The organism is Loktanella sp. S4079, from assembly GCF_000967725.1.
In the GTDB taxonomy this organism is placed as follows: Bacteria; Pseudomonadota; Alphaproteobacteria; order Rhodobacterales; family Rhodobacteraceae; genus Yoonia.
The window spans coordinates 56,406-114,076 of sequence record NZ_JXYE01000006.1 but is presented as its reverse complement, the minus strand read 5'-3'; the positions used below and the strand labels follow the sequence as shown (position 1 = coordinate 114,076).

At 55.2% G+C, this 57,671-nt stretch carries 54 protein-coding genes (2 of these 54 cut by a window edge); 22 read left to right on the top strand and 32 right to left on the bottom strand.

Annotated elements, in window-relative coordinates:
- The 3 genes in view from TW80_RS13780 to TW80_RS13770 are tightly spaced (each overlapping or abutting the next) and all read right to left on the bottom strand, a layout consistent with a single transcriptional unit that may run on beyond the window.
- A protein-coding gene (locus TW80_RS13780) for a glycosyltransferase (RefSeq protein WP_045998012.1) crosses the window boundary here: on the bottom strand, positions 1 to 15 show its 5' end (the start). It extends 1,224 nt beyond the left edge of the window; only the first 15 of its 1,239 coding nucleotides appear in the window; it begins with the start codon at positions 13 to 15; its stop codon lies off the left edge, out of view.
- The gene (locus tag TW80_RS13775; RefSeq protein WP_045998011.1) at positions 12 to 962 is read right to left on the bottom strand and encodes a glycosyltransferase family 2 protein; all 951 of its coding nucleotides are present in this window, start codon (positions 960 to 962) and stop codon (positions 12 to 14) included. The genes TW80_RS13780 and TW80_RS13775 overlap by 4 nt, the downstream gene beginning before the upstream one ends.
- Positions 959 to 1,762, bottom strand: coding sequence for a sulfotransferase family 2 domain-containing protein (locus TW80_RS13770; RefSeq protein WP_045998010.1), 804 nt, complete (start codon positions 1,760 to 1,762; stop codon positions 959 to 961). Before TW80_RS13770 ends, TW80_RS13775 begins: the two co-directional genes overlap by 4 nt.
- A 562-nt stretch (positions 1,763 to 2,324) precedes the next feature.
- Here TW80_RS13770 and TW80_RS13760 point away from each other — a divergent pair.
- Together TW80_RS13760 and TW80_RS17705 are read left to right on the top strand one after the other, a co-directional pair.
- Positions 2,325 to 3,014, top strand: coding sequence for a hypothetical protein (locus TW80_RS13760; RefSeq protein WP_157033279.1), 690 nt, complete (start codon positions 2,325 to 2,327; stop codon positions 3,012 to 3,014).
- Between the two features lies 1 nt (position 3,015).
- Positions 3,016 to 3,879 carry a family 16 glycosylhydrolase gene (locus TW80_RS17705; protein WP_052700993.1) on the top strand — a complete coding sequence of 288 codons (864 nt, stop codon included), beginning with the start codon at positions 3,016 to 3,018 and terminating at the stop codon, positions 3,877 to 3,879.
- On the opposite strand, the gene TW80_RS13750 is transcribed toward TW80_RS17705, so the two are convergent.
- The 3 genes from TW80_RS13750 to TW80_RS13740 form a co-directional block, all read right to left on the bottom strand.
- The gene (locus TW80_RS13750) at positions 3,880 to 5,103 is read right to left on the bottom strand and encodes a polysaccharide biosynthesis/export family protein (protein ID WP_045998007.1); all 1,224 of its coding nucleotides are present in this window, start codon (positions 5,101 to 5,103) and stop codon (positions 3,880 to 3,882) included.
- Complete coding sequence (locus TW80_RS13745; RefSeq protein ID WP_157033278.1) at positions 5,100 to 7,400, bottom strand: GumC family protein; 2,301 nt, start codon at positions 7,398 to 7,400, stop codon at positions 5,100 to 5,102. Before TW80_RS13745 ends, TW80_RS13750 begins: the two co-directional genes overlap by 4 nt.
- 93 nt (positions 7,401 to 7,493) lie before the next feature.
- Positions 7,494 to 8,489, bottom strand: a complete 996-nt coding sequence (locus TW80_RS13740; RefSeq protein WP_045998005.1) for a sulfotransferase family protein — start codon at positions 8,487 to 8,489, stop codon at positions 7,494 to 7,496.
- 268 nt (positions 8,490 to 8,757) lie between these two features.
- Between TW80_RS13740 and TW80_RS17700 the strand changes: the two genes are divergently transcribed.
- From TW80_RS17700 to TW80_RS13725, 3 genes are all read left to right on the top strand, one after another.
- Positions 8,758 to 9,945 (top strand): glycosyltransferase family 2 protein, encoded by a 1,188-nt coding sequence (locus tag TW80_RS17700; protein ID WP_052700992.1) that lies wholly within the window; start codon positions 8,758 to 8,760, stop codon positions 9,943 to 9,945.
- The gene (locus tag TW80_RS13730; RefSeq protein ID WP_052700991.1) at positions 9,935 to 11,083 is read left to right on the top strand and encodes a hypothetical protein; all 1,149 of its coding nucleotides are present in this window, start codon (positions 9,935 to 9,937) and stop codon (positions 11,081 to 11,083) included. The genes TW80_RS17700 and TW80_RS13730 overlap by 11 nt, the downstream gene beginning before the upstream one ends.
- Positions 11,084 to 11,161: 78 nt before the next feature.
- Positions 11,162 to 13,237, top strand: coding sequence for a hypothetical protein (locus TW80_RS13725; protein ID WP_045998004.1), 2,076 nt, complete (start codon positions 11,162 to 11,164; stop codon positions 13,235 to 13,237).
- Here the strand turns inward: TW80_RS13725 and TW80_RS13720 are convergent.
- From TW80_RS13720 to TW80_RS13700, 5 genes are read right to left on the bottom strand one after another with little or no spacing between them, the layout of a single operon-like run.
- Positions 13,230 to 14,198 (bottom strand): glycosyltransferase family 2 protein, encoded by a 969-nt coding sequence (locus TW80_RS13720; protein WP_052700990.1) that lies wholly within the window; start codon positions 14,196 to 14,198, stop codon positions 13,230 to 13,232. The two genes, TW80_RS13725 and TW80_RS13720, sit on opposite strands and share 8 nt — an antisense overlap.
- 1 nt (position 14,199) lies before the next feature.
- Positions 14,200 to 14,946, bottom strand: a complete 747-nt coding sequence (locus TW80_RS13715) for an SDR family oxidoreductase (protein ID WP_045998003.1) — start codon at positions 14,944 to 14,946, stop codon at positions 14,200 to 14,202.
- Positions 14,943 to 16,277 (bottom strand): FAD-binding oxidoreductase, encoded by a 1,335-nt coding sequence (locus tag TW80_RS13710; RefSeq protein ID WP_045998002.1) that lies wholly within the window; start codon positions 16,275 to 16,277, stop codon positions 14,943 to 14,945. Before TW80_RS13710 ends, TW80_RS13715 begins: the two co-directional genes overlap by 4 nt.
- Positions 16,274 to 16,696: a GtrA family protein gene (locus tag TW80_RS13705; RefSeq protein WP_045998001.1), complete on the bottom strand. Its 423-nt coding sequence runs from the start codon at positions 16,694 to 16,696 to the stop codon at positions 16,274 to 16,276. Before TW80_RS13705 ends, TW80_RS13710 begins: the two co-directional genes overlap by 4 nt.
- Positions 16,696 to 18,135 carry a UbiA family prenyltransferase gene (locus TW80_RS13700; protein ID WP_045998187.1) on the bottom strand — a complete coding sequence of 480 codons (1,440 nt, stop codon included), beginning with the start codon at positions 18,133 to 18,135 and terminating at the stop codon, positions 16,696 to 16,698. Before TW80_RS13700 ends, TW80_RS13705 begins: the two co-directional genes overlap by 1 nt.
- A 211-nt stretch (positions 18,136 to 18,346) precedes the next feature.
- Between TW80_RS13700 and TW80_RS13695 the strand changes: the two genes are divergently transcribed.
- On the top strand, positions 18,347 to 19,399 hold the full coding sequence (locus TW80_RS13695; protein WP_045998000.1) for a glycosyltransferase family 2 protein: 1,053 nt from the start codon (positions 18,347 to 18,349) through the stop codon (positions 19,397 to 19,399).
- Here the strand turns inward: TW80_RS13695 and TW80_RS13690 are convergent.
- The 10 genes from TW80_RS13690 to TW80_RS13645 form a co-directional block, all read right to left on the bottom strand.
- Positions 19,370 to 20,503, bottom strand: coding sequence for an ABC transporter ATP-binding protein (locus tag TW80_RS13690; RefSeq protein WP_045997999.1), 1,134 nt, complete (start codon positions 20,501 to 20,503; stop codon positions 19,370 to 19,372). The two genes, TW80_RS13695 and TW80_RS13690, sit on opposite strands and share 30 nt — an antisense overlap.
- Positions 20,504 to 20,598: 95 nt before the next feature.
- The gene (locus tag TW80_RS13685; protein WP_045997998.1) at positions 20,599 to 21,816 is read right to left on the bottom strand and encodes an ABC transporter substrate-binding protein; all 1,218 of its coding nucleotides are present in this window, start codon (positions 21,814 to 21,816) and stop codon (positions 20,599 to 20,601) included.
- Positions 21,817 to 21,853: 37 nt separating this feature from the next.
- Positions 21,854 to 22,732: a carbohydrate ABC transporter permease gene (locus TW80_RS13680; protein WP_045997997.1), complete on the bottom strand. Its 879-nt coding sequence runs from the start codon at positions 22,730 to 22,732 to the stop codon at positions 21,854 to 21,856.
- A gap of 10 nt (positions 22,733 to 22,742) precedes the next feature.
- The gene (locus TW80_RS13675) at positions 22,743 to 23,627 is read right to left on the bottom strand and encodes a carbohydrate ABC transporter permease (RefSeq protein WP_045997996.1); all 885 of its coding nucleotides are present in this window, start codon (positions 23,625 to 23,627) and stop codon (positions 22,743 to 22,745) included.
- Positions 23,624 to 24,787 carry a Gfo/Idh/MocA family protein gene (locus tag TW80_RS13670; protein WP_045997995.1) on the bottom strand — a complete coding sequence of 388 codons (1,164 nt, stop codon included), beginning with the start codon at positions 24,785 to 24,787 and terminating at the stop codon, positions 23,624 to 23,626. Before TW80_RS13670 ends, TW80_RS13675 begins: the two co-directional genes overlap by 4 nt.
- A gap of 156 nt (positions 24,788 to 24,943) precedes the next feature.
- Entirely contained in the window at positions 24,944 to 25,864 is a 921-nt protein-coding gene (locus TW80_RS13665; protein WP_045997994.1) for an ROK family protein, read from the bottom strand.
- A complete protein-coding gene (gene nagA / locus TW80_RS13660) occupies positions 25,861 to 27,003 on the bottom strand; it encodes an N-acetylglucosamine-6-phosphate deacetylase (RefSeq protein WP_045997993.1) in 1,143 nt (380 codons plus the stop codon). Before nagA ends, TW80_RS13665 begins: the two co-directional genes overlap by 4 nt.
- 9 nt (positions 27,004 to 27,012) lie before the next feature.
- Positions 27,013 to 28,116 (bottom strand): alanine racemase, encoded by a 1,104-nt coding sequence (locus tag TW80_RS13655; protein ID WP_084625800.1) that lies wholly within the window; start codon positions 28,114 to 28,116, stop codon positions 27,013 to 27,015.
- Complete coding sequence (locus tag TW80_RS13650; protein WP_045997992.1) at positions 28,113 to 29,609, bottom strand: M81 family metallopeptidase; 1,497 nt, start codon at positions 29,607 to 29,609, stop codon at positions 28,113 to 28,115. Before TW80_RS13650 ends, TW80_RS13655 begins: the two co-directional genes overlap by 4 nt.
- 2 nt (positions 29,610 to 29,611) lie before the next feature.
- Positions 29,612 to 30,115, bottom strand: a complete 504-nt coding sequence (locus tag TW80_RS13645) for a hypothetical protein (protein ID WP_045997991.1) — start codon at positions 30,113 to 30,115, stop codon at positions 29,612 to 29,614.
- A 195-nt stretch (positions 30,116 to 30,310) separates the two neighbouring features.
- Here TW80_RS13645 and TW80_RS13640 point away from each other — a divergent pair, with 195 nt between their 5' ends.
- Genes TW80_RS13640 through TW80_RS13615 form a run of 6 tightly spaced genes read left to right on the top strand, consistent with a single transcriptional unit; the run spans position 30,311 to position 37,384 of the window.
- Complete coding sequence (locus tag TW80_RS13640) at positions 30,311 to 31,225, top strand: MurR/RpiR family transcriptional regulator (protein ID WP_045998186.1); 915 nt, start codon at positions 30,311 to 30,313, stop codon at positions 31,223 to 31,225.
- A gap of 51 nt (positions 31,226 to 31,276) precedes the next feature.
- On the top strand, positions 31,277 to 32,047 hold the full coding sequence (locus TW80_RS13635; RefSeq protein ID WP_045997990.1) for an SDR family oxidoreductase: 771 nt from the start codon (positions 31,277 to 31,279) through the stop codon (positions 32,045 to 32,047).
- 15 nt (positions 32,048 to 32,062) lie between these two features.
- Positions 32,063 to 33,967 carry a beta-N-acetylhexosaminidase gene (locus TW80_RS13630; protein ID WP_045997989.1) on the top strand — a complete coding sequence of 635 codons (1,905 nt, stop codon included), beginning with the start codon at positions 32,063 to 32,065 and terminating at the stop codon, positions 33,965 to 33,967.
- Between the two features lie 48 nt (positions 33,968 to 34,015).
- Positions 34,016 to 35,449: a M81 family metallopeptidase gene (locus tag TW80_RS13625; protein ID WP_045997988.1), complete on the top strand. Its 1,434-nt coding sequence runs from the start codon at positions 34,016 to 34,018 to the stop codon at positions 35,447 to 35,449.
- 2 nt (positions 35,450 to 35,451) lie between these two features.
- Positions 35,452 to 36,666, top strand: coding sequence for an MFS transporter (locus TW80_RS13620; protein ID WP_045997987.1), 1,215 nt, complete (start codon positions 35,452 to 35,454; stop codon positions 36,664 to 36,666).
- On the top strand, positions 36,647 to 37,384 hold the full coding sequence (locus TW80_RS13615) for a copper homeostasis protein CutC (protein ID WP_045997986.1): 738 nt from the start codon (positions 36,647 to 36,649) through the stop codon (positions 37,382 to 37,384). Before TW80_RS13620 ends, TW80_RS13615 begins: the two co-directional genes overlap by 20 nt.
- On the opposite strand, the gene nagB is transcribed toward TW80_RS13615, so the two are convergent.
- The 4 genes from nagB to TW80_RS13595 all read right to left on the bottom strand — a co-directional run bounded on the left by nagB (position 37,357) and on the right by TW80_RS13595 (position 40,482).
- Positions 37,357 to 38,133 carry a glucosamine-6-phosphate deaminase gene (gene nagB / locus TW80_RS13610; protein WP_045997985.1) on the bottom strand — a complete coding sequence of 259 codons (777 nt, stop codon included), beginning with the start codon at positions 38,131 to 38,133 and terminating at the stop codon, positions 37,357 to 37,359. The genes TW80_RS13615 and nagB overlap by 28 nt on opposite strands.
- A gap of 4 nt (positions 38,134 to 38,137) precedes the next feature.
- On the bottom strand, positions 38,138 to 38,530 hold the full coding sequence (locus TW80_RS13605; RefSeq protein WP_045997984.1) for a RidA family protein: 393 nt from the start codon (positions 38,528 to 38,530) through the stop codon (positions 38,138 to 38,140).
- A 122-nt stretch (positions 38,531 to 38,652) separates the two neighbouring features.
- The gene (locus TW80_RS13600; RefSeq protein ID WP_045997983.1) at positions 38,653 to 39,762 is read right to left on the bottom strand and encodes a Gfo/Idh/MocA family protein; all 1,110 of its coding nucleotides are present in this window, start codon (positions 39,760 to 39,762) and stop codon (positions 38,653 to 38,655) included.
- Between the two features lie 9 nt (positions 39,763 to 39,771).
- Positions 39,772 to 40,482, bottom strand: a complete 711-nt coding sequence (locus TW80_RS13595) for a GntR family transcriptional regulator (protein WP_045997982.1) — start codon at positions 40,480 to 40,482, stop codon at positions 39,772 to 39,774.
- A gap of 134 nt (positions 40,483 to 40,616) precedes the next feature.
- Here TW80_RS13595 and TW80_RS13590 point away from each other — a divergent pair, with 134 nt between their 5' ends.
- The 4 genes from TW80_RS13590 to TW80_RS13575 all read left to right on the top strand — a co-directional run bounded on the left by TW80_RS13590 (position 40,617) and on the right by TW80_RS13575 (position 44,276).
- On the top strand, positions 40,617 to 41,771 hold the full coding sequence (locus TW80_RS13590; RefSeq protein ID WP_045997981.1) for an LLM class flavin-dependent oxidoreductase: 1,155 nt from the start codon (positions 40,617 to 40,619) through the stop codon (positions 41,769 to 41,771).
- A gap of 2 nt (positions 41,772 to 41,773) precedes the next feature.
- A complete protein-coding gene (locus TW80_RS13585) occupies positions 41,774 to 42,664 on the top strand; it encodes an aldo/keto reductase (protein WP_045998185.1) in 891 nt (296 codons plus the stop codon).
- Entirely contained in the window at positions 42,661 to 43,185 is a 525-nt protein-coding gene (locus TW80_RS13580) for a flavin reductase family protein (RefSeq protein WP_045997980.1), read from the top strand. The genes TW80_RS13585 and TW80_RS13580 overlap by 4 nt, the downstream gene beginning before the upstream one ends.
- A gap of 107 nt (positions 43,186 to 43,292) precedes the next feature.
- Positions 43,293 to 44,276 carry a YeiH family protein gene (locus TW80_RS13575; protein WP_045997979.1) on the top strand — a complete coding sequence of 328 codons (984 nt, stop codon included), beginning with the start codon at positions 43,293 to 43,295 and terminating at the stop codon, positions 44,274 to 44,276.
- 9 nt (positions 44,277 to 44,285) lie between these two features.
- Here TW80_RS13575 and TW80_RS13570 read toward each other — a convergent pair whose 3' ends face one another.
- Positions 44,286 to 45,455 (bottom strand): replication initiation protein, encoded by a 1,170-nt coding sequence (locus TW80_RS13570; RefSeq protein WP_045997978.1) that lies wholly within the window; start codon positions 45,453 to 45,455, stop codon positions 44,286 to 44,288.
- Between the two features lie 516 nt (positions 45,456 to 45,971).
- On the opposite strand from TW80_RS13570, the gene TW80_RS13565 reads away from it, so the two are divergent.
- Positions 45,972 to 47,360, top strand: coding sequence for an AAA family ATPase (locus TW80_RS13565; RefSeq protein ID WP_084625799.1), 1,389 nt, complete (start codon positions 45,972 to 45,974; stop codon positions 47,358 to 47,360).
- A 3-nt stretch (positions 47,361 to 47,363) separates the two neighbouring features.
- Positions 47,364 to 48,437: a ParB/RepB/Spo0J family partition protein gene (locus TW80_RS13560; protein ID WP_045997977.1), complete on the top strand. Its 1,074-nt coding sequence runs from the start codon at positions 47,364 to 47,366 to the stop codon at positions 48,435 to 48,437.
- A 75-nt stretch (positions 48,438 to 48,512) separates the two neighbouring features.
- On the opposite strand, the gene TW80_RS13555 is transcribed toward TW80_RS13560, so the two are convergent.
- Positions 48,513 to 49,553: a site-specific integrase gene (locus TW80_RS13555; RefSeq protein WP_045997976.1), complete on the bottom strand. Its 1,041-nt coding sequence runs from the start codon at positions 49,551 to 49,553 to the stop codon at positions 48,513 to 48,515.
- A gap of 23 nt (positions 49,554 to 49,576) precedes the next feature.
- Between TW80_RS13555 and TW80_RS13550 the strand changes: the two genes are divergently transcribed.
- The 4 genes from TW80_RS13550 (at position 49,577) to TW80_RS13535 (ending at position 52,067) form a co-directional block, all read left to right on the top strand.
- Positions 49,577 to 49,798, top strand: a complete 222-nt coding sequence (locus tag TW80_RS13550) for a type II toxin-antitoxin system CcdA family antitoxin (protein WP_045997975.1) — start codon at positions 49,577 to 49,579, stop codon at positions 49,796 to 49,798.
- 12 nt (positions 49,799 to 49,810) lie between these two features.
- Complete coding sequence (locus TW80_RS13545; RefSeq protein WP_045997974.1) at positions 49,811 to 50,104, top strand: CcdB family protein; 294 nt, start codon at positions 49,811 to 49,813, stop codon at positions 50,102 to 50,104.
- A gap of 429 nt (positions 50,105 to 50,533) precedes the next feature.
- Positions 50,534 to 51,487: a formylglycine-generating enzyme family protein gene (locus tag TW80_RS17695; RefSeq protein ID WP_052700989.1), complete on the top strand. Its 954-nt coding sequence runs from the start codon at positions 50,534 to 50,536 to the stop codon at positions 51,485 to 51,487.
- Positions 51,488 to 51,614: 127 nt separating this feature from the next.
- Positions 51,615 to 52,067, top strand: a complete 453-nt coding sequence (locus tag TW80_RS13535) for a DUF3617 domain-containing protein (protein ID WP_045997973.1) — start codon at positions 51,615 to 51,617, stop codon at positions 52,065 to 52,067.
- Positions 52,068 to 52,564: 497 nt separating this feature from the next.
- On the opposite strand, the gene TW80_RS13525 is transcribed toward TW80_RS13535, so the two are convergent.
- The 5 genes in view from TW80_RS13525 to TW80_RS13505 are tightly spaced (at most 45 nt apart) and all read right to left on the bottom strand, a layout consistent with a single transcriptional unit that may run on beyond the window.
- Positions 52,565 to 54,343: an IlvD/Edd family dehydratase gene (locus TW80_RS13525; RefSeq protein WP_045997971.1), complete on the bottom strand. Its 1,779-nt coding sequence runs from the start codon at positions 54,341 to 54,343 to the stop codon at positions 52,565 to 52,567.
- 45 nt (positions 54,344 to 54,388) lie between these two features.
- Entirely contained in the window at positions 54,389 to 55,549 is a 1,161-nt protein-coding gene (locus tag TW80_RS13520) for a fumarylacetoacetate hydrolase family protein (RefSeq protein WP_045998182.1), read from the bottom strand.
- Between the two features lie 17 nt (positions 55,550 to 55,566).
- On the bottom strand, positions 55,567 to 56,523 hold the full coding sequence (locus TW80_RS13515) for an ABC transporter permease (protein ID WP_045997970.1): 957 nt from the start codon (positions 56,521 to 56,523) through the stop codon (positions 55,567 to 55,569).
- Entirely contained in the window at positions 56,520 to 57,554 is a 1,035-nt protein-coding gene (locus TW80_RS13510) for an ABC transporter permease (RefSeq protein WP_045997969.1), read from the bottom strand. Before TW80_RS13510 ends, TW80_RS13515 begins: the two co-directional genes overlap by 4 nt.
- Positions 57,551 to 57,671 carry the 3' portion of a sugar ABC transporter ATP-binding protein gene (locus TW80_RS13505; RefSeq protein ID WP_045997968.1) on the bottom strand. Its footprint extends 1,397 nt past the window's final position, so only the last 121 of its 1,518 coding nucleotides appear in the window; its start codon lies off the right edge, out of view — the gene reads right to left on this strand; the stop codon is at positions 57,551 to 57,553. The genes TW80_RS13510 and TW80_RS13505 overlap by 4 nt, the downstream gene beginning before the upstream one ends.

Sequence of the window (57,671 nt, the reverse complement as noted above, 5' to 3'; positions counted from 1 at the left end):
ATTTGCGCTGCTCACTGGTTCGCCCCAATCCGTTTACCTACTGCCTCCGCCAGATGACCAATCAGACGTCCTGTCGTTGCAGGATGACGCAACAGCTGCGCGACAGCGCCGCCAAAGCGCTTCGCCTTGAGATCGCCCATGATGCTTTCTGTGGTCATCAAGCGTTCGATATTCTTGCGTCGCCGCGCCAAGAACCGAAGTGCCACCGCTTGCGCATTCGCATCAAGCTGACGGCCTGCCACATCATCCGCATCCAAAAGGGCTCGCAAATGATCATGGCGCGCACGTGCCGAAACCGATCCAGCGCGGCGCGTGTAATGATACCCCGGCATGGCCGTAAAATGCAGTTTTGCCCCTGCGATCAGGGATGCCAGCACCAAATGAAAATCCTCTCCGTTCCGCAGAGCTGCATTATAGGTGACACCAGATTTAACCAGAAACTCGCGCGAGATAAGCGGCTTGGCATAGCCAAAGCTCAGTTCGCCGCGCTCCATAACATTCAGGCCAACCCAGTCGGCCAAAGTAATCGCGCCCGCACTACGCCGATCCGATAGGCTTGGCTCTTCCAGAATTTCACCGTCGGGCCGCATCGACACGAAATCATCAATGACGATATCGGCATCAGCCCGCTTGGCCGCATGCACCATATTTGCCAACCGATCCGGGGCAAAGCTGTCATCGGAATCCAACACCGCAATCCAATCGCCCTTGGCGCGGGCCAACGCTAAATTGCGTGCACCCCCCGGCCCCAAATTGGTGGGGCTGGATATTGGAACAATCGCGTCATTCTGGGCCGCAAGACTATGGATGACGCTGCGCGTGTCGTCAGTCGAAGCATCATCCACCACGATAACTTCGATATGTGCGCCTGATTGCGCCAAAGCACTATCAATGGCCTTTTGCACAAAAAACGCTGCATCATGTGCTGCGATGATAACAGAAACAAAGGGGGGAGGTGTCATTTCGACCGCCGCCCTTTGAAATCCGCGATCATCGCATAATCAACGGCATAGCGTTGTTCTAACGTTTGGCGCAGCGACAAAGACAAAAGACTGGCGTCATCCGGCATGTGCCCGTGGACCGCGTATTCTTGGCGGATATCACGAATTGGCATGTCTGCTGCACCGGGAAAGTCGACCAACTTAACATCTGATGTGCGGTTAACTGGGCGCTTGAAATATTGCCCGGCCAACTCTGGCCCGACCACATTGATCATGTGGTCATACAGACCTTTGACCGGGATCACGTCGGTATAGACCGCACGGCGCAAATGTACCGACTGCGGCTGCACGTGCCGGTCAAGCCGCTTGAAATCACGCTGCAAGTAGCGCTCAACAAAATAGCGAAAACTCGCATTAACAGGCTCACGCCCCTCGAGCGCGACAAAGTTGCGATGAATATCCTCTGCGCCGTTTACGGCGATGAACTTGTTGCGAAACATCGACATGATCCTCTCCACCGGATCGCGATAGACAACAATCAGGTGGTCACATTGGTCGAAATCGGCCTCATGCATAACATGATGACGACGCATAAAATCGATGGGCCGCTCGTCTGGCCTGCGATCTGCCTGCGCCGGCGAAAGATCCAAAAACATGCGTTTAAAGCTTGAGCAGGCATTTTTGCGGATATAGCAATATCCGAGCAGTCGATCATTGACGCGCAAGGCAAAATGGTTTCGCCCCTGCCCACGCAGCCTGTCCCACTTCGTTTGCAGCGGCGCGAGCCCAACCTTATTGATCAGTGTTCTGTTATCAAACATGTGTGATTCGCCATGGTTGTGCCGACATTCGCAACATTCGCGCGCCGACATTAAGCGCCAAAGCAACACCTGTTTGAAATTTGGCTTGGAAATTCTTTGCACTTAACCACGGCAAAGAATTGCGACGCCTGCACCCGGCCACGACGCGATCTGGATGCTGAAAAATACCACGCACAGAACGCTTTAGGTCGCGATAACCTGTGGAAAGCCAGACAAATAAGGATGTGATATCGTCCAAAGACCTCAAAGATGGCAGAAAGCCAAAATCAGATTTCAGACAAGCGTTCACAAAAACTTTGGTTTTGACACTCGCCATATGAATAACCTTAGAATAAATTTAACGGGCAAAGCCTAAACAATAATTCTAGTGTCATTCATGTCGTAACTTATCGCAAGCTTTATCATTTTCATTCTCTGCGGTGCCACTTTATCGGCGCGCATCTGTTTGGATGCAGCGACACTTTATTAAGAAAGGGTCAAATCTAGCGGGTTACAGCGGCAATTTTTGCACACGCGCCCATTCACTGTCGACTATTGTTATCTATTAGACGGGATTTTTCAGATGATCGTTTCGCATCGTCATAAGCTCATTTTTATTAAGACCCTCAAAACGGCTGGCACCAGCATCGAAATGGCGATCGCCAATGAATGCGGCCCCGCTGATGTCGTGACACCCATTTTTCCTGCGGTTCAAGGTCACGAACCACGCAACTGGCGCGGCTGGTTCGCACCCTGGAAAGAGGTGCATTCAGCGACCGACCTTCGCAAAAACCTGCGCGAATGCTGGCAACGCAAGCGCATGTACAACCACATCCCCGCACGCTTTGCCCGCGCACGGATGCCCAAGGATATCTGGGATAGCTATCTCAAGGTCGCTGTGGATCGAAACCCGTGGGACAAAACCCTGTCGCATTATCACATGTTCCGAAACGCAGATTGGCATCGGCACTATGATCCGGAGCTCACTTTGGATGGTTATATCGACAAAGGGGTCTACTGCCACAATGCGCCCTTCTATTGTGATGTCGAGGGGAACGTGATCGTGGATCGCGTCTTGCGCTATGATCAACTTGATCAGGAATTGCCCGCCCTCTTTAAAGAACTCGACATCCCCTACAGCGGCCTACCCCAAGCCAAGGCAGGTATCCGCAAGGACCGACGGTCCTACCACGATGTCTTTGACGGCAAACAAGCCCAATTCATTCAAAATGCCTTTGCCCTAGAAATCCGTTTGCACGGATGGGAGTATTAATATGATTTTTTCGCGTTCGATTTCCAACTTCCCGACAATCGGTATCGCATCGCTCTTGGCCCTATGCGCCAGCACCGCAGATGCACAGCGGCAGCGACAATTCGGCGAACCCTTTATGACGGCATTCCCCTTTGCCGGGCTTGGTTCACAATGGTGGGTCGCCCAATACGATCACCCCGCCGATTGGTTCCAAACGGGTTGGCGCGCCAGTGCAATAGACTTGAACGCCACAGGCATCGGATTCAGCCTCGATCCAACTGATCCCGAAAACATCGTCGAGGCCTCGGTGCTCGAAGGAGACGATGGAACACTTATGAACACAGGGCTTACCTCAAAACCCTTTACAAGCGGTCAGGTCCAACGGCGCAAATGGTACGGATATGGCCGCTATGAGGTCATCATGCAGCCCGCTGTCGGCGAAGGTCTGATCTCGGCGTTTTACCTTTATACGGGACCATATTTTGGGGACACGCACGAAGAAATCGACATCGAATTCCTTGGCCGGGATACCAGCAAAATATACCTAAACCGCTATCGAGACGGGCAACAGCTCGAAGAACCCTCGTGGACCGACCTTGGCTTTGACGCCAGCGAAAAACCACGCCTCTACGCCTTTGAGTGGAGCGAAGACGCGCTTGTTTGGTACGCCGAAGACCAAGAAATCTTTCGCCTCGACGGCGCAGATCAAATCCCGCGCCCACCGGCAAAAATCTACATGGACCTTTGGGCCGGTGGACCGGGCCAAGCCGATTGGGCGGGCGAAGCAACGCCAGATTCTGCGGGCCACGCGATTATTCAATGCGCCTCATTCAGCCCCGCTGACCAAGACACCGCACAATGCAGTGATCTTGCGGCCAAGGAATAGCTATTCCTCGGACATTTGCAGCGCCAGTTCGACCTCGAACACATCGCCCGGCAGGATTGGTTCGTCCGGTCCCACCGGCACCACAGCGACCGAACCGCCATCATTCCGGCGGACCTGCATATTGGTCACAAACACAGTGTTGACGGGGCGCACGCCGCTCATTGCCGCTAAACCGGCAAGCATCTCTTCGCGCTTGGACTGCAAAACGATCTCATGGCGGGTGTTCTGCAATTCAGTCATGATTTGCTGACGGCGATTGTCCTTCAGTTGCAACAAATCACGTTGCGTTTCACCAATCCTTTGGCGGGCGCGGAAAATTGCGGTATTCAGGTCCAATTCCTCGGCGTTTTGGTCCATCAGGTTTTGTTCCATCGAAATAAGCCTGCTCGCTGGCACTAACCCGCGCTCTTCAAGCGATTTCAGGTTTTCCACCTGCTCACGCGTTAATTCCAGCTGTCGCTGTTGGCCCGCCAATTTGCTTTCCAGACTAGCCAGTTCCGTTGCATAAAGCGCAATCAACGCCTCGTTTGATTCAATTGCGCGCAATTGGGATTCAATACGCATCACCATAATTGCGCGTTCGTCTTCTTTGATGCGATCCACAACATGGGTCCCGTCCGGGTGATAAATCGGATCAGGGAAATCAATATCGCTGGTACCAGTCAGTTCCGCCTGAAGCCGCGCACCCCGCGCGCGCAACTGCGCCAACTCAACCTGAACCGATTGCAGTAGATTTATCTCGCGAAAACCACTGGCTTCGTCGAATGCTTCCTCTCGGGCGCGCAATATCCCACCCGCTAGCGCCAAAGCCTTAGTCGCCGTCAAACCAGGCTGCCATTCATAAGACCCCGGATTGCTAACATCGCCCGTAATGTAAACAGGGCGGTATTCGATGATCTGCAATGACACGGCGGGCAATTGGAATAGACCCGCAGACATTTGCAGACGCTCTGCAACCGCCGCGCCCAACTCTTCTGGTGATTGGCCAGCCGCAACAACACTGCCAACGACAGGCAGCGACACCATCCCACCAGCAGACACTGTGTAGTCGCCGCTGATGGCCTGCATCGGAACATAAGTCGCAGTGGCATCATCCCATGTTGCAACGCGAACCGAAACAACGTCCTCGGCCCCAAGCAGATAAGTATCTGCACCCGCGACCACCGGACAAATGAACAAGAATGCGCAAATCAGGCTGTTACGCAGACGGCGGAAAATTGTCATGAACTTGCCTTTCCAGCACGGGTCGCCTTGCTAAAGCCGGCATATTCGTAGTTCCGCTCTGCGCTACGTTTCACCTGCGTCATCACGGCAAACATATTGTCCGCAGCAAGATCACGCAGCTTTTGCACGCAGGCCTCGACCGTCTGACGTGCTGTCGCATTCCACCGTGAAGTCACGACAATCGCATCCGCGTCACGCACGAACCGCAAGGCAATCGCTGATGAAAGGACAGGCGGAGCATCAACCACGACGTAGTCGTATTTTGCCGTGATGGTCTGCATCAACTCTTGTTTGCGGCGCTCAGACATCAGGCGCGGATCGGTCTGAGCAGCGCTGGACAGGGTCAAAGTCGGCACGCCCGCTTCGGTGCGAATAATCTGGATTGGATCCCAATCCGCTGACGGGGCCTGTTCGGGCTGGGTCGCACTGCTATTCTTTGCATCAATCAGCAATACGGATTCTTCCTGACTGGCCAACGCATCCGCAAAGAGCAATGCCACTGTCGATGCCCCCTCGCCCGCGACGGCAGAGGTAACAACAATTGTCCCCTTATCCTTGTCCATAACGTTCAACAGGAACGATGAAACGGCATGCCCCTCTGAAATCACCGTCAGCTCATCATTACCCATCTTCGACTTGTTGCCGATACGCAAATTATCCCGCAATCGGCGCAGTCCCCCGGTTGAGATTTTGCTAAAGCTGCCAATAACGGGAAGCCCAGTGACCTGACGCAACTGCCGCTCGGTCTTGATGTTGTTGTTCACCGCTTCGATCAAGATCGCGACGCCCAACCCAAACAACAGGCTCGCTACACCAGAGGCCGCCAACAACAGCAACGAACGGGGTGCGCTCGGGAATTCTGGTACCTCGGCATACGACAACAAACGCACTGTAGATTGCTGAAGCGCCCGATACTGCGCAGATTCTGTCGCGATGGTCAGAAACTCTTCATAAGCGATCCGGTTCGCGTCAGCGATACGACGCAGCTTACTTAGTTCAACAGCATTGCGCGACCGGGTCAGCATCAGCCCCTCAAGATCCAGCAGATCGTTATTGATCCCTTCGGCAATCGTTTCGGCGATGTTTAACTCTGTCTCGTATTCGGACACGATACGGGCGGTTTCGATCTTGGTCTCTTCGGAAATGCGATTAATCACCGCATCAATGGCGCGCACTTGGCTGGATTCCGGACCAAACAATTCGACCGCCCGGCTACGATCGATCCGCAACTGCGATAGCTCTTCGCGGACATTGCCCAAAATCGGAGAGCTCAGCACATCAGCGGCCGTGACAGCGCCGCGATCTGACACGATCTCTAGCACTTTGCTATATTGCGCATCCGCACGCACTACATCGGCACGGGCATCGATCAAACGACGACTGAGGTCAGTGATCTGACTGGCAAGACGGTCAGCACTGATATTATCCACGCCCATGACTTGCTGTTGAAAATCGACAACATCGGTCTCTGCCTTCTCCAAATTGCGGCCCAAATCATCCACCCGGTCACGTAGCAATAGCACCTGCTCTTCGATGGCATCGCCCCGGATATTCAAACTAAACCGCGTGTATTCCGCTGCTGCCGCATTCGCGATCCGTGCCGCAAGCGCAGGATCAGTCGATTGTGCCGATACGCCGATCACATAACTATTGCCTAGCTGCGCAACCCGGATCATCCGGCTAAGCTGTTCGGCAGTTTCGCCGTAACGCTCAAGATCGGCAGCCAGCACCACAAATGCGGCCTCTTGGGTCGGATCGTTGGACTGCCCTTCTACAGGGGTGTCGCCCTCTGCGGTTTCACCGACGGTTTGTGACGGCGCCTCGGCGACCGGAACTTGCGCAGGAGCGGGCATGATCAACCCCGCGACAAATCGCTTTGCGCCACGCAACATGCGCACGGGCCAAATCGGCGGGGCGGGCGGTTCGATCACCAATGTGCCGCTCTCAGCCTCAAGCCGCTTGACCACCTCGATCATAAAGGCCTTGGACTGCATGGTGATGATTTCTTGTTGCACCAATTGTCGGCTCAGCGGCACACCGGTCACAAGGTCCGCAATCGGGGTACTTTGCTGGCGTTGGTCAATCAATGTCAGCTCGGCGGTGGCTGTGTATCGGGGCTGCATCGTTGTCAGCATTGCGCCAACCAGCACCACAATAATCGCCGCAATTCCCGCAATCAAAAGCCAGCGCCGTTTCAGAAACAAAACCACGTCTGTGACACCAAACGCATAATCCCGCGGGGTCGCATCAAGCGGGTCATCGACCATAAAATCAAGAGCCCCATACTGACGATTCACTGTAAATACTCCGAAAATAATAACTCATCTAAGATAGAAAAAAGGATGGCAAATCATCCCGGCGATAGGCAAGTTCTGAATCTCAATGCCATGCTAACACGCGATACCTTGCCATACTGACCGCAGATCACGCCCAAGCAATTCAGACAAACCTGCGTTTCGCGCAGAAAGATGCTGTTCTAGGTAGGCGCGGGTTTCATCGGACATTGGCAACGGGCGATCAGCGGTCATCAATCGCGCGTTCACATGCTTAAACCACCAATAGTGAAGCTTGTTGCGCACCCGGTTTGGCTGCGCTGTTTCTGTTTCCATATGGTTGCGGTATTTACGCCGCACGAGCGGCCCACCCACCACATTGGCGGCACGCTGCAGGCGCAAACTGGCAGGATACTTGGTTTTGTTGAACCATGTCTTTTCTAGATCAATCTGCATTTTGGGCGCACCGATAAACGCGGTGACCTCATCCACGCAGGCCTGATTATCATTGCGAAAATCCTCAAACAGGCACACTTTGACCTGATCTCGTCCGAACTGATCGTAGAACCGACGCAGACCCGTCGCATAACCGGACCCCAATAGGATTTGCGGAAATCGGATTAATGCCTGCTCAAAACTCGCCGTCGTCCGCGCGGTTTTGACCAAGTGCCAATACTGCGAATAGGCACGTTCAACCGGATGACGCAGCATAAAAATCAGCTTCACATCTGGCACGATTGCATGGATGCGCGCCGGAGCCACCTCTGACATCAGATAGGTCGTGGAATCTTCGCCAATCCAACCCGCCCCATGCTGATCAAAACGGCCCGCATACCACGCAAGGTTCTCATCCGCCTCAGGGCATGCGCTCCACCAAACGAGCCGATCATGATCAACCCGCAAAAAGTCAGGATGAGACACAGGATCATCAGCGTCGAAAAAATGAACCTCGTCATGTGGAATCGCAATGTCATCATGCTGATCCAATATAAAATGCAGCGAGGTCGTCCCGCATTTTGGTGCGCCGCCAATGATGAAATCCGGATACCGCCGTCCACCAGCGCTTTGTTCTGGAACAGCGGATTCAATCCGGTCAGAACCCGAATAAGCCAACCAATTAACTCCGACAAACCTGCCACAAACCAATGGCAGAAAGTGAAAATAAGACGTTCTATAATCAGTCTTTTTTACGATATTTTATCAATCAGGTCAACGAATACACGTTCAAACCACGCCCCTATTTAGGGCGCACCAGATGATAATTGCCGACCGATCGTGATATTTTGCGCAAACGCTAAAATGCCGATAGACTTTTTTCAGGCCGACGAATCGCGGCTGCTATTATTTTTGCGTACTTTTATTTTTTGGTGGTTATCTCATTGTGTCTAGAATCTCTGTCATTATTCCGACCTACAACCGCAAAGATTACCTGTCCGAGGCGATCGCAGCTATTCAGGCGCAGACCCGCCCGGTAGATGAAATCATCGTCTGGGATGATGGATCAAGCGATGGCACAAGCGAAGCCATCGCACAAATCACAGACCCCAGATTACAATATCATCAGGCACAGAACGCCGGAAAATCGGCTGCGCTCAATCAGGCAATGCAGCATGCGACGGGCGATTACATTTGGATCTGCGATGATGATGATCTCGCAGAGCCGGGCGCCGGCGCACATCTGGCGATGGTCTTGGACACCAATCCAGATGTTGGCGTCGCGGGCGGATGTTATCAGCGGTTCAGCGACACTGATACTGGACGCGACATTATCGGCCCCGGCTATTGGCCCGATCTGTCCCAAGGCACCCCGCTGCGCCACATCCTCGAAGACATCTACCTGTTTCAAAATGCCACGATGGTTCGCCGTACTTGCTATGACCAGGTCGGCCCCTTTCGCGAAGACCTGGCCCGTTCGATCGACTATGAAATGCTCGTGCGGCTTGCGACCCGCTACCCTATTCAAATGACCCAAGATCACCTGTTCTTGCAGCGCAAACATGATGGCGACCGTGGTCCAGCGAAATTCCGGCATGCCGCTTCGGCGGTTGAAAATGTCTGGGCCGCGCAGGATCGGGTGGTCTTTAACAGCCTTTCCGATCACCTGCCCTTGTCGTTGTTCGAGGCGATGTTTTCAGGCCCTGCCCCCAATGTCGCGCGCGCTGCACTGCTTCAGCGGGCATGTATTTACACGCGACATGATCTCTGGAACCACGCCATCGACGATCTGACTGCAGCCACCAAAATTGCCGGGGCAGACGATCTAGGCCCAGTCGAGGCCGATATTTGCAGGCGCGCCGTATCGGGCAAGCACGGCGTATATCTCACCCCCGATCACATGCACCGTATCACACAGCTCAAACGGGGTTCTGAGGCCGGTCAACAGATTACGCGCAGTTTGGGGCGTGGGCTTCTGTGGTCTTTGCGCAAGGCAATCACGAACCGCGACGGCCCCGAGACCCTCAGGCTCTTGCGTATTCTGCGATGCACCGGGCTTCAGATGAAACCCAAGCAAAGCACATCATCCGTCGCCGAAGTCAGCAGCCTCGCGCTGAGCGCCTATGACTGGTAACTCAAGCAGAGCCACAATCGCGTTCTTTGGCCATAACGCGAACGAACCCGCCGTGCGTCGGCGCGCGCAGTTCTTTCAAACCGCAGGCGCCACCGTCATCGGTATCATGCCCCATCGGGGCGAGCCAAAACCCGCACCATTCGATGTGATTTCCTTGGGCGAAACACGCGACAACAGCTATCTGGCGCGGCTCGGCACCGTGGTGAAAAGCCTAACAATGCGGCCATGTACGATCCCCCAATTGCACGACATTGACGTGCTCTATGCCCGCAACCTTGATATGCTGATCTGCGCACACGCCTTTCGGCTACGACATCGGCTACGGGTTCCGATTGTCTATGAATGCCTAGATATCCATGCGCTTCTGATCGGGTCTGGACGCGCCGCATCCGCCTTGCGTCGGCTCGAAGGGGCACTGCTCCGCAAGAGCGATACGCTGGTCTATTCCTCCGAGCGCTTTGTCGATCAGTATTTCGATATCCACCACCCCGGAACCTATCAAAAAATCCTTGTTGAAAATCGCATAAACCCCGCAGACGTGCCGCCACGCCCAACAGCAATCAGTACAAACCCTGACACCGCGCTCAAAATCGGGTGGATCGGCAATCTGCGGTGCTGCAAATCTCTTGAACTTCTTAAACAAATCGGTCGCGATTTCGCACCAAATGTCGAAATTCACATCCATGGCTATCCGGCACAGAATGTCTTTCCAGACTTCGGCGGCGATATCAAAGATGCGCCGGGCGTCACCTATCACGGGCCCTATAACGGCGCGCAGGATTTAGCGGCCATTTACAGCAGTATCGATGTGGTATGGGCAACAGATTGGTACGAAGCCGGGCATAACTCTGTCTGGCAAATTCCAAATCGACTGTATGAGGGCGGATATTTCGGCGTGCCTGCCATCACGTTGAACGGCACAGAAACTGGGCGCATCGTACAATCGTGGGGCGCAGGCTGGCAGTTCGACGCACCCGCCCAAGAAACCGTCCCCGCGCTTATCCAAACTCTCGTGAACGACCGCGCACAGATCGCAGCCAAGGCCAATGCCCTGCTTTCGCTTCCAATGGCGACATTTGTCGAAACGCCTGAAGACACGCGCAGTTTTATCGCCAAAATTATCGCCTCGGCATCGTGACATTCGACACGGGCGTTGCTACCCCTACGGCTGATCACAAGAATATTAGATCGCCTAGTATAACCGCGAGTGCCTTGAATGAACGACGACCACCAGAACGACTTTGCCAAACGCCTTGAGCGCATTCAAAATCGCACCGGGGAATACGGATCACCCATTGAAACAGTTGGCGAAACACGTGGCAAAGACAAGGTAATCGCCGGATATGTCTTTCTTGTTGGTCTGCTGATGATATTGGGTGGCGGTTTCTATGGCCTGTTCAGCTCGGGAAAAATTGAAGAGTGGCAAACAACAATCACCGCCAAAATCGACGATCTGACAACAATCGAAATGAACCCGCTGTCTGGTCTGGGCGAGGCGGTGCTAGAATCTGCCTTCGAAAACCAACAAGCAAAGACACAAGACACGCTGGCAGAGCGCGAAGCGCAAAGGCGGAACACGCTGATCGCTCCCTCTCGCGATTGGCGAGAGCAAACTTCGACAGATCCACGCGTTACCGAGCGTATGGGCCCCAGCTACGGCCTAGGTTACGCAGTCAGCCAGTTGGGCAATCCGATTTCAACGAACACCATTTACGCAAATTTCACCCCGACTGGGCCAAGCTCAACGCTCGGCGCGATTGAGACATTCGATGCAAACGAAACCTGCACATTAAAACCGGTTGGGGCCGCGCAAAAATTCGTCAACATCAACATCGGCCGCACCAATTTCTACGCTCCAATCCAACGGACGGACACTGCAAACACGAACGAAATCATCAATAAGGCTGCAAGAGATGCTCTCGACGATGGCCACACCCCAGGGATGATCTCGGTCCCGCGCGGCCATATCAACGTTGTTGATGTCTTGATCACTGACACCTCAGGACCGCTCTATCTGGCATTGCAAAAAGCAGGTGGCGCACTGTGGAATATCCATGCAGCACCGGGCGTGGATATTGCCCATATCGCGATGATCGGTGGCGCATCTGGCGTCACGGGCAATATTGGATCAGCTACTTTTGAATCACTTACCCCCAGCCGAGAGGCGAATAACACCCAATTCTATGACTTTCGTGGACAACCCGGCGACATCGACTGCATGGCCCGCCCATTCCGTGAACCAAACATTAGCTGGGGTGCCTGGACAGGTGCAAAGAACGGGAACACTCTGGACGGTAACCTTTTGTTTGGACAGGATAAAGGGTTCGATTCCTACAATCATTGGTTCACCCAGACCTTTGGATTCAGCGCAAACGCCAACCTAATCTCTGCCGATCGCACGGGTGCAATTCTTGTTGGTGATGCACCAGATAATCCAATTGTTCTCGGTGACACGGCCACAACAGTTCACCTGCCAAGTCGTTACGAATACATCACTGGCACACCCCAAGAACGAGAAAACCAAATCATCAGCCACTACACGCAACGCGTCGAGGCGGCGGTTGGCGGCCATCATTCAATGGTCTTGCCAGAGGCTCTGGTTCTCAGCGAGACCTCCGAAGTTGTTGAAACTGAAATCTCGGGCCAGCGCCGCTCATTCGGCGACCGGATCATGAACAGCAATGACGTAGAGAGCAAAGTCAGCCTAACTGATCTAAACGCTGAGCGTCGTGTCAGTTTTCAGTCGCGGATCACACTTGATGAACTTTTGACCGAAGGTGAAGCCACACCACCCGAAGACCAACGCTACACCTACGCAATTATGCGAGCACCACGTTACATGATGCGCTATTGCGAAGACACGCTCATTGAGATCGCAACGCAATGCAAAATTTTTCGGACGACGGTCCATGATTCTGGCGATGGTGAATACCAAATACGTGCAGACTTTGCCTATATCCCGAACTATTCCATTGGCGACGTCACCCGGATCAACAATGGAGAGTTTGTCTCAGCTTTTGTGCCCGATCTGGCTGAAAGCCGGACACATCAAACCGCAGAAGAACGCCGCGCATTTCTTGTCGCGCTCAAGGATCTTTGTGACACTTTGCGTTCTGAATATAACAACTGCCTGATCGGTACTGCGGGGTTCTACTTGGATCGCCCCGCACGCTTCTCTGGCTCTGATGTTCGGTCGAATGCTTCAGGTTGGGTCGAGGTATACCTCGTCGATAACCCTTTCGAGCAACGTCAATTTGAACAACGCGTCGAAGAACTGCGCGGCGCTAACTAGACAGTTTCAGCCTTCGCAAACTGCGCAACCAAAGCTGCTCAAAGAGCTTGCCAGCAAGCGATAGCGATACGCGCGGTGGTTCCACGATCAAGCGGGTCATCGCGCCGAAATCGCGTTCATGCACCGCATCAATCAATCGCCGCCATGCCCATTCCTTGCGGGCGTCCAAACGATGCAATCGGAGTTCCGCGCGATCAGCCTCTGCCAATCCGGGCAGCAATGCCAACGCCTGATCTGCCGCAACAATAGCGCCCAAATCTGCGGTACTATGCTGCGAGCTCAGCGAATCCGCGCGATAAACCGCGAAATATCCGCAAGGGTCAATCAGGCGCATCCGGGCACCCGCCGCCAAAGCCCGCGCATATAGCAAATAATCCTCGGCCAATCGCAGGGCAGGATCGTAAGCCAGATCGTTTTTTGCAAAAAACGATCGCCGCATCAGCGGTTTAACAAAACCCAATTCACCGCGATCACCGTGTCGGCCACGACGGTTGCCGTTCACAAAGGATGCAAAGCTAATATCCACCGCGCCAATGTCAATTTTGCTCCACAACCGTTTGGACGTTGCCAGCAGGTCTTCATCGGTCACGCGATACAGATCATCCGCTAGTAGGTCGACATCATCCGCCAACGCGATCAACCGCGCTATCCGATCACTGGCCATGTGATCATCCGCATCCAGCACCGCAATCCACGGCGCGCTGCTATTCGCAATTGCCAAATTGCGCGCTGCCGCCGGACCCTTGTTTTCAGCATGGCGCAGAACCGTCACCCGACGATCCGTCTGGGCATACTCTGATGCGATGCGAAACGTATCATCGCCAGAGCAATCATCGACCACAACAATTTCAACGGGTGCAGTTTGCGCACTGGCAGACCGCAGCGCCCGCAGAATGGTCGCTTGCGCATTATACGCAGCAATTACAATCGTGGCGACAGGATCTGCGGCCAGTTGAACCATCTCACAGGCTCATTTTCTTGAAAATCCGCTCCGGGATTGAACGAATAATCAGCATAATCAGCCACCAAATGGACCGCACATAAATTACGTTCCGACGCGCCTGCACCGCGTCAAAGACCTTTTCGCCCACTTCTTCAGGCGCGGCAGTCAAGGCCTTGGGCAGGTCCATACCTTCGGTCATGCGGGTCGCGACAAACCCGGGCTTTACAGTCAGCACATGGACACCGCGTTTCGCCAGCCGATTTCGCAGACCTGAAAGAAATGCAGTAAAGCCGGCCTTTGCCGATCCATAGATATAGTTGGCCGCCCGCCCCCGGTCACCCGCAACCGAAGAAACACCAACCAGAACCCCATGCCCCGCCTCTTCCATCTGCGCGGCAAACATTCCCATAATCAACGCCGGTCCTTCATAATTCGCGCGCATGACCATCGCTGCGGCCTCTGGATCAGCTTCGCTCTGATCTTGTTCACCCATCGCACCAATGACGGACACCACCGTTCCGGGGGTATGATCCAACCCTGCGATGAACCCCGGCATCGCCGCTGTATCGAGCACGTCAAATGTTGCTGTTGTCACTTCGACATTGTGGCGCAACGCCATGTCAGCACGATTTCCCTCCAGCTTTTCAACATCACGCGCGGCCAAAACAATCGGATAGCCCGCTTTGGCAAAACGATGCGCAATCGCCAGCCCGATGTCCGAACCGCCCCCTAAAATCAAAACCGGGTCCAGTATCGCTGTGGTCATAACAAAAGCCTTTCTGATTGAGCCGAGGCAAATTGAGTGCTTAGCCCTGTCTCTTCGCGCATCTGCGCATATGCAGTTGCCCGTGGATCGGCGCAGTGCAATGTCGTCGCAGCAGTCCGGGCATCTTTGGCCAGATATACCCGCCCACCATGCGCGACAGTGATCGCGTCCAGCCGATCCAAAAGCGCGAGGCTGCGCGCATTCGCCGGAAAATCCAGCGCCAGTGTGTAACCTTCCATGGGAAATGAAAATTTACTGTCTTGCGCCCCAAATCGTTTGAGCACAGCCAAGAATGATCCCTGCCCAGTGCGTGCCGTCTCTTGCAGCATCTCGGTCAGTCCCACTTTGGATGCCGAGAGCGGCAGGACACATTGATACTGCAAGAACCCACGTCTGCCGTAGATCCTGTTCCAACCCAAAACCGCATCAAGTGGATAGAAATAGCTATCCCAATCAACATAGCTGGTCCCTTGGGCGCGTTGCCCCTTACGCCAGTAAAGCGCATTGAACGCCTTGACCGTCAGGCTGTTCAAGGCAAATCCCGGCGCATCAAAAGGCACAGATTTCTTGCCCCGCACGGGGCTATCGAATGGGCGCAAACGGTGTTGATGGGGCAGCTCTGCCGCACCCGCATGTTCACCCAACATGACCAGCGAACGCCCCAAATCTGCGCCCGAGGCCAGACAATCAATCCATGCGACAGAATAGGTCGTGCTCTTCGCGCTTTCAAATGTTTCGATGGCTGCCTGCAGGTTCTTGGCAACGATTGTCTCTTGCTTGATCCAAGCGCTCTCGATTGGGCGCAACCGAATTGCCGCGCGCACGATGACACCTGTCAGCCCCATGCCACCAACCGTCCACGCAAATAAATCGGGGTTCTCATGGCGGCTTGCGCGCTGCACTTGCCCTTCGGCATCCATAACGTCGACCCAATCGACAAAGGCCCCGAATGATCCTTCGCTATGGTGGTTTTTGCCATGAACATCGGAAGCAATAGCCCCGCCAAGCGATACAAATTTTGTGCCCGGCGTGACATAGGGAAACCAGCCACGAGGCAAATACGCGTCAATCACATCCCCAAGGATCACCCCAGCCTCAGCGACAAGCACACCAGTCTCCGGATCAAATGATATCATGCGGTTAAGCGCACGCATATCAACCGTGGCCGCCGCGCCAATCGCCGCATCACCATAAGCCCGGCCATTTCCGCGTGCGACCACGCCGCCCAGCCCGACATAGGCGCTCAGCTGACGTTCATCGCGCGGTTGACCCAGCGGCCCGGGCCGTCGGGGATAACGCCCCCACCCCATCAATTCTGATGTCTTCATCATGCGGGTTTGGTGCTTTCCACATCTGTGAATACAAAATTGCGATCCAGTTGATATTTCACCGTATAACCAATCGCCAATCCAATGACGGCACCCAGTTCGCGCATGGCATCCGTGTGCCAGATAAACCAAAATGCGGATTCCGTGATCCAGAAAATCGCCGTCGTGATCAGCCCCATTGCACTATACAACATGAACTTCTTGCCATGGGCCGCCGCCCCGGTCGAGCGATCCTCGAATATCCAGCGTTTGTCCAAGATATATTTGATCACTAGCCCGACCAAAGTTCCCATAAATACCGCTACGGCAAAACCAATGACACCGTCATTGATGCCCAAAACCAGCCGCTGCATCGCCAGATTGGCAACGGTCGCGACAATTGCAAAGGCCACATAGAGACCCAAATGCGATACCCGGCTCACTACACTGTTCCTGCAATGGCAAACCCAAAAATACACAGCGCGCATATGATCGAAATCCGATCACGTGCGGCGAAAACAACCGGGTCATCATGCATCCATCCGCGATGGGAAATCATGACCATCCGGCTCAGCCAATACAACAATACCAGACATATCCCCCATAGCGGGGTCGGATTGGCATAAAGCCCCGCAACTGCGTCTGTGTTCAAATACAACGCCATAACAAGCACCGAAACATACCCCGACGAAACCGCCATATTCGCAATTAAAGGCAGGTCATCAATTTCATAACTACGTCCATGTGCCTTTCGCTGCCCCTGCCGCTTCAGCTCGGCCTGACGTTTCATCGCAGCCAGCGATAGGAAAAAGAACATTGAAAACGCCAGCAACCAAACGGACAACGGAATACCCGTCGCCGCCGCTCCAGCGATAATCCGCAGTGTATAAAGCCCCGCAAGGGTGCAAATATCGACAATCAGTGCCCGTTTTAGGAAAAACGAATAGGCCGTGGTGACCGCGTAGTAAAACAGCATCACGCCGACGAATTGGATATTCAAAAACAGCGCCAGCCCAAATCCGACAACCAACAGCGCGGGCGCTAGTATGGTCCCCCACATCAATGGCAATGTACCGCTTGCAAATGGTCTGCGCTTCTTGCGCGGATGCACCCGGTCCGCCGCCAAATCCAACAGATCATTCAGCAGGTAAACAGAGGAGGCAACCAAACTAAACACAACAAAGGCAAGCAACGATTGCCCAATGGTCAAAGCCGTAAACTGATGGGCCGCAAGCATCGGCAAAAACACCAAGACATTCTTGAGCCATTGATGCGGGCGCATCGCCTTGAGCAGCGGTTTCACCCGGCCCTCACGGGTTTTTAGGTGGGTGCTTTGCGGGGCCTGATCATCAACGCGCGCGGCCAGTGACGGGGACACATCGACAGTCACGGCACAGGCTGAATCGCGCCAAATGTCCAAATCTGCCTCGGCATCGCCGATATAGACGAAACAGCCCTTGCCGTAGGTTTCATTGAGATAAGCCGCCTTATTCGGACCCTTTAGATTACGCACCCCGTCAGAGCCGCAAACATCGTCGAACAGATCCAAATACGTCGCAATCTGGCTGACCAATCGCTGATCCGACGCTGACACCAACGCCGTGCGCCCTCCGCGGTTGCGCCATTCTTTGATATGACGGATCACTTCTTGATTGTAGGGTAGTAAATTGGGGTCAATCGGACCCAACTGTTCCAATTCCCGCTTAAACGCTGCTTTGCCTTTGATCAGCGCGCGGGTCGCCGGCACGATATTCATCCAACGCACAGACAAGGCCGCCCAAAACGTCTCAAGCAGCATATCCGTGTGAACCAAGGTGTCGTCGAGGTCGACAACTAACGTGATACCGTCGACACTAATCGAGAGCCCCCGCGTATCATCCATAACCATCATCCCATCAAAAAATCACTGCAAAAATATACGCATTACCAGCCAAAAAGAGCCGGTGTTTAATGTCTTTTACACTGCATGATTCGGGAATCTGGTTCAAGTGCCGCAACCTTAGCGCTTGACTTAACGCCTCTGGCAACGATCATTGCTGCATTCTTACGCGCTTATTTTTCTCAATCTGTGGAATTTATTCAAAGGTTCTTCGATGACGCATAGCCCTATGACCACGGTCCATACGTATCAGCCTGATCAAGTTCTGGTTGTCGTTCCCGCCCTCAACGAAGCGAGACATATTCACGCGTGCCTGCGATCTTTGGTCGACCAAGACCCCTTTATGGCCGAAGTCAAAATTGTCGTGGCCGATGGCGGCAGCACAGATGGCACCCAAGATATCATCGCCCAATTCAAAAATGAACACAACAAGGTCCACCTGTTGAATAACCCCCAACAGTTGCAGTCTGCTGGGGTCAATGCAGCCGTCGCACATCACGCCACGCCCACGCATAAAATCGTCGTGCGATGCGATGCCCATGCCGTTTACCCTGCCAATTATGTCCACGACATCGTGCGCAGTTTCGAACGCCAGCCAAATGCGGCCTCTGTTGCGACAGTGATGGATGCGCGTGGCGACAATTGCTTTCAACGGGCCGCCGCGTGGGTTGTTGATACGCCATTTGGCTCTGGCGGATCGGCGCATCGCGGCGGGGCCAGTTCGGGCTGGGTCGATCACGCCCATCACGCGGGATTTCAGCTAGACTGGTTTCAACAAATCGGCGGCTACGATCCCAGCTTTAGCCACAATGAAGACGCCGAATACGACATTCGGCTTGGGGTCGCGGGTGGTCGCGTCTGGCTCGATGCGGATATCCGAATGGATTACCAAATGCGGCCCACGCCAATGGGCCTTATGCGACAATATTGGCGCTACGGGCGGGGCCGCGCCCGCACCGTAACCAAACACAAAATGCGGCCGCGCCTGCGCCAACTCATCCCAGTGATCAACCTATTGCTGATCACGCTTTGTCTTGGCCTAGGATTTGCGGCACCGGTCCTGTGGCTCTGGCCAATAGCCTATTTTGGGGCGCTCTTGGCGATTTCAGCGGTCGCGGTGGTTAAGCTACGATCCATATGCGGATTATGTGCGGGACTCGCGCTTTTTATCATGCACAACGCATGGGCCGCTGGGTTTTTGCGACAACTGGCCATCAGCCGTCGCAAAACCCGACAATTATTCCGGCAGCGCAGCCGTCATATTTGACAAATCAATCTGACGTTCAAACGCATTCCCATCGCTATCAAAAACGTGGCAATCCGCGCCCGAGAAACCGATCTTGATCTCGGCGCCATCGCCCAAAATCTGGGTTCCATTCAACACAAAGCAAAAGCTGTCGTCACTACCCGGCAATGACGCATAGCCGATGGTCTGCTGGCCAAGCTGCTCTACCACACCCGGCGTCACCGTCATAGATACCTGCCCCTGTCCTAGCACCACGTGCTCTGGTCGGATACCAAGGGTGACGGTCGCCCCAATCAACCCCGCACGCTGATCTTGCGGGACATCCACAGCAATTTCCAACGACTGCTCCAAACACGTCACGCGCATGCCGCTGTCTGTGACCGCCTCGACCGTGGCGGGCAACATGTTCATGCGCGGATTGCCAATGAAGCCGGCGACAAAAGTATTCTGAGGTTTATGATACAGTTCCAGCGGTGCACCGACCTGCGAAATATAACCGCCATTGAGCACCACAATCCGGTCAGCCATGGTCATCGCTTCGACCTGATCATGGGTGACATAGATCATCGTCGCGCCCAACTGCTTGTGAAGGCGGGTGAGCTCAATGCGCATATCCGCACGCAGCGCAGCATCAAGGTTGGATAATGGCTCATCAAATAGGAAAATCTCTGGTTCGCGGACAATCGCGCGGCCGATGGCAACGCGCTGGCGTTGACCACCCGACAGATTGCCGGGCTTTTGCTGCAAGCGGCTCTCGAGATGCAGAATCTCGGCGGCAGATTGGACCTTTTTGCGGATTTCGTCTTCGCGGGCGCGCTCAACCCGCAAGGGGAACGCGATGTTTTCAAAGACCGACATATGCGGATAAAGCGCATACGACTGAAACACCATCGCAATGCCGCGTTTTACGGGTGCCAAATCGTTCACACGCTTGTCGTCAATGACGATATCGCCACCCGTCGTATGTTCAAGCCCTGCAATCATGCGCAGCAATGTGGATTTCCCACAGCCTGACGGCCCCACAAACACGACAAATTCACCGTCTTGTACATCCAGCGAAACGCCTTTTACGACCTCAACGTCACCAAAATTCTTTGTGACACTCTTAAGAGAAAGCTGACCCAATGGGTTCTCCTGACGTCTACTTAGTTCTTTTGCCAACTTGGCATATTGTGGCCCAGCCACCGGCAAAATGGCGGCTGGACCACACGGGGGAACACTTACTTGTAGTCTTCCAGTTCGGCGGCGGCCTCGGTCAGCGCTTCGGCTGGCTCAGCTTCGCCTGTGACCACGGATTGAACCATCTCGATCATCACGTTCTGGAACCCTTTGTAGTCTGTGAACAGCGGCTCTGGACCACCAAAGGCAATACCGTCGATGAAAGGCTTCCAATATGGGCCATTTGCCAACATCTCATCCACGGCTGCACCGGGACGCAGCGGTGTCAGACTGGCCGCACCACCGGCTTCGTAGGCTTCTTGCACTTCACGCGATGTGATGAACTTCGCAAATTCAATTGCTTTTTCTTCGACGCCAGAACCATCAAAAATGGCCAGTGAGTCAGTGATCAACAGCGTGCCAGGACCATCGGCATCTGGGCCAAGCGGCAGATCAGTAACACCCCAGCTAATGTCAGTATCTTGCAACAAGAATGACGCACCAACCGAAGTCTGGATCATACCCACCGACCCATCAAGAAAGATCGCGCGCATTTCGTTTTGTTCATAGGCAGTCGCGCCTTCGACAGAATAAGGCACGATATCCTTATAGGCTTGCAACGCGGCAAGAACCTGTGGGCTATCCATCACAATGTTGCCATCTGCGTCGATGATTTCACCGTTGTTGGTGTAAACCCAGTGCAAGAACTGGTGCATCGTGTTGTCAAAGGTTTTAGCTGGCAAACCGTAACCGGCTACGTCAGTGTTCTCGGTGATCTGCTTGGCAAAAGCGATTGTCTCTTCCCAAGTTGTTGGCGGGGTTTCCGGGTCAAGACCTGCCGCTTCAAAGATGTCCTTGTTCCAGTACATCGCTTTGGTCGAAAACGCGATCGGCACGCCCCATTGGGTGCCCTCAAATGTCACCGTATCAACGATGTGCGGATAATAAGATGCCTGCTCCTCTTCGGTCATTGGAACTGGCACGATCAATTCGCTCAGCGCGAATTCTTTCAACGTGCGCGAACCAACATAGGCCATTGCAGCGGGGCTACCTGCGGCAGCCAAAGTGGTCGCTTTGTCCTGACACTGGGCCCAGCCGACAACCTCGGGGCTGACAGTCCAGCCTTCGTTCGCGGCTTCCCATTCTGCGATATATTGTTCGTGAACCGGATCAATGCTGTCACCACAGTAGATCCAGCTAATGTCTTCGGCGAATGTGGGCAATGCTGTCGTCCCGGCCAACAATGCACCATAAAGCGTTTTTTTCGTGAGGGTGGTCAATTTCAGTCTCCCATTGGTTTGATGTAAGTTATTGTTGTTATTGTTTAATCGCGCCCGCGGTCAGACCGCCGACAAGATATCGTTGTAAAAAGAAAATGATAACCAGCGCCGGTGCTATCCCGACAAAGCTGGCCGCCATCAATTCGTTCCAGATGACCTCTTGCTTGCCAAAATAGGCATAAAGCCCGACTGGCAGCGGCATGTATTCCGTCTTGGAGTTAAAGGTCAGTGCAAAGATAAATTGCTGCGCGTAAGCCCCAATAAAGGTCATGATCGCAACAACGATGATACCGGGGCGCGCAATCGGCAGAATCACCCGGCGGAAAGTATAAAACTGCGATGCGCCATCCATATAGGCGGCCTCGTTCAGCTCGGCGGGGATGCGCATCATGTAGGTCCGTAGCAACCAAATTGCTGAGGGGATCAAAAACGCAGCGCCCGGTACGATCATCGCAAAATAGGTATTCAACAGACCCAATGTGCGTAGCAACCGGAACAGCGGGATCAAGAGAACCGCCCCTGAAAACATTGAGACCGCCAGAAATGCACCCAATACCAACGCCATGCCTTTGAACTTGAACCGGGCAAAGGCATAGGCCGCCGGAACCACAAGAACCAAGACGATCATGGTGGCCACGCTCGAAATCAAAAGCGAGTTAAAGATGTACCAGCCAAATTTGGGCACGCTTTCCCACATGGTGCGATAAGCGGTAAACGACCCGTTCTCGGGCCAGAATGAATAGGGTGTCGAAAACAACTGTGACAGCGGCTTTAAGCTGACCAGGAACCCTTCGATGAATGGGGCGAGCATAAAGAATAGGAATACCGCGATCCCTGCGTAGATGCCGATGACTTCCCACCATTTATAGCGATCAATCATCGTGCTGGTTTTTTCGAACCGGAAAAGCTTTGCCATGTGATCGCCCCTATGCTTTCGCGGCCGCGGCCAGTTTGCGCGTCATGCGGAAATACGCGACGCAGAACAGCGACAAAAAGATACAGATCACCACAGCGCGGGCGGCACCTTCGCCGTATTTCTTGGACCCAATTGCGGTTTGATAGGTATCGATAATCATCGTTGTGGTGGAACCCGACGGGCCGCCTTGGGTCAAAATCCAAATGATATCAAAGCTGTTGAACGTCGAAATCAACGACAGCACAGACATGGTAATAATTGCTGGCGCCATCAATGGCAGGGTAATCCGGCGGAACCGCATCCAACGGTTTGCACCATCGGTCCATGCTGCCTCATATAGGTCGCGCGGAATGGATTGAATCGCGGCCAGAAAATAGATGGTGACCATCGGCACACCAATCCAAACGTCCGTCACAATTGTCGCCCAATAGGCAGTATTGCCATAGGCCAGAAATGCAACTGGCCCATCGACCAATCCAAACCGTTGTAACAACCCAGAAATCATGCCGAATTGGCCGTTATACATCCACCCCCACATGAAAATGCCAATCGCCATTGGCACAATCCACGGCGGCATCGTCAGCAAGCGGAACAAATGCCGCCCCGGCACAGCACAGTTCAGCAGAACCGCCCCAAAGGTGCCGATAATCATTTTCAACAAGACCGAAAAAGACGTCCACGTAAACGTGCGAATGATGATCTCAAGGAAATCCTTGTCAAAGATCTTTTCGTAATTGCGCCAACCGACATAATCATAGGTCCGGCGTAGTGAAGCGTTGGTAAAAGACAGCCGCAGCGTTTCAACCAAAGGCCATGCCACAATGACCAGCACATAAATGATCGCAGGCGCAAGCAACGCCCAAGCAAATATCCATGCGGCGCGGTTCTGGCTCATGCGACAAATTCCTTTTTGACCAGCGCCTCATCATACCGATCCCAGATCGGTCGCAGATCAACGACTTGACGGCTGCGACGTGCATCATCGGTCGCCAGTGCCAGAATGCCCGCCTCAAGAGCATCCAGCGGCGAAACCGGAAGCGGCCCGCCATTCATCACATGGGCGACAACTTGCGATGCCATTTCTTCGTCAGCGCCGTAATGCTGCGATAGCGCTGTTGCTTGATAGGTTTTATTGATTTTAGTTTCTTCAGATAGAACATCCGTCACCTTGAAATTGGCACGGATAAAATCACCCTCGGCCTGCCCTTTGGTGCCAAAGACCGCAAAACGGCGGAACTGATCGGGGGCATTCAGGTTGGTATGGAAATTCATCCCAACCCCGTTTGCATATTCGATAATCGCCACCTGATAGTCGATGATATCTCCATCGCTATCAAAGACCTTATCCGCACCGTTCCAGCCCGATGGCTTGCGGTGATACAGTTCCATATCATTCACCCCGTCTTCACGGGGGTCATTTTCAGGAACAAATGTCTTACGTCCGCCAAAGCTGGCCACACGCTCCGGCCGCGCACCTATCAGACCGTTATAGAGGTCCAGATCATGGCAGCATTTTTCCAACATAAAGCTGCCCGACCATTTTTCGTAACGCCGCCAATCACGCATAAAGAACGCGCCATGATAGGGATAAATATGTTCCGCCGCTTCGACAGAAACGATCTTGCCCAGCATCCCCGTATCGCGGGCGGCCAGCAAATCTTGGTAGAGCGGCGCATAGCGCAGCACCAAACCAACCATCAACTGCTCTGGCCCGAATTTCCCCATCAGCGCCGCCAGTTCATAGGTCTGTTCAATCGTCGAAACGATCGGCTTTTCGGAAAACACCTTTTTCCCGGCCTCTAGGCCAAGACGGATATGCTCTAGATGCAGATGGTTCGGCGATCCAATCATCAGCAGATCGTATCCACCAGCCTTTACCAATTCTTCTGAACTTTGATACGCCGTGCCCGGGTCAATCCCATGTTCGATCAGCGTCGCCAGACCAGCAGGCACAGGGTCGTAATATCCAACGATCTCAAAATCCGGATCCATTTCACGAAAGACGTACCCAAGGTACCCCAGTCGAAACCCAAGACCGATGATGGCGACTTTCATGCCGCGCCCCCTGCTGACGAAATTCATTTTCTTAGACTGTGCCTAATTATGACGAACCGTCAAGAAAATTTCATATATTTACGGTAAAAGACCGGATACTGTGTAATTTGTTTTCACAAACTGCTAAAAAAACAGCAGTTCGCAGATATGCAAAACCTAGGCGGCTATGGTCTTTTGGCGCTGCAACCCCAAAATCGCAGCACCAACCAATCCTGGCTCAATCGGGCACTGCGCAGGCACGATCAACGGACGATCAAATTTGCGCAAGCTGCGCGCACGCACAGCCACATCCAACGCCTCAATCAGTGCCGTTGAATTTGACATGCCACCACCGACGGCCACAATTCCAGCACCCAGCATATTTTCCATAACCGCCAGCGGTCCTGCCAAAATTGCGATCCAGACGTCGATGGTATGACGCGCAAGCGCTTCACCCGCCTCCCAGTCCGCGACAATCCGTTTGCTATCCTCAGTCACGCCATGCAAATGCTGATGCAACCTTTCTAGCCCACGCGCGGAACAGACCGCATCCAAACAACCCGACTGCCCGCAACCACAGGCAAACGCAGGCAAAGTCACCGCCGGATCGTCAATCACCCGTTGTGCAACTGGGCCATGACCGATTTCACCGGCGAAACCACCGTTTCCGTTGATCAGCTCACCCCGAACAACAACGCCGCCGCCAACCCCGGTCCCCAAGATCAGACCAAACACAACGTCATGTCCACGCCCGGCACCCACCGTTGCCTCGGCCAAGGCAAAGCAATCCGCGTCATTCGCCAGAACTACGGGCAACCCAAGGATCTGCGCCAACTCCTGCTCTAATTTGCGCCCGGTCAGACAGGGAATATTGGCCATCGTGGCCACCCCTGTTTCCGGGTCCAAAACTCCAGCCATTGAAAAGGCCACAACCTCGGGCGCGGTGTTGGCCTGCGCGATCTGACTGCGCAGCACCGCGATGAACGCATCAAAATCATCGACCGGAGTCGCAACCCGCCCCTTAGGGATCACCTTATCGGCGCTATAGGCCTCGGCCACTTTGATCGTGGTCCCACCGATATCGAAACAGATAATCACGCGGTTTGTCCTTTCTGACGGCCAGCGATCCATGTGCCCGCCGCGGTCAATTCTGAGGTCAGGCTAAAGAAATCCGCGTGCGCACCGGGACGCAGATGACCGCGATCCGTTAACCCAATCGCCTGCGCAGGGAATTTGCTCGCCATTTGCAAGGCTTGCCCCAAAGGCAGCCCAAGCGTTTGGTGCACATAGCGCACTGCATCAATTAACGCGATATCAGCACCGGCCAACGTACCGTCAGCAAGGGTCAACCGCCCATCAGCGCGGTAAATCTGACGACCATTCAAGGTAAAACCGGTTTGATCACTGCCAATCGTCGACATCGCATCAGAAACCAAAAACACCTGCCCCGGCCCTTCATTGCCGCGCAAAGCCACACGCATTGCCGCATCTGACACGTGATACCCATCCGCAATCAGCCCAGCGGACAAACGGCTATCATCCAATGCCGCGCCCACAAGTCCCGGCGCCCGATGGGCCATCTGGCTCATGGCGTTAAATAAATGAGTCACCATCCCCGCCCCAGCATCGGCATAGGACACCGCTGTTTCATAGCTGCAATCTGTGTGCCCCAAACTGACCGTAACGCCCGCCTTGCGCAATTCACGCACCTGATCTGGGCTCACAGATTCGGGGGCAATCGTGCAAATCATATGTGCAATTTCTTGCGCCGCTTTTGTAATGCGCGTCAGATCAGCATCAGTCATCGACCGGATCAATGCCGGATCATGCGTGCCCTTTCGTGCAACGGCCAAATGTGGCCCCTCAAGATGCAGCCCCAAGAACCCCGGCGTTCCTTTCGCCTCTTTGGCGGCAAGGACTGCGCGGTCGGTCAGTTCGGGCGCATCGGTGATCAAGGTTACCATGACCGCCGTCGTGCCAAACCCTGCATGCGCATCGCAAATCGTTGCAACGGCACTGGCATCGCAAGCATTGTTGAACAACACCCCGCCACCGCCATTCACCTGCAAATCAATTAATCCGGGCGCGATTACCCCGGCAACCTGCTGCGCATCGGACACCTGATCAGCAGGCACAATGGCTTTGACGCGCCCACCCTCAACCAAGAGCGCGGCATCATCATGCCAATCAGTGCCGTCGAAAATGCGCGCAGCGCGAAATGCAGAAATCTGAGTCATAAAGAGACCCTACCAAACCGTACCACGAGCAGCCACGGTCTCGACCCGTGTCACAGTGTCATTTTCGTGAAAAACAATGCGGTCGAACAAATTTGACACAACACAGGTATGATTAGGGATGACGCGCACCCGCGCCCCCACCTCGGGCAACGGCCCATCGCAGGCCGACAGATCTACGACCGCGTGCTCTTCGGAAAGCGAGGTAATCCGCGCGCCGGGTAGCTCAACGATTTCGCCGTGGTCCGCAAACCCCAACAGATCAGAGGTCAACGCCTTTGACCCTGCATCCAAAACAGCGCGCGTCGTGGTCGGGCGCGACACGACTGTTGCCAGGACATGCATCGCCAAATCATCCGCCGTGCATTCGCCCGCACGAACCATCGAACGATCATTGTAAACATAAGTTCCTGAACGATGCTCGGTCGCACTTGGCACGGCACCTGCGTTAAACAAATCAGGGCTACCGCCATTAGAACGCACAGGACAATCAATCCCCAAAGCGGATAGCTGCGCCATCGTCGTGGCAAAAAACGCTTCGACGGCTTGCGCACCGCCCGCAGGCGGATAGGTCATTAACCCGTCAAACCGCAGTCCCGACGCCTGTTCGATCTGCTTAGCCAATTGGACCGCTTGTTCTGGGGTTTGCACACCGCAACGCCCAGCACCCGTTTCACATTCAACCAAAATCGCTAGCGGCTTATCCGCGTCGGCAAAGGCGTCCGCCAACCCCGCAACAGTCACCGCGCTATCGGCAACAACGCGCAACTGTGCGACGCGGGCGTTCAGCCGCCGCAACCGCGCAAGCCGCGCGGCCCCCAGCAAATTGTAAGTAATCAGAATGTCATCAAACCCCGCATCGGCAAAAACCTCTGCCTCGGTCAATTTTTGACAATTGATACCAACGGCACCAGCCGCGATCTGCTGCTTTGCAATCGCAGGGATCTTATGTGTCTTGATATGCGGGCGAAACGCTTTGCCTTGCGCCGAGATGTAACGCTGCGCCCGCGCGATATTAGCCGCCAACCGCGCCTCATCGATGATAGGCATCGGCGTCATCACATCAGCCAATGCCGTCCCCGGGGCAGGCCACGGAAAATCGTCAAATGTGGTCATGCGAATGGGTCCTCAACACGGGGCCAAATGTCTTGGCGAACAAAGCGATAGGGGTTGGTCGCCGGATCATTCGGATAGGGCCGACCTGCTGAACAATATAGAATATCCGACGCAATCGGCTCAAAGGCGGCATAGAAATGATTGGTCGATTTGATCACCAAGATTTGCTGAGCCTCCGGGGCAATCCCCATCACACGAAATAGCGAAGGATCATAGCTTTGCGCGCGCACCGTGTTCAAGATCACATCAATGCCGATGGGATCACCTTGGGGATCAAGCAAAGCAACATGCACCGCCGGGCCAAAGGGCACGACGCTTTCGCCAAATGTCATGGCTGCGTCGGTATTCACTGTCACGACCTTGATCAGCGCGTCCACGGGATCACCCGTTTCAGGCGCAGATTTCCCGCCAAAGCGCAGCGGCATCACCGCCCCCTCGCCAGCGGCGATACATAGCTTGGCGGCAATCGGGTCCCAAATCGTACCGACAGCGACACCCGTTGCGCGACGCTTGATCAATTCCTTCAATACCACCGTGGCATCACCTGCCGTACCGCCGCCCGGATTATCCCACATATCCGCCAAGACAACCGGCCCGTCACGCATATCCATCGCCATTTTCACGGCCTGCTGTTCAGTCAGCGCTGGCATCAAATGCTGCCCCCGGTTTGCAAACAATTCCTGCCCAAGCGACTGCGCCAAAGCGGCACCATGCGTCGCTGCGTCGTCTGTAATTACCACCACATGTGTTCCCATTTCTGGAACATCACCCGCCATAAAGCCGTGGATTACGGACACCGATAGCACCCGCGGGTCATCCTGCTCTAGTGCAATCATACGATTCACAAAGCTGCGCATCGGCTCTCGCGAGGTGGGAAAGACATCAATCATCCGGCAATCATAGGTCGACATCACGGGACGAACGCGCCCCTCGAGCCGTTCAACCACAATCGCCCAAAGATCCTCTGCCCGTTCAACAAAATCGATATGCGGGAATTCTTTGAACGCGACAAAGAAATCCGCAGCCTCTGTGCGTTTGGCCGTTAGGTGGCTATGCGGGTCCAGTTCTGCGCAGACCAAAACATCAGGGCCCACAATCTCGCGGATGCGCGCCAGCAAATCACCCTCTGGATCGATACACCCCTGCGCGACCATTGCGCCATGCAACCCTAAAACCACAGCATCAACGGGTAACGCCGCGCGCAATTGCGCTAGGATCTCATCCCGCAAACCAACATGCGCCTCGCCCGACACCAAACCCGCCGGGTCAGCCCACGCAGCTGTGCCTTCGATCAGTGTCCAGCCCTTTTGCGCACAAACCTTGCGGCCCACCGGAATCGGGGCCGTGCATAGGGTCGCTGTGTCAGGATGCGCGCCGGGCGCCGCATAAAACGATTCCTCAAAAGCACGGCGGTCGATCACAATCGGAGAAAACGTGTTTGTTTCAGTCGCCATGGCGGCGACAAAAATACGCTTGGCGTCAGGGTCTGTCATGATCAATCCTTGATGTGCGGCAAGTAACCAACAAAGCCCGCGATCTTCCAGCGGCCATCATGCCAGCGACACCAATATAGCGTTTGCCAATTCATCCGCTCTGCTGTTCCATCGCGTCGCGGCAAATGACCGTCAAACTTCTTGCGCACCAATGCGGTATCACCATTCAGCTCTATTTCTTCGAGACGGGTCGCACGATAGATGCCATCACGCGGATCGCCCAAATAGGCACCCGCATCACGCTGTTCGACAAAATCCTGCGCCTGGCGCAACCAATCATCGCGGTATGCCGCGAGCGTCGGATAAGCGAGACTATATTTATCAGGGTCACCCTGAAAATGCCCACTCATGCCGGTAAAGTTCTCAGCGACGAAGTCATCAGCGACGGCCGTCCAATCCGCTGATACAAATGCATCAATATCCCGAGGGACGAGCATCTCCCATATTTCCCGACGATCGGCGTCGTTTTCAGGGAAAGGGTTTTTGAACGGGTCGCGTTTTGTCATCTACAGAACATCCTAGTGAAATTAATTTCTATACTGATGCGAATTATCTGGATAAATCCAGCCAAATGTGGCTGAATGCGACCAATTGGCGAAAATAAATTTCTTTTTTGCCCAAAATTTGATCTCGACGGCGGGTACTTCGTCTTGCAAAGTCAGGACAACGAAACGCAAAGGGCCGCAGCGCGGTAAATGAACATGACCGACCCTTCTGATCTTTCTCTTGCTTCTGGCACCACTTCTGCCGGAAACCTCGTGCTCGCTTTGGCGGACGAGGAAGGTCGATTATCCGCCCAAGAGAAAAAGCTAGCAGAGGCCGTGCTATCGGACATGGAATTTGCGACCAACGCATCCATCACCGAAATCGCCGAAAGAGCAGGCGTATCACCGCCAACCGTAACACGGTTTTGCCGCAGGCTCGGTTGCGCGTCGTTTTCTGACTTTAAGGTGCAGCTCGCCAAATGCGCCTATGTTGGGCTGCGCTATCTCAAACCCGAGGCGGTCACGACAACCCCAGATCAGGTCGCCGAAGATATCGTGACCAAAGCCCAAAACGCCCTCTTCGAAATGCACCGCACGCTTGACCTCGAACAGGTCAAAGCCGCCGTTGATCTCTTGTCGAATGCGCAAATGATTTACGCTTTCGGCTCTGGCGGGAATTCATCCATGATCGTCAATGAGTTGCAAAACCGGCTGTTTCGGCTGGGGGCGCAAATTTCGGCATCCAATGATCACGCGATGAACCTGATGATTTCGGCAGCAACGCAACCGGGCACGGTGGTCTTTGGCGCGTCAGTATCGGGCCGCAACGAAGAACTGATCCGCTGTTTCGAGTTGCTGCGCGACCGGGGCATTCCGACCATCGCGCTCACCCAAGGGGGGTCACCACTGGCCGACGTTTCAGACGTCGTGGTTCCGGTCAGCCTTCCCGAAGGTAAAAACATCTTTCGGGCGACATCGGTGCGCTACGCCTCTTTGGCAGTTATCGACATCATCGCGAACCTTGTTGCCTACAGGGATCGCAGCAAATCCACAAAAATTCTGCGCGGGATCAAAGAACAGCTACTGCGTCACCGGGACGGTGGCGACGACAGTCAGATCTTGGGCGATTAAACGCAACACTCACGGACGGACCAACCGGCCACAGACACAACAGGACCCACCATGGCGGCCAGCCTCGCTATCATCACCGGAAGCGCCGGTGACATCGGGCGTGCGATTGCAGCACGGCTTGCAAAGGATCACGACCAGATCATCCTTGCCGATATTGATCTCTCCACCGCCACAGCCGCGGCTGAACAATTGGGCGCGGGCTTTGTCCCGATGCAGTTGGACGTGACCGACCCAGCAAGTTGCGCCGCCGCCGCCGAACACATCGCGCAGATGGGAACTTTGCGGACGCTTGTGAATAACGCAGGCGCATCCGTGGCGGTCAGTATGCAAAGCGCGACTGTAAGCGATTGGCAATCTGATCGGGCGCTTAACCTCGATGGGCCGTATTTCGTTTTTCAGGCGCTTGCGGATCAACTGATCGCCGCCAAAGGGGCAGTCATCAACATCGCTTCGGTGAATGGAATGGGTGTCTTTGGGCATCCGGCCTATTCCGCCGCCAAAGCAGGTATGATCCATTTCACCAAAATGATCGCTGTCGAATATGGCAAATACGGCATTCGCGCAAACACGGTCGCCCCCGGCACCGTGCGGACCCAAGCATGGACAGACCGCGCCCAAGCCAATCCCCAAGTTTTCGAGGAAGCCGCCGAACATTACGCGCTCGGCCGGATCGTTGACCCGACAGACGTGGCAGAGGCAGTCGGCTTTCTCGCTTCGCCGCTGGCGGGGGCGATCACCGGCGTGTGCTTGCCCGTCGATTGCGGATTAACCGCAGGCATTCCCGCACTGGCGCGCACCTTTAGCCAGTCTCAAGATTATTAAACCTCAGGACCGAACATGACTTATTTTCTGGAAAACGCGTGGCATCCCGATCCCGCGCCCGAAGGCACTTGGACGCTGACACTGACCAACCTGTCCGACGCACCGTTGCGGGATTTCAAATTATCGCTGACATCGATCACACGGATCATGCCCGAACATCAGCTAAGCGGGGCAGTTTTTCTGCGCCGAGACGCCAATTTCCACGAATTTGCCCCCAGCGATAACACCCCCATCGCCCCCGGAGAAAACTGGACATTCGCGGTCAGCGGCATCAACAGATCCCCCTTTCACCGCAACGATGCTGCGAAAACCGCATGGATCACCGACGCCGATGGCCATCACACACCCGTCCAAGTCGGCGATTTGATGCACGCAGATCAGGCACCAGCCACACCAACGCCACGCCTTCCCGAAGGGCGGCTTACCCTGCCCTTTGCGCTTTTGCCTTGGCCGAACGCAATTGACGCCACCGCCGGTGATACCCCCGTCATTTTGCACGCCGCGCCGGGCACCAGCGTCGCCCAAATGCGCGAGATGCTATCGGTTGATGCGCTGCACGCCCGGCTGTTTCCAACCTGCAAACGGGTTTTCCAGATCTCACCGACACCGGGCAGCAAGGCGATTGCTTTTGTCGATGACAGCACCCTCCCCTCCGAAGGTTACTCCCTGAGCTTTGCAGATACGATCACCCTATCGGCAAGCTCAGAACAGGGGCGGCGTTACGGGCTGATCGCGCTCGCGCAAATTATGCACGGGGCCTTTACCGACCCTGATTTCAGCTTTCCTGCGACGGGCACGATTTCGGACGCGCCGCGCTATGACTGGCGGGGTTGCCATCTGGATGTCTCGCGTCATTTCTGGACCTTCGAAGAAGTCCTACGCGTGATCGACATGCTGGCTTGGCACAAGCTAAACATCTTTCACTGGCACCTGACAGACGACGAAGGTTGGCGCGCCGAAATCAAAGCCTACCCAGAATTGACCCAAGCCGGCGCAACCCGTGGCGCGGATGTGCCCAATATGTTGCCGCAACTCGGCGACGGCGCCGCGAAAAAACATGGGTTCTACACCCAAGACCAAATGCGCGCCGTGGTCAGCCATGCCGCCAGCCTCGGGATCGAAGTCATGCCAGAAATCGAAACACCCGGCCACGCGGCTGCCGTGCTCGCGGCATTGCCATTCCTTGTCGACCCTGATGAGCCCGCCAATAGCTATTATCCGGTCCAAGGCTACTTCAATAACGCATGGAACCCGGCGGTGCCTGCCACCTTTGACGTGCTGAACAAAGTCTTTGACGAAATCGCAGAAATCTTCCCGTCCAAATACATCCATATCGGCGGGGATGAAGTCGCGCATAACGCGTGGCTGACCTCCCCCTTGGCCAAATCACTGATGGAACAAGAAGGTCTGCAAGGCACCTTTGAACTGCAAAGCTGGTTCCTGACCAAGGTCAAACAGATGCTCACCGCGCGCGGCAAAACCATGGTCGGCTGGAACGAGATCGCCCATGGCGGCGGGGTCCCCCCCGAAGATACGCTCTTGATGGCGTGGGAAAACCCCAAGGTCGGCATCGAACTGGCTGAAAAAGGGTATGACGTCGTGATGACACCGGGTCAGGCCTATTATCTGGATATGGTCCAAGGCAGCGATTGGCTGGAAAACGGTGCAGGCTGGGCTGGCCCCGTCCCCCCCGAGCAAAGCTACACCTACGAGGCCGAAGGCGATTTTCCAACCGAACTGCGCGATCAAATGCGTGGCATCCAAGCCTGCATTTGGTGCGAACATTTCACCACCCGCCAATGGTTCAACGATCTGGTCTTCCCACGGCTCAGCGCCGTAGCCGAGGCCGCATGGACCCAAAAAGACAACAAAGACTGGCTGCGCTTTGCAAGACAAGTGCGCCTTCATCCCGAACTCTAACACCTGCGGGGTCGTGCCAATCACGACCCCACCCCAAAGGATAAACACATGCGTATCGCTGTTGGCGGCATCCACACCGAATGTTCCACCTATTCGCCCGTCTTGATGCAGACCGAAGACTTCCGCGTTCTGCGCGGCGACGCGCTGACGAATAGTGACTACTTTGGCTTTCTTGGCGATTTCGACGCCCAGGTCGCCCCGCTCTTTCACGCGCGCGCCGTGCCGGGTGGGCCACTGGCGCGCGAAACCTACGAAGCCTTCAAAACCGAGTTCCTCGAACGGCTCGAGGCGGCGAAACCCTTTGACGCGGTTTACCTTGCGATGCATGGCGCGATGCATGTTGACGGGATGTTCGACGCCGAAGGCGATTGGATCGCCGCCGTCCGCGCCGCTGTCGGACCGGATATGTTGATCGCGGCCAGCTACGACCTACACGGTAATGTCTCGCAAAAGATCGTCGACCAGATCGACATTTTTGCCGCCTATCGCACAGCACCACATATCGACGTGGCCGAGACCATGAACGCCGCATATAAAATGCTGCTTTGGGCCGCCAAAAGCGGGCAACGACCCGGCGTGGTGCGTGTCCCCGTGCCGCATCTTTTGCCGGGTGAACGCTCCTCCACCGAGGACGAGCCGGGACGCTCGCTCTATGCCGCGCTACCGCAGCACGAAACACCAGATGTTTGGCGTACCGATTTGATGATTGGCTATGTCTGGGCCGACGAACCACGCGCCACGGCCTGTGCCGTGGTTACGGGTACAAACAAAACTGCCGCCGAAGCAGCCGGTCGCGCAATTGCGCAATCGTTCTGGAACGCGCGCGATGATTTTCGGTTCGGGCCGACCACCGGCCCATTGGATAAAATGCTCGATATCGCCGCAAAATCAAAGACAACGCCCGTCATCCTCGCCGATAGCGGCGACAACCCAACGGGCGGCGGCGTCGGGGACCGGGGCGATGTTCTCTCAGCTCTGATTGACCGCAATTGGCAGGACGCATTGATCGCGGGCATTACAGACGCACCGGCGGTCGCGGCTTGCTTTGACGCAGGCAAGGGCCAGACAATCACGCTGACAATTGGCGGATCGCTTGATCCGGCTGGCGGCAAAGTCACCGTTGATGCAGAAATCGTCACGCTTCACCCCGGCGATACGCCCAACGAAAATCAGGCAGTCGTGCAAATTGGCGGGATCCGCGTCGTGCTTGCCGCCCGACGGAGACCGTATCACAACATTGCAGATTTTACGCTCTTGGGGTTGGACCCAACAAAGGTTCAGCTCCTTGTGGTGAAATCTGGTTACCTGTCACCTGAACTCGCCCCGATTGCCAACCCGAATTTGATGGCACTGACAGATGGCGTCGTAAACCAAGACATTCCCAAATTGGCAAACACACACCGAACCAAAGGTGTGCTCCCCTTTGAGACGCCCCGCGATTTCACACCTGTTGCGCAATCATCCGCACGATTTTCAGGCTAGCTATGGGCCCTTGGTTCGATATTTTGCGGCGACATCGGGTGATGCGCGCCTCGGCGGCTGCTGTTTTTCTTTACGGATTTAGCGGCGCCGCCACCTCACCCTATCAATCCATCGTTGCCATCCGCGAACTCGGCATGAGCGACGGCGGCTACGCGATGCTCGCACTATGTGCTGCTATCGCCAATGTTGTGATGGCGATAGGTGTCGGGATGATTTCCGATCACTTTCAAAGCTACCGAAAACCGTTGATTTTTGTCAGTTGCTTTGGCGTCGTGGGTTTTGCTGCCGTCTGGGCCACCCCAAGCATCCTCGTCTTTAGCCTCGCGATGCTGGGACCTTTGGCGCTGTATCACGCGATGAATTCGATGCTGTTTGGCAATGTGCGCGCCCATTCCAACCGGTTCGACCCCGAAGAATCCCGGATCGCCAATGCGCTCATGCGGATCATGATTTCATTGTCGTGGGTCCTGATGCCCGGCGCGGTCGGACTTCTTTTGGCCAATAGCGATACGATGATCGCGGCATATCTGATCGCTGCACTTGTGGCCTTTGGGATTTTCTTGACTGTCACTTTCTGGCTAGAGCCGGACGTCAACCAGCCCTCTACGAACACTGGCCCTCGCCCGCCCGCATTTCGCGATCTTAAACGGATTGTCGCGCCCAATCTTTTGTGGCGCGTTCTGGGGGTCGCGCTCATCAGTCAGGTGCTACATGTGAACGCTGCGGTTTTACCGCTGGTCGTAACCGGTTCGGCCCAAGGCGAAACATCGGACGTCGGGTTTCTGGTCGGAATCGTCGCCGTGCTCGAGGTGATCTTTATGGTGTTTTGGACACGCGCAACACGCGACACCGCAATCACATCGGCGCTGATGATTTGCGCCACGCTTTACCTTGGCTATCTGGGCGCGCTCGCCATCGCCACGGCACCTTGGCATGTTTATCTGGCAAGCTGCCTGGCCGGGTTTGCCGCAGCCGGAATCGTATCCTTGCCGATCAGCTATCTGCTAGACCTGATCAGCGACCGCCCCGGACTGTCTGCGTCGCTTTTGGCGGTGAATGTCTTTTTGGGTGGCGGTCTCGGGGCAGGCGTTTTTGGAATTGGCACAACAATGGGTGGCTATGGAACAGCGGCCATTCTCAGCGGCGTATTCGGATGCATTGGCGCAGGCCTACTGATTTTAGTCGAAAGGCAAAACCATGAACAAAGTCACGCTTGAAATCTGCGTCGATGACGCCGACGGCATTGCGACCGCGACCCGAGGCGGAGCGAACAGAATTGAACTTTGCGCGGCACTTGCTCTTGGTGGGCTTAGCCCCTCAATCGGCCTGATCGAAATCGCGAGGCAAAGCCCCCTGCCCGCCATGGCCATGATCCGCCCACGCGCTGGTGATTTTGTTTGGAACACCGCCGAACGAAACGCCCAATTGGCCGAAATCGCGACGGTTAAACAGGCGGGCCTCGCGGGGGTGGTGATTGGCGCATCGCGACCTGATGGATCACTTGATGCACATACACTGGCCCAATTTGTCGATGCCGCCAAAGGATTAGACATCACCGTGCATCGGGCCATCGACCTGACGCCCGACATCCATCAGGCCATGCAGATCTGCCAAGAACTCGGGATCAAACGGGTGCTTACATCTGGCGGTGCACAAACCGCAATGGATGGCATCGCGCGGCTCAGGCAAATGGCGAAATACGGAATAACCATCATGCCGGGCGGCGGGATCAACGCAGATAACATCGGCGCGCTTCGCAACGAAATCCCGCTGCACGAGGTTCACGCCTCTTGTTCAGTGCCCGCAACGAAGCCCAATAACCCCAAAATCAGCGCATTTGGCTTTCAGCCCCAAAACGCGCGGGCGACAAATCTTGATCAGATCATCGCCCTACGCAAATCCTTGCATCACTTGGGTGCGCGCACCTCGGGGTGAACCGCCTCGTAATAATCGCGCAACGACAGCTTGCTTGCCGCGGCCTCATCAATCACGACGGTCACTTTGCGGTGCATTTGCAAAACCGATGCTGGGCAGGCCGCCGAAACCGGACCTTCGATCATCTTGGCCACAACCTCGGCCTTGCCTTCGCCAAAGGCGAGCAAGACGATTTCTTGGGCACGCATAATCGTGCCAATGCCCATCGTGATCGCCAATCGGGGCACATCGTCAAAACTGTCAAAGTACCGCGCATTTGCATCGCGGGTCGAATGGGTCAACGTCTTGATCCGCGTGTGCGAAGCCAAGCTCGACGTGGGTTCGTTAAACCCAATGTGCCCATTCGCACCCAATCCCAATAGCTGCAAACCAATATCGCCCGCGCCCACAATCGCTGCCTCGTAACGATCGGCCTCTGCCTCGGGATCGGCGGCATCACCACAAGGCAAAAACGTATTTTCAGGACGCATATCAACATGCGCGAATAGCTTCTCACGCATGTAATACCAATAAGAACAGGGATGATCGGGCCGCAACCCGACATATTCATCCAAGTTGAATGACCGCGCCTGCGCCATCGACATCTGCCCCGCCTGATGCAACGCAATCAAACGGGCATAGACCGCCTCCATCGTGCCACCCGTGGCAAGACCCAAAACAGTATCGGGCTGTTTGACCAACCGCTCTGCGAATAATCCGGCAACACAATCAACCGCCGTTGCCTGCGTTTCGTGAATCAAAACCTTCATCGGATCAAAGCGGCTTCCACGCGAGAACGTCAATCTCGACTTTGGCATCCACCATCAGTCTGGATTCGACTGTTGAACGCGCGGGCGGGTTCGGACCAAAGTGTTTTTCAAAAACCGCGTTGAACGACGAAAAATCGCGCGCATCATCCAGCCAGCAATTCACTTTGACGATATCTTCGAAACCGCAATCAGCGAGCGCAAGAACCTCTTTGATGTTGGCGATCACCTGTTCGGTCTGGGCGACAATGCCGCCACTTACGACCTCTCCGTCGACTGTCGGAACTTGACCCGAAACATGCACGTAATCACCGGCGCGAACGGCCTTTGCAAAGGGGCGCTTTTGCCCTCCGGCCTGCGCATCGGCAGTATCATAACGGATGAGGCGTTGCTCAGACATAAACTACTCCAAATATGTGGTTTTTTGTCTCTACAGACTACCGTGATTCACCCGTAAACAGCAAGAAAAGGCGCGCGATTTCCCCTATTTTCGCGCGCTTTTGCTCATATTTTGTGACGCGGCTAAGCCAGCATTTCCGACATTGCCACGACCCGGTGTTCTGCCAGCGAAATTTGCGCTGCCATCCCCATCAAAACGGCCATTTTTCCGTCATGAAAACTGACTTCGGGCTGCGCCCGTTCGCCACGTACAACCTCTAGAAACTTTTGATGCTGATAAAAGGTCGAACCGTTATGATCCCCAGCCTCTAGCAAGGCTGGATCGACCGGAATATCGCGCTCAACCGGACCTTTTGGATCACGCGGACTGACCACCAATTGCGGAACAGGCGGCGCGCCCAGATGATCGGGCCAAAACCGACCCGGCCCCGGCACGAATGCCTCAATTTTACCAAGCGGGCCAACAGCAGAAACTTCTTCTTGATAGCGCGCGCCTTCAGCAAACATGCACAGCTCTAGCATCGCGCGACTGCCATTGTCGAAATCAACAATGACATAGCCGTTGTCCAAAATATCGGGCTGTTCACCGTTATAACGCTCATCCAAATGGTTCGCGTCCTGCCCACCAGAGGCCATGACCCGCACAGGTTCAGCCCCCAACGTCAATCGCATTAAATCAAAGAAATGGCAGCATTTCTCGACAAAGGTTCCACCCGAATAGCGGTTAAACCTGTTCCAATCACCAACCTTTTCCAAGAACGGGAACCGATGCTCGCGGATGGTCAGCATCTTAATCCCACCCGTTGATTGCGCGGCGTTTTCCAAAAATGCAGCAATCGGCGGCATATACCGATATTCCATCGCAACCCAAACCGGTGCAGGATAGGTCTCTGCAAACGCCTTGATCCGCGCGGCATGTTCAAAATCTGTGAACAACGGCTTTTCAACCAAAACCGGCAAAGGACGTTGTGCCGCCAATGCCTCTAGCTGTTCAACATGGCGAAAATTCGGGCTCGCGATCAAAATGCAATCGAGCTCTGCAATCTCTAATAACGCCGCAACGCTTGTAACCAGCTTTGCATCCGGTGCGATGGACTGAGCGGTTTGCGCCATCCGCGCGTCCGGCTCAAAGATGCCAGCGACCCGCGCCCCATCGAGCAAGGCAATATTACGTAAATGTTCGTGGCCCATCATGCCGCAACCGATGATGCCGTAGTTCGTAATGTTTGACATATTTCCTCCCTAACGCAGGCGCTGCACATAGCGCGCGCGCTGCGGGTCAAACCAAGTCCGTGAAAATTCGACCGAACCGTGTTGTTTGGCGTAGCTGACGCGCTCAATAAAACCGACGGTCTGCCCAATCTGCGGCGCGAATTCTGCGGGTGCAAACTCTGGCACCTCCCCGACCGAAACATAATCCTCGGCATGTGTGATCCAAAAACCCAGCCGCATTTTGTAGTAACGATAGAGCGAATCCGACAGCTCTTGGCGAACGATCTGGCCGGCGTTGCGATCCAGCCAAATTTCTTCGATCGCGATGGGTGTCAGATTCAAAAACCGCAATCGTCTGATACGGGTCGCATCTGGCGACACTCCGAATTCCGGTAAATCAGCAGGCTTTTTCATCTCATCAAGGGACAGAATTTGCGCCGTCGGCAGCCCCCCACCGCGCAACAATTCGAGCCGAAACATGGAATAGACGCTGGTCACATCTTCGGTCTTGCGCACATAATTTCCAGACCCCTGAATGCCCTGCAGTAATCCTTTTTCTTCCAATATTGCCAATGCCTTACGCAACGTCCGAACCGTCGTACCATACTGCTTGGCAAGGTCGCGTTCAGGCGGCAAACGGGCACCTTCAGGCAAATGACCAGAGGTAATCTCGCGGATCAACACCTCGCTGATTTGTACATAAAGCGGCAAAGCCGTCGGTGTTTCACCCTGAACGTACATCCACGCATTCCCCCCTTGCATCAAAAAATTGATACACCATTGATCCAACCCAAAGACACTGCTAGCGATAGATAAAGTCAAGCGGATTTATCGGGGCTACCGCCCATACCATCCGCCCATGAGAGGACATAAAAATGACCATAGTGCCGATAACATCGACCGATCTCGACGCCACCGAAGTGTCATGGTTCGCGGCGCTCTGCTCTGATGATTATCAGTTTCTCGGGGTGCCCGACGGTAATCTGCGATCATCATGGGATCACTGCTCGCAAATCGTCAAAACCGCCGAACAGCAGGGTTTTCGCAACATCCTGTGCCCATCGTCCTATCAGGTTGGCCAAGATACACTTAGCTTTGTGGCGGGCTGCGCCCCAATCACGACAGACATCAATATGCTCGCCGCCGTGCGCTGTGGTGAAATGCAACCGATCATGCTCGCCCGGACCATCGCCACCTTGGATCACATGCTGAATGGCAGGTTAACGGTGAATATCATCAGCTCTGATTTCCCCGGCCAAACCGAAGATAGCAGCTATCGCTACCAACGATCCCGCGAAGTGGTCGAAATCCTGAAACAGGCCTGGACCCAAGACGAAATTAACTACAAAGGCGAGATTTACAACTTTTCTGGCCTGACCACTGATCCGGTGCGCCCCTACCAATCAGGTGGGCCGCTCTTGTATTTCGGGGGATACTCACCTGCGGCGCTCGAACTTTGCGGCCAACATTGCGACGTCTACCTGATGTGGCCCGAAAAGATCGAAGAACTCCAAGGCCGTATGCAAGCAGTCAACGCCGTTGCCGAACGCTATGACCGCACGCTCGACTATGGTCTTCGGGTACATATGATCGTGCGCGACACAGAGGCCGAAGCCCGTGAATACGCTGATTACATCGTGTCAAAACTCGATGACGATCAAGGCGATGCAATCCGGAACCGCGCGCTTGATGCGAAATCGCTTGGTGTCAGCCATCAGGCAAAAAACCGCGAAATCGCAGATGATCACGGATATATCGAACCCAATCTGTGGACAGGTGTTGGGCGCGCGCGGTCTGGTTGCGGCGCCGCAATTGTCGGATCGACGGATCAGGTTCTATCAAAACTCGAAGCCTACCAGAAAATGGGCATACGTGCCTTTATTCTTTCTGGCTATCCGCATCTGGAAGAGGCTGAACATTTTGGTAAACGCGTGTTACCACAGATGAAAACCTGTTCACTTCCGCACGAATATGGCCGCGTCCCGGCTGGTGTTCCTGCGACCCCACTCGGAAACGGAGTCCGCCGCTAATGATGCCTCGCATTGAAATTACCCCTGACCTATCGTTCAGTCAGCTTGTCTATGGCATGTGGCGGATCGGGGACGATGCAAATACTTCTGCCGCCCATATCGAGACAAAAATCCAAAGCTGTCTCTCCCAAGGTATCACGACTTTTGATCAGGCGGACATCTATGGTGGCTACGCTGCCGAAGATCTGCTCGGCACCGCGCTCGAGGCGAACCCAGCCCTGCGTCCGCAAATGGAAATCGTCACCAAATGTGACATCGTGGCCCCGATGGGCCGCTACGCCGATGCAAAATGCAAATACTACGACACGACCCGCGCGCATATCGCGGCTTCTGTTGATCTTTCACTGACAGCAATGGGCATTGAGCAGATCGACCTCTTGCTCATCCACCGCCCAGACCCGCTGATGGACCACCATGAAACAGGGGCCGCATTGGATGAATTGATCGCATCCGGCAAAGTCCGCGCTGTTGGGGTGTCAAACTTTCGACCTTGGGACTGGGAACTGCTTCAATCAGCAATGAAAAATCCGCTTGTCACCAATCAGATCGAGATTTCCGCATCCGCCATTGATCCCTTTACCAATGGCGACATTGCGTTCCATCAGCGTCAGGGCCAGCCAATCATGGCATGGTCCCCGCTGGGTGGCGGCGATCTCATGACAGGGCAAAACGCGCTGACCGACCGGATGGATGAAATCGCCAAGGATCAAGGCGTTGATCGTGCCGCCGTCGCCGTCGCATTTTTGCTGCGCCACCCGTCAAAAATTCTGCCTGTTCTCGGGACGAATAACCTTGATCGCATTGCACGGCTGTCTGACGCTCTTTCTGTTTCAATCTCACGCCAAGACTGGTTTTACCTTTACGAAGCGTCCCTTGGGAATGAAGTGCCATGATCAAGACAGACAACGGCATTTTGGGCATGACACCATTTACCCCCGATCCCGCAAATCCGCGTCAATTGCGCGATGCGTTCGGACAGTTTGCGACCGGCGTCACAATCGTGACCGTCGCAACCGACAAAGGACCAGTGGCGATTACAGCGAACAGCTTCTCCTCGCTGTCGCTTGATCCGCCGCTGGTGCTTTGGGCGCCCGACAAATCATCCCGACGCTGCGCCTACTTTACGCAGGCCCAGCACTTCGCCATCCACGTACTCGGCCAAGAACAAACCGATCTGTGCTGGCAAGTCGCCAAAGACGGGAACTGCCTGGCCGATGCAAACCTGCCCCAAAATGCCGAAGGCGTACCGATCCTGCCCGATTGCCTCGCGCGGTTTGAATGCAGCCACTATGCGACCTATCCGGGCGGTGACCATGAAATCGTGGTCGGCCAAGTAATCCGTGCGGCAATGCGCAACACGGGCGATGCGCTCGCCTTCTTCCAAGGACAAACCGCCAATATAACAAGTACATAGGACAGCATTTGGCGACCCTCGCATTTCAACAACACGCCGTTTGATTTCCGAGGTTTAACAGAAACACGCGGACAGCTATCCTTTCGCGAAACTCGGCACGAGGAAACATGGTCCTAAACGCCAAACTCATCTTTCCGGGGCTGCTCTTTGCGGTGATGGTCGCAATGGCCGCGCAGTTCTTATCGGACCATTACGGCGCGCCAGTCATGTTGATGGCGATCCTACTGGGGATTCCGTTTCAGTTTCTCTCAACCGAAGAACGCACCGCCCCCGGCATCGGATTTGCATCGCGGATGGTCTTGCGGATTGGCGTTGGTCTGCTCGGCGTGCGGGTCAGCATTGATATGGTTGCACAAATCGGGCTCGCGAATGTGGGGCTCGTGGCCTCTGGGGTGGTCTTAACGATCTTGCTTGGCCTCGCCCTAGCGCCTGTATTTCAACGCGATAAGGCATTTGGCTTTTTGACGGGCAGCGCCGTTGCGATCTGCGGGGCTTCTGCCGCGATGGCCATCGCCTCGCTCTTACCCAAAGGCGAAAACACCGAACGGGACGTAACCTTTACTGTGGTTTCGGTCACGCTCGCCTCGACCGTGGCGATGATTATCTACCCCATCATCATCAGCGCCATCGGGCTAGATAGCCAATCCGCTGGCGTGTTTTTGGGCGGGACAATCCATGACGTCGCCCAAGTCGTCGGGGCCGGCTATTCTGTCTCGGATGAAACTGGCGACATTTCGACTTTGGTCAAACTCTTCCGCGTTGGGATGCTCGCCCCTGTGGTCTTTGTTGGAGCGCTGTTTTTGCGGCAATCCGGGCAAAGCGGAGAAAAAGTCCCCCTCGTCCCCGGTTTCGTCATCGGATTTCTCGCGCTCGCAGGTCTGAACTCCTTGGGCTGGTTGCCCGATTGGGCGGTTCACAGCGCCGATAATATTTCGCGCGCGTGTTTGGTCACGGCCGTTGCTGCTGTCGGAATGAAGACCTCTTTCGAAGATCTCAAATCCGTGGGACGTTCTGCCCCGATCATGATCTTGGTGCTGACAATTGCAATCGCCGCCTATGTACTTATTGGGCAGCAACTGATCGGCGGCTAGCCCCCTGCCCTACAGATCGTCAAAGGCACCGGGCATCAGGTCTTCCCAGAACTCAAAAATTGCCTCGGCGTTCAATCCCGACATCCAGCCGTGGTTTTCAAAATCTAGCCGCGCACCGGCGTCATCCAACCGCGACATGAACAACCGCTTGTCCGCGTCACGTTGCGTGGGGCTCCGGCCATTTACCAGATCGCGCAAACGGCTCAGCCGCTTTGCCCGCTCAGACTGCGGTGCCGCCACAGATGCCTTTTCTTCGATATAATCGTCGCGCAGGGCCGCGGTCAGATAGCTGACTGGGTTTTGCACGCCTTTCCGGGCGGCCACATAGTCAATCTTGTCCGCCACATGTGCGGCACCATGCTCTTTAATCCACTGACGCGCCAAACGGTCGCTGACCCCCTGCCCTATCAGTTTTTCATAGACAGGTTCATTACGGACACCTTCACCATCATCAAGATCAAGGATCGAAAGCTGCGGGTTCTTTGCGATCTTGAACCGTATCTCGGTCACCGCACGGCCCATTTTGCGGGTTTCCGGCGTGACAATGATATTGGACGTCTTGTTCACCTCAGCAACGGCAGGTTTGATCACTTTCGCATTCAAGTGCTTAAAGACTTCGTAATAGGCGCTGTCATTCACCCCCATCAAACGGCGGAACAAATCCAAGGGCCACCACCCCGTGCTCCCAGTGCGTACAAAGCGATAGCAGTTTTCATAAAGCGCCAAGGCATGCCCGCTCGTAAAACGACGCTGAATATTCAAATTGATCAACGCAAAGACCTTTGGATCATGCAGCTTTTCCGCCAGCGCCGCAGAATAGGAATATTCACACACCCCACCCTTTAGCTTGGCATAGGCCAATAGGCTCGACACGCCCCACTCCTGTTGGCCGTTTTCGTCCAACATGTCCCATTCTGCAGATGTCTCAACCAACCCCCGCAACGACTGCTTGAGCGTTTCCATATCATTCGAATTATACCCGATCATTGTGCACAGGGTCCGCGCATCAATCGCATGGGATTGTTTGTGGATCAGCGTGTCATAGGCATTCAATAGCAAGACGTTCGACAGCTTGCGCTGCAACAGCGTCAGCTTGCCGCTCACGTGAATTGCGGCCACGTTCTTTTTCACTTCTGCACGGCGCAAGGCACCGCTTAGCGCGACTTGTTCAGATGCCATTCCTGCTCACCTTCTATCGAGGTTTCCCACATACTGCCTCAAAAGGCACCTCAGTTCAAGAACTGCTTGGGAACCTTAAGCAGGGTATCACCGGTCCCGTATACGGGTTCTTTTAGCATCGCGCGGTGCCGTTATCTGGCTTTAAGGTATCCGTTTACGGGTCCGGCCCTGTGGATAACCTTGGGAAATAGAGACTAATATAGCGTTTCCCGACATCAGGCACCTAAAACCCTGCGAATCGGCACAGTTCGCCCCGTATCCAGCCCCCTCTAAGCCCGTAAATGGATACCTTTGGTCCTGTAGATGGGTCCAAAAATAGTGTAACTTATTGTATTTAATAATATATATCAGCGCAAAGATTCTAAAGTCCTTAAAGACTCTATACGTCTTTATGTCGCGTTTCGCTGCGAAACTCAGAAATTTCTGGCAAATTTACGCTTAACGATTCGCAAATCAGATTTCATGTGCGATACTCTGCAACAAATCACCATAAACAGCTTACATTGAGTGAGAGACATGTCATCTTCGAGCAAACCACCCCTGCCCCCATATATGAACATCGACCCGGCCAAAGCCGCCGAGAAGTTAGCTGATCCTATCGATACCACCCGATTCGCAAAAGCGGCGACTTTCGCTGCGAAAGGGCGCGATGATCTCGCCCGCCGGGGTCACGCACCTGATGGCGAAAAACGCCTGCGTCGGTTCTCAACTTGGGAGGTCTGCCGCTACCTGATCCCCGTCGCCACCTCTCACCTAAGGCGGGTGCTCAAGGCCAATCCAGACCTCCCCCAAGGCCACGGCGAGGGCGGTTCAAAATGGTTCACATTGGACGAGATCCTCACCCTTCGCAGTTTTTTTGCCGCTGAGGGCGCGGCGGATCGTGAATACGTCCCCTACCGCCCCAAGGAGCAAGACGCTAAAATCATCGCCGTCGCCAACTTTAAGGGCGGTGTTGGCAAGACCTCGACCACCACTCACCTCGCGATGTCTGCCGCATTGGACGGCTACAAGGTGCTGGTGATCGATCTCGATAGCCAAGGGTCGCTGACATCCATTATGGGCGGCAAGGTCGAAGACGAATGGCAAACGGCCTTTCCGCTGATGGCCAAAGATTATGCCATGAACGTCGAGGCCGAGAACAAGCTGCGTGAGCGCAACGGTCAGCCCCCCCTGCCCCTTGATGAAACACTGTCAGAGGCGCGCAATGTAAACGCCCGTGATCTGATCCAATCGACGCATTGGCCGAACATCGATCTGATTGGATCGCAGCTCAACCTCTACTGGGCCGAATTTCAGGTTCCCGTCTGGCGGATGCAACTGCGAAGCTGGGCGCTTTGGGATGCGCTGAGCAACGCGCTCTCTGGTGAGGGAATCCTAGAAGAGTATGATATCATCCTTCTCGATACGCCGCCTGCGCTCGGTTATCTGACAATCAACGCGCTGGCTGCCGCTGACATCTTACTGGTGCCGCTTGGTGCATCGTTCTTAGAATTCGACAGCACGGGCCGGTTCTTTGACATGCTCTACAGCACCTTTGCATCGATTGAGGATGGCGAGAACACGGTGCGCCGCCGTAATGGCCTGCCGGAAATGAAATTCGAATGGGACGCCGTGCGCGCGATCGTGACCCGTTTTGACGCAAACCAACAGACCGATTTGGCCAATGTGATTCAGGCCTATTTCGGTGACTTTATGACGACCTACCGGCAAGAGCTGACCGCGATGGTTGGGCAAGCCGGTGAACATGTAAACGGCATCTACGAAGCCGACTACCGAGACTTTAACCGAGATACCTACATTCGTGGTCGCGAAACGTTCGACCGCACTTGGGCCGAAGTCAAAGAAGTCCTTTTAGGGACCTGGTGGCGCGACGCACAGATGCAGCAATCCGAGCAGGAGGATTAATCCATGGCAAAACGCCGTAAACTCATCGCACCATCTGCCGAGGACCTACAGGCCATCGACGCAGAGTTTCGCAGCGAAACTCCGGTGCGGACAAACCGCACAAGCGCACCGATTGCACAGGTCGCTGCGGACAGTGCGCAATTCGGGCACGCCGAAAATGTTCAGTCGCGGTTGGATAAACTAGACGCCGAGCGCCTGCGCCAAGCCGAGAAGAACGGGCTGATCGTAACCGAGATCCCGACAGCACAGATTTCGACCGATGCAATGGTCCGCGACCGGACGGTCCTGACCGAAGAAGAAATGCAAGAACTGCGCCTGTCGATTGCCGCTAACGGCCTGCGGTTGCCGATCGAGGTTTACGCCGACGGTCAGGGGTACAATTTGCTATCTGGCTATCGCCGCCTGATGGCGGTGCGCGGTTTGGCCGAACTGAATGGCGGCGACAAATACGCCACCATCAAAGCCTTTGTGCGACCCAGTGCCGACACAGCCGCAGCCTTTGCCGCCATGGTCGAAGAAAACGAAGTGCGCGCGAACCTGAGCCATTATGAACGTGGTCGCATCGCCGTGATCGCCGCACAGCAAGGTGCATTTGGCAGTACCGAGGAAGCGGTAAATGTTCTCTTTGGTACGGCGTCAAAATCGAAACGTTCAAAGGTACGTTCCTTTGCCGAGGTGTTTGAAATGCTGGGCGATATGCTGGCCCACGCAGAGGGCCTGACAGAACGGCGCGGGCTGCGATTGGCGGGTGCGTTGCGCCAAGGTGGCGAGAGCCGTCTGCGCGCCGCGCTAGAGGCTGGGCAGGGTGCCTCGGTCGAGGATGAATGGGCGGCGTTAGAGCCCGTGATTGTCGAGATCGAGGAAGGCCCACAGCCCACCGTGAAACGCGGCCGCCCCAAGGCCGCAACACCAGCCGGTTGGGTTGGAAACGATACGCTCAAGCTGTCGTCCGGCGTGACCCTGCGCAAAGAGCGCGACAGCCAAGGCTTTGTCATCCGTCTATCAGGAAAACCCGTGGACGCAGCAATGGTGGATTCCGCAATGGAAGAACTGCGAAACCTGTTTGAAAGCAACTAGAGTTTCGCAGCGAAACTCTGCCAGAGTTATAATTGCCAATTCGCATGAGGCCCTCAACGTATCGTTGGGGGCCTTTTATAATCCAGCGGCCTTTGTCAGGTTGATGCGAAATCTGTCTTTGTTGCGTTGATAGCGGCGTGTCATTTCGGCGCTGCTATGGCCGAGCTGTTTTTGGATGTGGCGTTCATCAACTTCGGCGCTGGTGGCAAGGCCTGCACGCAGTGAATGGCCCGAGAAAAGGGCGAGCCGTTCCTTCTCTGGCAGGTCTGCGCGGATGCCGCTCTTGAGGACTGTGTGTTTGATCAGCCGCGCAACGTGTTTGTCAGAGAGCCTGCTTTCCAGCGCGCGTTTGCCGTCACGTGAGCAGCGAACAAAGATCGGGCCGAAACTAATTTTTGAAAACTTTAGCCATTCTTCGAGCGCATGAACTGGGCAAGTTTGCGGTGACGAGCCGCGACCAATTTCGACCTCGCGCCAACCTGTCTTGGCATTGATCGTGACTAGGGCACCTTGGTCCATAATCTCGATCCATCCGCGGCTATCGTCGGTGTCGTCGCGGTTGCGATCAAGGGCGACGATTTCAGAGCGGCGCAATCCGCCCGCGTAGCCGATCAAGAGAATGGCGCGGTCGCGTAAACCCGGAAGGTCGAAGGGCAGGGCGCTCACCATCGCAACGATATCATCGGGCGTGATGGCCGCTTTTTGTGTTGGCGGGCGGGCGTGTTTACGCCGGATCCCAGCAAGAACAGTCGCAATGTGGCGGTCGCTGCGATCGAGTGAGAACCCGCGCTGAGCGTAGTTCCAAGCCAGCCCTGATAGCCGTCGTTCTATCGTTGAGACCCGAAGGGCAGGGCGGCCGCCTGCCATGTCCGTGAGGTAAAGCCCGATCAGCTCTGGCGAAGGGGGGAGGGGGTCTGTGCCCTTGCGTTTGCACCAATGGGTGAATTGTGCCCAGTCGGCGGCATATGCTCTGTTGGTGTTTTCTGCTGTGGCCGCGCGGGCATAGTCGCGTGCCTGATCCATCAGATGATCAAGAGCAGCAGAACCGGCGACATGATCAGGTAGATTGATCTGATCTTGTTCGGTTGCCGGGGGTGTCTTATACTCCTTAGTCATACGTATACCTTTTGGGGGTTCAGATGAGTCGTGTGAAGGTCAATTTGACGCTGGATGCAGATGTGGCTGCGACTGCGCGGTCGTTGGGCTTGAACATGTCGCGTCTTGCTGAGGCGGCGATTGCGGATGCTGCAAAGCTGGAGCGTAACCGCCTGTGGCGCGCTGAGAATAGGGCCGCCATTGATGCCTATACTGACGAGGTCGCGCGCGAGGGGTTGCCTCTGGCCCGCTATCGTAGCTTTTAGGCGCGTGTCGGGATGGCGCAATTTGATCTCTATCGGTTGGAAGGTGGTCAGCTTGTTGTGGATTTGCAGACGGACCTGATTGGTATTGATGCCTCTCGGATCGTGGCGCCATTGCGCAAGGCTGGCGCATATGCGGCGTTTCGGGGTTTGACGCCTGTGGTATTGGTAAACGACACAGAGTGGGTCGTCAGAGTGCAAGAGCTGGCCGCCGTGCCTGGTGCGGAGCTGAAAGTGCCAGTAGGGACGCTCTCGGCTCATAGGGACGCGTTGAAGCGTGCCCTTGATATCCTGATCGACGGTGTCTGAACTTGGCATAAGAGTGTTTCCAACCAGATAAAGATGCGCGCGTACTACTTAGGAGCCGGTTACTGCGGGTTTCCTTTCTGTTTACGATATTACGAATTTATGTCCGATAATGCAAACTTATTGGACATAATCGCGAATGGTAAGTAGCGGCGGTTTGTGGCGAAAAGATGTGCATAAAGCGCCGCTACTTACGTGCGCAATCTTGTGTCAGTTTAACGCCGCGCAGACGGGGGTAGTGACGATATACCGAGACATCGCCTAAGTTGTGCGGTACGCGAAAGAAATTATCTAACTTGACAGTTTTAGCTACGAAATTTGGGAAGTTCAGCAGTGACCGAGCGCAATAGATATCGCGCATTGAAATACCATCGAAGAACTCTGTGTTTTGCGTATAGCTTCATTCAAATGACGCTCCTGTGCAGCAGTCTTTTGCTCCCGGTTTCAAGTGTTGCACAGGATGTAGAATCCTATCTGTTGACCGATGGTCGCACGGTTACTCCATTCGTGCGCTTTCGAGAATGCGATCAATGCCCAGAAATGATCGTCATGCCGCTTGGCTCGTTTATGATGGGGGCTCGTGAAGGAGAGTCTTGGTCGTCACTTTGGGACGATTGGGGTGAAAAGAAGGGGCCTGTGGGGCAAGAAGGGCCAGACGGTCTTTATAATCTCCCGAACGAAGGCCCGCAGCACCGGGTGCTAATGGACACATCCTATGTGACGGCTGTGAATGAAGTAACCCATGCTGAATGGATGGCCTGCGTACAAGAGGGCGGTTGCAGCCATAGTCCGGATCACTCTGTTTCGACTTTCGAGAAAGGTTACATTCATCTCGGTCCGGATCATCCTGCGATCAATATTTCTCTGCTGGATATTGAAGAATACGTCTCTTGGCTGAATGAGCATGTTGGCGCAGACGTTTACCGTCTCCCGACGGAGGCAGAGTGGGAGTATGCCGCGCGCGCCGGGACAACCACGCGCTTTGCTCAAGGGGATGTTTTGACGTCGGATCAGGCGAATTTTTCGGGTGATACAACAGAACATAACCGGGGGCGTCCATTTCCTGAGTTGATTACCCGCGCAATCCCAGTTCCCGTGCAAACGCTTGACGCAGCTAATCCTTGGGGTCTGCGCCATATGTCGGGGAACGTCTATGAAATCACATTGTCTTGCCATCTTGGGCATCACATCGGCCTGCCCACGAACAGCGCTTATGTGGCCCATGCCGCACAGGGTTGCGATAGATACGTTGCCAAAGGGGGCGCGTACAATATGGCAATGGACGGCGTACGCCTCGCTTATCGTACGCGGCCCACCGATGATACCCGTGACAGCACTCTGGGGTTTCGTATTGTTCGAGAGTTCAGAGAGACTGCCGAAGAATAATGGAGCTTTACAATAGATCGACCCGCAGTGGTGAGGTCTTCGGTTATGTTAACATCAGTTACGCGTTTCGCTGTCGCAGGCCCTGCATTTAATCAAAAACTAACTCAAAAAATTGGAAAGCTGACACATGATACGACTTCTATGCCTTCTTGCCAGCAGCGCGCTTGGTGCGACACATTTGTACGCGCAAGAGCACAATTTTGAAGTGGAGCCGGGTCAATGGCGTTTCGAGGACAGCTTCAATGTGCCCGGGCTGCGGATTGCGGATTCTCGTACGACAACCAAATGCCTTGCAGAAGCTGACGCCCAGAAAAGCCTATCGGAGATAATTCGTGACATGACAGGTGGTCGCGACAATGATTGCAATGTTTCGAACATGTCGCAACTTCCCGGTAGTATCTCTTTGGATATTGCCTGCCAGACAAGCGAAGCAGGTTTTCAGCTCCAATCAAGTGGGCGAATGCGCTACGAATACGGCCGTACATCATATTCAGGTGCCATGTCCGGCAGTTTGGTTCTGCAAGGTCAAGAGTTCCCATACGAGGGGCAAGCATTTGCCGAACGGATCGGAGACTGCTGAGAGTTCAGCCAGCGTGGTGTTAGGTTTAGAAGTATTAACTTCGACATACCGTATCCGCCGATAAAAGCGGGTAGTCACTTTGCACTTGCTTAGATCATTCGTCCCAACTGAGGGCGGCGCTTCGTGGCGCGTAAATAGTGTTGCCACCACAACCATCAAAGCCGACTTTTATGTATGTTTAGAGCCACTCCTTTCGACCAGTCTTTTATTGGGCCTGATGCGGATAGCGGGACAGCAGTGTCTGGGACGGCATCGACGGCTGTTGCGGATGTGACGGCGGGCGATACGGTTAACAGCAACGAACGCTCATTTTGTCCCGAGACCCTGATATTGGCGCGCAAAATTGAGCTAAACAACCTTTGCAGCAGCGACGTATGGCGTGTCTGAGCCCGGACTTCCGTTATACATCATCGAAGCCGCTGCCTGCTTTCGGAAGCCCCAAATCCCGGTGGTCTGTATCTGGCTCTCGAACGCGTAGAGGGAAAGTCCTCGCCCGCTTAGTGGTTGTGTTTGGGCAACTTTGCCGATGTGTTGCGCATGGCCGGCGCATCGCGCAGGACCATACCCTCGCTCAGCTGCGTCGTATTCTCCATGAAGAGCTTTTCCCACGGGGTATGCGGCGCAATGCTCTTTGGGCCTGCTTTCGCCGCTCGCTCTGCCAATTCTTCTTTGCTGAGATCGAGATCACACCGCCCGCGATCCAGGTCAACGGTCAGCCGGTCCCCATCGCGCAAAAGTGCGAGACCACCACCAAGGGCTGCCTCAGGTGAAACATGCAGGATGGACGGGCTGTCTGATGTGCCGGACTGCCGTCCGTCTCCGATGGATGGGAGGCTCTCAATCCCGGCAGCGATCAGCTGGTCCGGCGGCTGCATATTAACCACTTCGGCAGAGCCAGGCCACCCAAGTGGGCCGGTGTTGCGCATGGCAAGGATACAAGTCTCGTCGATATTAAGTGCGGGATCGTTGATCCGCGCGTGATAGTCCTCCGCCCCATCAAAAACGACTACTCGTGCAGTAAAGCAGTTGGGCCGTTCCGGATCGCTGAGAAAGCGCGTCCGAAAGCTGTTTGAAATCACGCTCGCTTTCATAATGGCGAAATCAAAGAAATTGCCCTGCATCACGATGAAGCCTGCGCTTTTGCTGAGCGGGTTATCACATGATCGGATAACTTCCTCGTTCAACGAACCATGCCCTGCGAGATTGTCAGCAAGTGACGTGCCTGTGACCGTCAGGCAGTCAGTTTCCAGCAGTCCGGCCTTGGCCAGTTCCGCCATGACAGCAGGCACCCCGCCTGCGCGGTGAAAGTCTTCTGAAAGATAAGCACCAGCAGGCTGCACATTGGCCAGAAGCGGGATGCGCAAACCATGATCCTGCCATGCAGATGTGGGCAGGTCGTGACCCGCATGGGCGGCAATCGCCGTCAGGTGCGGCTGTGCATTGGTAGAACCGCCCAGGGCCGAGACAATACGGATTGCGTTGCGCAATGCCGCTGGCGTAATAATGTCGAGCGGGCGAATGTCGCTGGTGACCAGATCGACCGCTGCTTTCCCGCTTTGATACGCCATCTGACCGCGTTCGCGATATGGGGCTGGTATGGCGGCAGCACCGGTCAGTGCCATCCCAAGCGCTTCGGCAACTGCGTTCATCGTGCTGGCCGTGCCCATGGTATTACAATGCCCGGCAGACGGTGCTGATCGCGCCGCGCGATCCAGAAAAGTGCGTTCGTCAATCTCACCTGCTGCCAAGGCGCGCCGCGCGCGCCAGATGACCGTGCCAGAGCCGACGCGCTCTTCCCCGGACCAACCGTTCAGCATCGGTCCTCCATTCAGCACGATCGCGGGGATGTTGACTGTTAAAGCCGCCATCAACGCAGAGGGCGTGGTCTTGTCGCATCCCGTCGTGAGCACAACCCCGTCAATTGGATAGCCATTCAGGATTTCGACCAACCCTAGATAGGCAAGATTGCGATCCAACGCTGCCGTTGGCCGCCGGCAGTTCTCAAAAATCGGATGTGTGGGAAAGGACAACGCAATCCCGCCTGCGTCGCGGATGCCGTCACGAATTCGCTTTTCCAGCTCAAGGTGAATGCGGTTGCACGGCGACAGGTCGCTGCCCGATTGGGCGATCGCGATGATCGGCCGGCCGACCCGCAGTTCTTCCGGAGTAAGCCCGTAATTCATGAAGCGCTCCAGATAGAGCGCCGTCATGTCGAGGCGTTCGGCGTTTGCGAACCAATCCTGCGATCGCAGGCGTTTAGGCGGGCTATCTGACATGGGCCGTCCGGTAAGCATGTGGCTGCGAGTCTGAGGTCTGAGCGATCAAAGCAGGTTCCTTCCGGCAAGATTGGTCATCAAGGCACGGTGGCCGAAAACCCACGGATCGCAAGACGTCGACAGGTCGACCGGATTTATCAGCGTCCCAAGGTCGGGGCAAGAGACACTGACGACATCACCGATGTGATGGGTAAAGCCCTGCCCTTCAGCATCGCGATCTTTTGTCGGTGCGAACAAACTGCCGAGATACAGCATGAAACCATCAGGATACTGATGGTGACGCCCGATGGTCTGATCGACAATGCTTTGCGGCGGGCGACTTATCTGCGACATTGGGCAAGTTTCCCGCAGCGCAAATCCATCCCTGCCGCTGATCTCGAGTGTCACCACCGCCGTTTCCACGTCTGCCATAGAAAAGCTGTCGTCAAAAATGCGGATGAATGGTCCGATGGCGGCAGAAGCATTGTTGTCCTTTGCCTTGCCCAGAAGCAGGGCAGAGCGCCCCTCCACATCGCGCAGGTTCACGTCGTTCCCCAGACAGGCACCCTTCACCTCGCCTCTAGAGGAGACGGCGAGGACGATTTCGGGTTCGGGGTTGTTCCAGTTCGACATCGGGTGTAGCCCGACCCGCGCACCCCAGCCGACAGCGGACATCGGTTGCGCTTTTGTGAAGACTTCCGCATCGGGGCCGATGCCAACTTCTAGATACTGCGACCAAAGCCCTTGCGCGATCAGCATCTTCTTTACGTCAGCGGCTTTTTCTGAACCCGCCACCAGATCACTGAGTGATCCTCCGATGATGGCTGCAACCTTGGCTCTGATCGCCTCGGCATGGTTCAGATCGCCTGCGGCGCGCTCTTCGATCACCCGTTCGATCATGGAGCGCGCAAAGGTCACGCCCGCAGCTTTGATTGCCTGCAGATCACAGGGCGCCAGTAGATGCAGGGCCTCTGTCCGGCGCTCCTGCTTGCGCGACCCGGCTTCCAATTCAGCCAAGTCTCCGATCGGTTCTCCAGTTAACGATGCTAGTGTGGCTGGCAGATTGTCAGTGTCCAATAGGGCCGAGACCGTCGGGAACTGCGCACTGGTGATATCCAGTACGGCGCCGACTTTGACCATTACCACGGATGGGCCAATTCCAGGACGCCAGACGCGACCGATATAGGTGCCCGCCGGATCAAGATTGATGGTTGCTGTGTCTTGCACGCTCACGCTTTCCTTACTCAGTTTCTGCTTGTTGTTTCACGACCATAGACCAGTAGCATGCCGATGATCACAGTGCCGTAAATAATCTGGCGGACGGCTTCCGGCATTTGCATGATCGATAGCACAGAATTCAGGACGACGATCAGGATGACACCGATCAGCGTCCCGATATAGCGCCCGCGTCCTCCCAGAATATGTGTGCCGCCTAGCACCACTGCTGCGATTGCGGGCAACAGATAGGGGTTGCCCATGCCCTGATAGGCTTTTGCTGAATAGCCTGCCAGGAGTATCCCCGCAGTTGCGGCGCACAGCGATGAAATCATGAAGGCCCCGACAATCACCCATTTCGTGCGTATGCCCGACAGAAATGCCGCCGATTCCTTTGCGCCGGTTGCGTAAACCGCCTTGCCAAAGCCCGTGCGGGACAAGAGACCCGCAATCGCGATGGATACACCCGCCCAGACAAACAGCGCGACCGGAATGCCAAGCACGCGATCAGCTGCGAGAAACCGCATCAAGGGCGTCGCTTCGGTCTGCGGCGCGAAGCCACCGGTATGGGCGACCATCAATCCGCGCAGAGCCGTATCTACACCCAAGGTAAAGATCATCGAGGGTATGCGTAGAACTGACACGCCCAACCCATTGAACAGCCCTACGATCAGCCCCACCGCCAGCCCGGCGGGAATAGCCCATGGCCCCCCGACGGTGGTGGCCATCATGGCTGCCGCTGTCAGTGTCCACGGGATCGACAAGTCAATGTGTCCCAGCAGGATCACCATCATCATTCCAGCAGCACACACCCCAAGGAATGCGCCGATCTGCAATTGTTGCGCCAGATAGGACGGCATCAGCATCGGCGCCGCGCCCTGTGTAATCAGTGTATAACCCGTGCCAATCAGAATGATTACCAAGGTGAAGCCAAGGGCGATAAAAATGGGCTTATTCTCCGGCGAAACTGAAAACTGTGTGTTCATCGGAAGTGCTCCAGTTTGTTTTTGATCCGTAGTGTGCGCAGGGCACCGAGGCTGACTGCGGCAAGAAGAACTAGCCCCTCGATCAGCGGTTGGATCAGCGGATCAACCGAGAGAATGCGGAAATAGAACGAAATGACCCGCAGAATGCCAGTACCCACAAGCGATCCGATGGCCCCGCCGATCCCGCCAAGAAGTGATGTGCCCCCGAGCACCACAGCGGCAATTGAATTCAGCGTATAAGCCCCGGCCTGCGTGATGTCGGCGTTCCCCGATGAGGTCTGGATTGCCAGATATAGCCCGCCACAAGAGGCAAAGAACCCCGCCAGTCCAAAGGCTGCGATTTTTGCCCGGCGCACAGGAAGCCCCGATAGTTTGGCGGCACTCTCGGCCGATCCGATGGCATAAAGTGTGCGACCCGTTACCGTGCGTTTGAATGGCGCCCAGACACCGAAAGCTACGACCAGCAGGATGATCAGCGGAACCGGGATATTGGCAAAGGGTTGCAGCCAGGCTGCGTTGCCGTCATCGGCAAGACCGAATGTTTCGGCAAAATCAAAGACGGAATTCGTCAGCGCCCAATTCAGGTCGGCATCGATGTCTCCACCCGGCGTCGGGCGCAGAAGCAACGCCAAGCCCATCGCGATGGCCCCTGTAGCGAGGGTGGCGATGATCGGCTGGATGCGCCCAAAGACGACAATCAGCCCGTTCATTACACCAAACGTCGTACCGGCCAGCAGCGTCAAGAACATGCCAAAGATCATTTGCGCAGGCGTGCCCACCACCAAATAAGAGGCAAGACAGGCCGTCAACGTCATCACCGAACCCACCGACAAATCAAGTCCGCCGACCAGTACCGGGATCGTCTGCGCCATGGCGACAAAGGCGATGGCTACGGTTTCATTTGCGTTCTGGATGAAGACCGCCGTCGAAAATCCCCGCGGATGCAGTATGTGATAGACGACAAAGAGCACCAGAAACAGGATTAGTGCGGCGGCGAATCCGCGATTGTGGCGCAAGGGTTTCGCGATCATGCCGCACCTCGTTCGTGCAAGTTGAGCGAGGCCGCGACGATCGCGTCTTCGGTCAATGCGTCGCCTTCTCGCACTGCCACCACGCCACCGTCATAGAGGATCGAGACCCGGTCGCAG

What these genes read in the sequence shown, in the direction of transcription:
- TW80_RS13605 (WP_045997984.1), bottom strand. Translation starts at nt 38,530, where the DNA reads ATGTCTGAGCAACGCCTCATCCGTTATGATACTGCCGATGCGCAGGCC.
- TW80_RS13640 (WP_045998186.1), top strand. Translation starts at nt 30,311, where the DNA reads ATGACCGACCCTTCTGATCTTTCTCTTGCTTCTGGCACCACTTCTGCC.
- TW80_RS13570 (WP_045997978.1), bottom strand. Translation starts at nt 45,455, where the DNA reads ATGGCATCTGAACAAGTCGCGCTAAGCGGTGCCTTGCGCCGTGCAGAA.
- TW80_RS13560 (WP_045997977.1), top strand. Translation starts at nt 47,364, where the DNA reads ATGGCAAAACGCCGTAAACTCATCGCACCATCTGCCGAGGACCTACAG.
- TW80_RS13650 (WP_045997992.1), bottom strand. Translation starts at nt 29,609, where the DNA reads ATGACAGACCCTGACGCCAAGCGTATTTTTGTCGCCGCCATGGCGACT.
- TW80_RS13585 (WP_045998185.1), top strand. Translation starts at nt 41,774, where the DNA reads ATGCCTCGCATTGAAATTACCCCTGACCTATCGTTCAGTCAGCTTGTC.
- TW80_RS13720 (WP_052700990.1), bottom strand. Translation starts at nt 14,198, where the DNA reads ATGGTTCAACTGGCCGCAGATCCTGTCGCCACGATTGTAATTGCTGCG.
- TW80_RS13555 (WP_045997976.1), bottom strand. Translation starts at nt 49,553, where the DNA reads ATGACTAAGGAGTATAAGACACCCCCGGCAACCGAACAAGATCAGATC.
- TW80_RS13575 (WP_045997979.1), top strand. Translation starts at nt 43,293, where the DNA reads ATGGTCCTAAACGCCAAACTCATCTTTCCGGGGCTGCTCTTTGCGGTG.
- TW80_RS13595 (WP_045997982.1), bottom strand. Translation starts at nt 40,482, where the DNA reads ATGTACGTTCAGGGTGAAACACCGACGGCTTTGCCGCTTTATGTACAA.
- TW80_RS13675 (WP_045997996.1), bottom strand. Translation starts at nt 23,627, where the DNA reads ATGAGCCAGAACCGCGCCGCATGGATATTTGCTTGGGCGTTGCTTGCG.
- TW80_RS13600 (WP_045997983.1), bottom strand. Translation starts at nt 39,762, where the DNA reads ATGTCAAACATTACGAACTACGGCATCATCGGTTGCGGCATGATGGGC.
- TW80_RS13580 (WP_045997980.1), top strand. Translation starts at nt 42,661, where the DNA reads ATGATCAAGACAGACAACGGCATTTTGGGCATGACACCATTTACCCCC.
- TW80_RS13545 (WP_045997974.1), top strand. Translation starts at nt 49,811, where the DNA reads ATGGCGCAATTTGATCTCTATCGGTTGGAAGGTGGTCAGCTTGTTGTG.
- TW80_RS13730 (WP_052700991.1), top strand. Translation starts at nt 9,935, where the DNA reads ATGACTGGTAACTCAAGCAGAGCCACAATCGCGTTCTTTGGCCATAAC.
- TW80_RS13700 (WP_045998187.1), bottom strand. Translation starts at nt 18,135, where the DNA reads ATGGATGATACGCGGGGGCTCTCGATTAGTGTCGACGGTATCACGTTA.
- TW80_RS13695 (WP_045998000.1), top strand. Translation starts at nt 18,347, where the DNA reads ATGACGCATAGCCCTATGACCACGGTCCATACGTATCAGCCTGATCAA.
- TW80_RS13510 (WP_045997969.1), bottom strand. Translation starts at nt 57,554, where the DNA reads ATGATCGCGAAACCCTTGCGCCACAATCGCGGATTCGCCGCCGCACTA.
- TW80_RS13775 (WP_045998011.1), bottom strand. Translation starts at nt 962, where the DNA reads ATGACACCTCCCCCCTTTGTTTCTGTTATCATCGCAGCACATGATGCA.
- TW80_RS13770 (WP_045998010.1), bottom strand. Translation starts at nt 1,762, where the DNA reads ATGTTTGATAACAGAACACTGATCAATAAGGTTGGGCTCGCGCCGCTG.
- TW80_RS13750 (WP_045998007.1), bottom strand. Translation starts at nt 5,103, where the DNA reads ATGACAATTTTCCGCCGTCTGCGTAACAGCCTGATTTGCGCATTCTTG.
- TW80_RS13620 (WP_045997987.1), top strand. Translation starts at nt 35,452, where the DNA reads ATGGGCCCTTGGTTCGATATTTTGCGGCGACATCGGGTGATGCGCGCC.
- TW80_RS13615 (WP_045997986.1), top strand. Translation starts at nt 36,647, where the DNA reads ATGAACAAAGTCACGCTTGAAATCTGCGTCGATGACGCCGACGGCATT.
- TW80_RS13680 (WP_045997997.1), bottom strand. Translation starts at nt 22,732, where the DNA reads ATGGCAAAGCTTTTCCGGTTCGAAAAAACCAGCACGATGATTGATCGC.
- TW80_RS13515 (WP_045997970.1), bottom strand. Translation starts at nt 56,523, where the DNA reads ATGAACACACAGTTTTCAGTTTCGCCGGAGAATAAGCCCATTTTTATC.
- nagA (WP_045997993.1), bottom strand. Translation starts at nt 27,003, where the DNA reads ATGACTCAGATTTCTGCATTTCGCGCTGCGCGCATTTTCGACGGCACT.
- TW80_RS17705 (WP_052700993.1), top strand. Translation starts at nt 3,016, where the DNA reads ATGATTTTTTCGCGTTCGATTTCCAACTTCCCGACAATCGGTATCGCA.
- TW80_RS13635 (WP_045997990.1), top strand. Translation starts at nt 31,277, where the DNA reads ATGGCGGCCAGCCTCGCTATCATCACCGGAAGCGCCGGTGACATCGGG.
- TW80_RS13565 (WP_084625799.1), top strand. Translation starts at nt 45,972, where the DNA reads ATGTCATCTTCGAGCAAACCACCCCTGCCCCCATATATGAACATCGAC.
- TW80_RS13525 (WP_045997971.1), bottom strand. Translation starts at nt 54,343, where the DNA reads ATGTCAGATAGCCCGCCTAAACGCCTGCGATCGCAGGATTGGTTCGCA.
- TW80_RS13590 (WP_045997981.1), top strand. Translation starts at nt 40,617, where the DNA reads ATGACCATAGTGCCGATAACATCGACCGATCTCGACGCCACCGAAGTG.
- TW80_RS13535 (WP_045997973.1), top strand. Translation starts at nt 51,615, where the DNA reads ATGATACGACTTCTATGCCTTCTTGCCAGCAGCGCGCTTGGTGCGACA.
- TW80_RS13655 (WP_084625800.1), bottom strand. Translation starts at nt 28,116, where the DNA reads ATGACCACATTTGACGATTTTCCGTGGCCTGCCCCGGGGACGGCATTG.
- TW80_RS13670 (WP_045997995.1), bottom strand. Translation starts at nt 24,787, where the DNA reads ATGAAAGTCGCCATCATCGGTCTTGGGTTTCGACTGGGGTACCTTGGG.
- TW80_RS13760 (WP_157033279.1), top strand. Translation starts at nt 2,325, where the DNA reads ATGATCGTTTCGCATCGTCATAAGCTCATTTTTATTAAGACCCTCAAA.
- TW80_RS13550 (WP_045997975.1), top strand. Translation starts at nt 49,577, where the DNA reads ATGAGTCGTGTGAAGGTCAATTTGACGCTGGATGCAGATGTGGCTGCG.
- TW80_RS13645 (WP_045997991.1), bottom strand. Translation starts at nt 30,115, where the DNA reads ATGACAAAACGCGACCCGTTCAAAAACCCTTTCCCTGAAAACGACGCC.
- TW80_RS13630 (WP_045997989.1), top strand. Translation starts at nt 32,063, where the DNA reads ATGACTTATTTTCTGGAAAACGCGTGGCATCCCGATCCCGCGCCCGAA.
- TW80_RS13710 (WP_045998002.1), bottom strand. Translation starts at nt 16,277, where the DNA reads ATGATGAAGACATCAGAATTGATGGGGTGGGGGCGTTATCCCCGACGG.
- TW80_RS13715 (WP_045998003.1), bottom strand. Translation starts at nt 14,946, where the DNA reads ATGACCACAGCGATACTGGACCCGGTTTTGATTTTAGGGGGCGGTTCG.
- TW80_RS13725 (WP_045998004.1), top strand. Translation starts at nt 11,162, where the DNA reads ATGAACGACGACCACCAGAACGACTTTGCCAAACGCCTTGAGCGCATT.
- nagB (WP_045997985.1), bottom strand. Translation starts at nt 38,133, where the DNA reads ATGAAGGTTTTGATTCACGAAACGCAGGCAACGGCGGTTGATTGTGTT.
- TW80_RS13625 (WP_045997988.1), top strand. Translation starts at nt 34,016, where the DNA reads ATGCGTATCGCTGTTGGCGGCATCCACACCGAATGTTCCACCTATTCG.